Annotated in this window: 64 protein-coding genes, 1 tRNA gene, 1 pseudogene and 1 riboswitch (2 of these 67 cut by a window edge); of the genes and pseudogenes, 15 read left to right on the top strand and 51 right to left on the bottom strand. The window is 40.9% G+C overall.

Features of this window, described 5'->3' with window-relative positions:
* The 6 genes from spoIIIAA to HNR63_RS10245 all read right to left on the bottom strand — a co-directional run.
* Nucleotides 1-456 carry the beginning of a stage III sporulation protein AA gene (gene spoIIIAA / locus HNR63_RS10270; RefSeq protein ID WP_181520637.1) on the bottom strand. 468 nt of this gene lie to the left of the window's left edge, so the window shows 456 of its 924 coding nt (coding positions 1-456); its start codon is at nt 454-456; its stop codon lies off the left edge, out of view.
* A gap of 13 nt (nt 457-469) precedes the next feature.
* The gene (locus HNR63_RS10265) at nt 470-742 is read right to left on the bottom strand and encodes a YqhV family protein (protein ID WP_021095240.1); all 273 of its coding nucleotides are present in this window, start codon (nt 740-742) and stop codon (nt 470-472) included.
* A gap of 141 nt (nt 743-883) precedes the next feature.
* Entirely contained in the window at nt 884-1,441 is a 558-nt protein-coding gene (gene efp / locus HNR63_RS10260; RefSeq protein WP_181520636.1) for an elongation factor P, read from the bottom strand.
* Nucleotides 1,442-1,459: 18 nt separating this feature from the next.
* The gene (locus HNR63_RS10255; RefSeq protein ID WP_181520635.1) at nt 1,460-2,521 is read right to left on the bottom strand and encodes a M24 family metallopeptidase; all 1,062 of its coding nucleotides are present in this window, start codon (nt 2,519-2,521) and stop codon (nt 1,460-1,462) included.
* A gap of 2 nt (nt 2,522-2,523) precedes the next feature.
* Complete coding sequence (aroQ, locus tag HNR63_RS10250) at nt 2,524-2,970, bottom strand: type II 3-dehydroquinate dehydratase (RefSeq protein WP_009373912.1); 447 nt, start codon at nt 2,968-2,970, stop codon at nt 2,524-2,526.
* Between the two features lie 38 nt (nt 2,971-3,008).
* On the bottom strand, nt 3,009-3,572 hold the full coding sequence (locus HNR63_RS10245) for a YqhR family membrane protein (protein ID WP_042534314.1): 564 nt from the start codon (nt 3,570-3,572) through the stop codon (nt 3,009-3,011).
* A 115-nt stretch (nt 3,573-3,687) separates the two neighbouring features.
* Here HNR63_RS10245 and HNR63_RS10240 point away from each other — a divergent pair, with 115 nt between their 5' ends.
* Together HNR63_RS10240 and HNR63_RS10235 are read left to right on the top strand one after the other, a co-directional pair.
* The gene (locus tag HNR63_RS10240) at nt 3,688-4,617 is read left to right on the top strand and encodes a DUF1385 domain-containing protein (RefSeq protein WP_181520634.1); all 930 of its coding nucleotides are present in this window, start codon (nt 3,688-3,690) and stop codon (nt 4,615-4,617) included.
* Between the two features lie 19 nt (nt 4,618-4,636).
* On the top strand, nt 4,637-4,978 hold the full coding sequence (locus HNR63_RS10235; protein WP_181520633.1) for an SA1362 family protein: 342 nt from the start codon (nt 4,637-4,639) through the stop codon (nt 4,976-4,978).
* Between the two features lie 14 nt (nt 4,979-4,992).
* Here HNR63_RS10235 and HNR63_RS10230 read toward each other — a convergent pair whose 3' ends face one another.
* From HNR63_RS10230 to HNR63_RS10210, 5 genes are all read right to left on the bottom strand, one after another.
* The gene (locus HNR63_RS10230) at nt 4,993-5,871 is read right to left on the bottom strand and encodes a patatin-like phospholipase family protein (RefSeq protein WP_181520632.1); all 879 of its coding nucleotides are present in this window, start codon (nt 5,869-5,871) and stop codon (nt 4,993-4,995) included.
* A 75-nt stretch (nt 5,872-5,946) separates the two neighbouring features.
* Nucleotides 5,947-6,375, bottom strand: coding sequence for a transcriptional regulator MntR (gene mntR, locus HNR63_RS10225; RefSeq protein ID WP_009373920.1), 429 nt, complete (start codon nt 6,373-6,375; stop codon nt 5,947-5,949).
* Between the two features lie 69 nt (nt 6,376-6,444).
* Nucleotides 6,445-7,470, bottom strand: coding sequence for a spore photoproduct lyase (splB, locus tag HNR63_RS10220; protein ID WP_181520631.1), 1,026 nt, complete (start codon nt 7,468-7,470; stop codon nt 6,445-6,447).
* Nucleotides 7,471-7,567: 97 nt separating this feature from the next.
* Entirely contained in the window at nt 7,568-10,129 is a 2,562-nt protein-coding gene (locus HNR63_RS10215) for a vitamin B12-dependent ribonucleotide reductase (protein ID WP_181520630.1), read from the bottom strand.
* Between the two features lie 159 nt (nt 10,130-10,288).
* Nucleotides 10,289-11,125, bottom strand: a complete 837-nt coding sequence (locus HNR63_RS10210) for a lipoate--protein ligase family protein (RefSeq protein WP_021095230.1) — start codon at nt 11,123-11,125, stop codon at nt 10,289-10,291.
* 125 nt (nt 11,126-11,250) lie between these two features.
* Between HNR63_RS10210 and HNR63_RS10205 the strand changes: the two genes are divergently transcribed.
* Nucleotides 11,251-11,622 (top strand): rhodanese-like domain-containing protein, encoded by a 372-nt coding sequence (locus tag HNR63_RS10205; RefSeq protein ID WP_009373925.1) that lies wholly within the window; start codon nt 11,251-11,253, stop codon nt 11,620-11,622.
* A 31-nt stretch (nt 11,623-11,653) separates the two neighbouring features.
* Here HNR63_RS10205 and gcvPB read toward each other — a convergent pair whose 3' ends face one another.
* Genes gcvPB through gcvT form a run of 3 tightly spaced genes read right to left on the bottom strand, consistent with a single transcriptional unit; the run spans nt 11,654 to nt 15,559 of the window.
* A complete protein-coding gene (gene gcvPB, locus HNR63_RS10200; RefSeq protein ID WP_181520629.1) occupies nt 11,654-13,108 on the bottom strand; it encodes an aminomethyl-transferring glycine dehydrogenase subunit GcvPB in 1,455 nt (484 codons plus the stop codon).
* Nucleotides 13,101-14,447 (bottom strand): aminomethyl-transferring glycine dehydrogenase subunit GcvPA, encoded by a 1,347-nt coding sequence (gene gcvPA, locus HNR63_RS10195; RefSeq protein ID WP_181520628.1) that lies wholly within the window; start codon nt 14,445-14,447, stop codon nt 13,101-13,103. The genes gcvPB and gcvPA overlap by 8 nt, the downstream gene beginning before the upstream one ends.
* 17 nt (nt 14,448-14,464) lie before the next feature.
* Nucleotides 14,465-15,559 (bottom strand): glycine cleavage system aminomethyltransferase GcvT, encoded by a 1,095-nt coding sequence (gcvT, locus tag HNR63_RS10190; protein ID WP_181520627.1) that lies wholly within the window; start codon nt 15,557-15,559, stop codon nt 14,465-14,467.
* A gap of 138 nt (nt 15,560-15,697) precedes the next feature.
* Nucleotides 15,698-15,786, bottom strand: a riboswitch (glycine riboswitch).
* A 186-nt stretch (nt 15,787-15,972) separates the two neighbouring features.
* Between gcvT and HNR63_RS10185 the strand changes: the two genes are divergently transcribed.
* Together HNR63_RS10185 and HNR63_RS10180 are read left to right on the top strand one after the other, a co-directional pair.
* Nucleotides 15,973-17,616 (top strand): DEAD/DEAH box helicase, encoded by a 1,644-nt coding sequence (locus HNR63_RS10185; RefSeq protein WP_181520626.1) that lies wholly within the window; start codon nt 15,973-15,975, stop codon nt 17,614-17,616.
* Nucleotides 17,603-18,373 (top strand): YqhG family protein, encoded by a 771-nt coding sequence (locus HNR63_RS10180; RefSeq protein ID WP_181520625.1) that lies wholly within the window; start codon nt 17,603-17,605, stop codon nt 18,371-18,373. Before HNR63_RS10185 ends, HNR63_RS10180 begins: the two co-directional genes overlap by 14 nt.
* A gap of 14 nt (nt 18,374-18,387) precedes the next feature.
* Here the strand turns inward: HNR63_RS10180 and HNR63_RS10175 are convergent, their stop codons facing one another.
* From HNR63_RS10175 to HNR63_RS10130, 10 genes are all read right to left on the bottom strand, one after another.
* Nucleotides 18,388-18,576, bottom strand: a complete 189-nt coding sequence (locus tag HNR63_RS10175) for a YqzE family protein (RefSeq protein ID WP_019416934.1) — start codon at nt 18,574-18,576, stop codon at nt 18,388-18,390.
* 26 nt (nt 18,577-18,602) lie between these two features.
* The gene (locus HNR63_RS10170; RefSeq protein ID WP_181520624.1) at nt 18,603-19,109 is read right to left on the bottom strand and encodes a shikimate kinase; all 507 of its coding nucleotides are present in this window, start codon (nt 19,107-19,109) and stop codon (nt 18,603-18,605) included.
* 13 nt (nt 19,110-19,122) lie between these two features.
* The gene (gene comGG, locus HNR63_RS10165; protein WP_181520623.1) at nt 19,123-19,539 is read right to left on the bottom strand and encodes a competence type IV pilus minor pilin ComGG; all 417 of its coding nucleotides are present in this window, start codon (nt 19,537-19,539) and stop codon (nt 19,123-19,125) included.
* Nucleotides 19,499-19,933, bottom strand: a complete 435-nt coding sequence (gene comGF, locus HNR63_RS10160) for a competence type IV pilus minor pilin ComGF (RefSeq protein WP_021095222.1) — start codon at nt 19,931-19,933, stop codon at nt 19,499-19,501. The genes comGG and comGF overlap by 41 nt, the downstream gene beginning before the upstream one ends.
* On the bottom strand, nt 19,930-20,238 hold the full coding sequence (gene comGE, locus HNR63_RS10155) for a competence type IV pilus minor pilin ComGE (protein ID WP_181520622.1): 309 nt from the start codon (nt 20,236-20,238) through the stop codon (nt 19,930-19,932). The genes comGF and comGE overlap by 4 nt, the downstream gene beginning before the upstream one ends.
* Nucleotides 20,222-20,659: a competence type IV pilus minor pilin ComGD gene (comGD, locus tag HNR63_RS10150; protein ID WP_181520621.1), complete on the bottom strand. Its 438-nt coding sequence runs from the start codon at nt 20,657-20,659 to the stop codon at nt 20,222-20,224. The genes comGE and comGD overlap by 17 nt, the downstream gene beginning before the upstream one ends.
* Nucleotides 20,652-20,954, bottom strand: a complete 303-nt coding sequence (gene comGC, locus HNR63_RS10145) for a competence type IV pilus major pilin ComGC (protein ID WP_181520620.1) — start codon at nt 20,952-20,954, stop codon at nt 20,652-20,654. The genes comGD and comGC overlap by 8 nt, the downstream gene beginning before the upstream one ends.
* 6 nt (nt 20,955-20,960) lie before the next feature.
* A complete protein-coding gene (gene comGB, locus HNR63_RS10140; RefSeq protein ID WP_246316782.1) occupies nt 20,961-21,953 on the bottom strand; it encodes a competence type IV pilus assembly protein ComGB in 993 nt (330 codons plus the stop codon).
* Between the two features lie 22 nt (nt 21,954-21,975).
* Complete coding sequence (gene comGA / locus HNR63_RS10135; RefSeq protein WP_085788979.1) at nt 21,976-23,046, bottom strand: competence type IV pilus ATPase ComGA; 1,071 nt, start codon at nt 23,044-23,046, stop codon at nt 21,976-21,978.
* A 111-nt stretch (nt 23,047-23,157) separates the two neighbouring features.
* Nucleotides 23,158-23,529 (bottom strand): Spx/MgsR family RNA polymerase-binding regulatory protein, encoded by a 372-nt coding sequence (locus tag HNR63_RS10130; protein WP_021095216.1) that lies wholly within the window; start codon nt 23,527-23,529, stop codon nt 23,158-23,160.
* 189 nt (nt 23,530-23,718) lie between these two features.
* Here HNR63_RS10130 and HNR63_RS10125 point away from each other — a divergent pair, with 189 nt between their 5' ends.
* Together HNR63_RS10125 and HNR63_RS10120 are read left to right on the top strand one after the other, a co-directional pair.
* Nucleotides 23,719-24,417 (top strand): helix-turn-helix transcriptional regulator, encoded by a 699-nt coding sequence (locus HNR63_RS10125; RefSeq protein ID WP_181520618.1) that lies wholly within the window; start codon nt 23,719-23,721, stop codon nt 24,415-24,417.
* 69 nt (nt 24,418-24,486) lie between these two features.
* Nucleotides 24,487-24,729 (top strand): DUF2626 domain-containing protein, encoded by a 243-nt coding sequence (locus tag HNR63_RS10120; protein WP_003394032.1) that lies wholly within the window; start codon nt 24,487-24,489, stop codon nt 24,727-24,729.
* A 28-nt stretch (nt 24,730-24,757) separates the two neighbouring features.
* On the opposite strand, the gene HNR63_RS10115 is transcribed toward HNR63_RS10120, so the two are convergent.
* Together HNR63_RS10115 and HNR63_RS10110 are read right to left on the bottom strand one after the other, a co-directional pair.
* Nucleotides 24,758-25,861 (bottom strand): class I SAM-dependent methyltransferase, encoded by a 1,104-nt coding sequence (locus tag HNR63_RS10115; RefSeq protein ID WP_181520617.1) that lies wholly within the window; start codon nt 25,859-25,861, stop codon nt 24,758-24,760.
* 115 nt (nt 25,862-25,976) lie between these two features.
* Nucleotides 25,977-26,609 (bottom strand): MBL fold metallo-hydrolase, encoded by a 633-nt coding sequence (locus HNR63_RS10110; RefSeq protein WP_181520616.1) that lies wholly within the window; start codon nt 26,607-26,609, stop codon nt 25,977-25,979.
* A gap of 130 nt (nt 26,610-26,739) precedes the next feature.
* Between HNR63_RS10110 and HNR63_RS10105 the strand changes: the two genes are divergently transcribed.
* Nucleotides 26,740-26,925 carry a DUF2759 domain-containing protein gene (locus HNR63_RS10105; protein WP_009373955.1) on the top strand — a complete coding sequence of 62 codons (186 nt, stop codon included), beginning with the start codon at nt 26,740-26,742 and terminating at the stop codon, nt 26,923-26,925.
* 26 nt (nt 26,926-26,951) lie between these two features.
* Here HNR63_RS10105 and HNR63_RS10100 read toward each other — a convergent pair.
* The 5 genes and pseudogenes from HNR63_RS10100 to HNR63_RS10080 all read right to left on the bottom strand — a co-directional run bounded on the left by HNR63_RS10100 (nt 26,952) and on the right by HNR63_RS10080 (nt 32,734).
* A pseudogene (locus HNR63_RS10100) lies at nt 26,952-27,843 on the bottom strand (M14 family metallopeptidase).
* A 65-nt stretch (nt 27,844-27,908) separates the two neighbouring features.
* Entirely contained in the window at nt 27,909-29,771 is a 1,863-nt protein-coding gene (locus HNR63_RS10095) for an LTA synthase family protein (RefSeq protein ID WP_181520614.1), read from the bottom strand.
* Between the two features lie 266 nt (nt 29,772-30,037).
* Complete coding sequence (locus HNR63_RS10090) at nt 30,038-31,003, bottom strand: ROK family glucokinase (RefSeq protein ID WP_181520613.1); 966 nt, start codon at nt 31,001-31,003, stop codon at nt 30,038-30,040.
* On the bottom strand, nt 30,988-31,221 hold the full coding sequence (locus tag HNR63_RS10085) for a YqgQ family protein (RefSeq protein WP_009373964.1): 234 nt from the start codon (nt 31,219-31,221) through the stop codon (nt 30,988-30,990). The genes HNR63_RS10090 and HNR63_RS10085 overlap by 16 nt, the downstream gene beginning before the upstream one ends.
* Nucleotides 31,222-31,330: 109 nt before the next feature.
* The gene (locus tag HNR63_RS10080) at nt 31,331-32,734 is read right to left on the bottom strand and encodes a spore germination protein (protein ID WP_220127491.1); all 1,404 of its coding nucleotides are present in this window, start codon (nt 32,732-32,734) and stop codon (nt 31,331-31,333) included.
* Nucleotides 32,735-32,897: 163 nt separating this feature from the next.
* Here HNR63_RS10080 and HNR63_RS10075 point away from each other — a divergent pair, with 163 nt between their 5' ends.
* Nucleotides 32,898-33,758: a hypothetical protein gene (locus HNR63_RS10075; protein ID WP_181520611.1), complete on the top strand. Its 861-nt coding sequence runs from the start codon at nt 32,898-32,900 to the stop codon at nt 33,756-33,758.
* On the opposite strand, the gene HNR63_RS10070 is transcribed toward HNR63_RS10075, so the two are convergent.
* From HNR63_RS10070 to HNR63_RS10045, 6 genes are all read right to left on the bottom strand, one after another.
* Entirely contained in the window at nt 33,729-35,258 is a 1,530-nt protein-coding gene (locus HNR63_RS10070) for a rhomboid family protein (RefSeq protein WP_246316781.1), read from the bottom strand. The two genes, HNR63_RS10075 and HNR63_RS10070, sit on opposite strands and share 30 nt — an antisense overlap.
* Before the next feature lie 59 nt (nt 35,259-35,317).
* Entirely contained in the window at nt 35,318-35,503 is a 186-nt protein-coding gene (locus tag HNR63_RS10065) for a hypothetical protein (protein WP_043964003.1), read from the bottom strand.
* Between the two features lie 79 nt (nt 35,504-35,582).
* A complete protein-coding gene (locus HNR63_RS10060) occupies nt 35,583-36,533 on the bottom strand; it encodes an L-lactate dehydrogenase (protein WP_181520609.1) in 951 nt (316 codons plus the stop codon).
* 157 nt (nt 36,534-36,690) lie between these two features.
* Nucleotides 36,691-37,263 (bottom strand): 5-formyltetrahydrofolate cyclo-ligase, encoded by a 573-nt coding sequence (locus HNR63_RS10055; protein WP_181520608.1) that lies wholly within the window; start codon nt 37,261-37,263, stop codon nt 36,691-36,693.
* Between the two features lie 54 nt (nt 37,264-37,317).
* A complete protein-coding gene (gene rpmG / locus HNR63_RS10050; protein WP_021095202.1) occupies nt 37,318-37,467 on the bottom strand; it encodes a 50S ribosomal protein L33 in 150 nt (49 codons plus the stop codon).
* Nucleotides 37,468-37,547: 80 nt separating this feature from the next.
* Nucleotides 37,548-39,938, bottom strand: coding sequence for a sugar phosphate nucleotidyltransferase (locus HNR63_RS10045; protein WP_181520607.1), 2,391 nt, complete (start codon nt 39,936-39,938; stop codon nt 37,548-37,550).
* A gap of 144 nt (nt 39,939-40,082) precedes the next feature.
* On the opposite strand from HNR63_RS10045, the gene HNR63_RS10040 reads away from it, so the two are divergent.
* Both HNR63_RS10040 and HNR63_RS10035 read left to right on the top strand, forming a co-directional pair.
* Nucleotides 40,083-40,400, top strand: coding sequence for a hypothetical protein (locus HNR63_RS10040; protein ID WP_220127478.1), 318 nt, complete (start codon nt 40,083-40,085; stop codon nt 40,398-40,400).
* On the top strand, nt 40,397-40,813 hold the full coding sequence (locus HNR63_RS10035; protein ID WP_042534284.1) for an endolytic transglycosylase MltG: 417 nt from the start codon (nt 40,397-40,399) through the stop codon (nt 40,811-40,813). The genes HNR63_RS10040 and HNR63_RS10035 overlap by 4 nt, the downstream gene beginning before the upstream one ends.
* 30 nt (nt 40,814-40,843) lie before the next feature.
* Here HNR63_RS10035 and phoU read toward each other — a convergent pair whose 3' ends face one another.
* From phoU to HNR63_RS09990, 9 genes are all read right to left on the bottom strand, one after another.
* Complete coding sequence (gene phoU / locus HNR63_RS10030) at nt 40,844-41,503, bottom strand: phosphate signaling complex protein PhoU (RefSeq protein ID WP_021095198.1); 660 nt, start codon at nt 41,501-41,503, stop codon at nt 40,844-40,846.
* Nucleotides 41,504-41,565: 62 nt separating this feature from the next.
* The gene (gene pstB, locus HNR63_RS10025) at nt 41,566-42,378 is read right to left on the bottom strand and encodes a phosphate ABC transporter ATP-binding protein PstB (RefSeq protein WP_085788252.1); all 813 of its coding nucleotides are present in this window, start codon (nt 42,376-42,378) and stop codon (nt 41,566-41,568) included.
* A 26-nt stretch (nt 42,379-42,404) separates the two neighbouring features.
* Nucleotides 42,405-43,286: a phosphate ABC transporter permease PstA gene (gene pstA / locus HNR63_RS10020; protein WP_181520605.1), complete on the bottom strand. Its 882-nt coding sequence runs from the start codon at nt 43,284-43,286 to the stop codon at nt 42,405-42,407.
* Nucleotides 43,287-43,288: 2 nt separating this feature from the next.
* Nucleotides 43,289-44,239, bottom strand: a complete 951-nt coding sequence (gene pstC, locus HNR63_RS10015) for a phosphate ABC transporter permease subunit PstC (protein WP_181520604.1) — start codon at nt 44,237-44,239, stop codon at nt 43,289-43,291.
* Nucleotides 44,240-44,314: 75 nt separating this feature from the next.
* Nucleotides 44,315-45,286, bottom strand: coding sequence for a PstS family phosphate ABC transporter substrate-binding protein (locus HNR63_RS10010; protein WP_181520603.1), 972 nt, complete (start codon nt 45,284-45,286; stop codon nt 44,315-44,317).
* 120 nt (nt 45,287-45,406) lie between these two features.
* Entirely contained in the window at nt 45,407-47,560 is a 2,154-nt protein-coding gene (locus tag HNR63_RS10005) for a peptidoglycan D,D-transpeptidase FtsI family protein (RefSeq protein WP_181520602.1), read from the bottom strand.
* A 61-nt stretch (nt 47,561-47,621) separates the two neighbouring features.
* The gene (locus tag HNR63_RS10000) at nt 47,622-48,836 is read right to left on the bottom strand and encodes an MFS transporter (RefSeq protein WP_042534278.1); all 1,215 of its coding nucleotides are present in this window, start codon (nt 48,834-48,836) and stop codon (nt 47,622-47,624) included.
* A gap of 89 nt (nt 48,837-48,925) precedes the next feature.
* The gene (gene sodA / locus HNR63_RS09995) at nt 48,926-49,534 is read right to left on the bottom strand and encodes a superoxide dismutase SodA (RefSeq protein ID WP_181520601.1); all 609 of its coding nucleotides are present in this window, start codon (nt 49,532-49,534) and stop codon (nt 48,926-48,928) included.
* Between the two features lie 168 nt (nt 49,535-49,702).
* Nucleotides 49,703-49,776, bottom strand: a tRNA-Ile gene (locus HNR63_RS09990).
* Between the two features lie 129 nt (nt 49,777-49,905).
* On the opposite strand from HNR63_RS09990, the gene HNR63_RS09985 reads away from it, so the two are divergent.
* Nucleotides 49,906-50,682: a DUF1189 domain-containing protein gene (locus tag HNR63_RS09985; protein ID WP_181520600.1), complete on the top strand. Its 777-nt coding sequence runs from the start codon at nt 49,906-49,908 to the stop codon at nt 50,680-50,682.
* Nucleotides 50,683-50,690: 8 nt separating this feature from the next.
* Here the strand turns inward: HNR63_RS09985 and HNR63_RS09980 are convergent, their stop codons facing one another.
* Entirely contained in the window at nt 50,691-52,424 is a 1,734-nt protein-coding gene (locus HNR63_RS09980; protein WP_181520599.1) for a methyl-accepting chemotaxis protein, read from the bottom strand.
* Nucleotides 52,425-52,581: 157 nt separating this feature from the next.
* Here HNR63_RS09980 and HNR63_RS09975 point away from each other — a divergent pair, with 157 nt between their 5' ends.
* Together HNR63_RS09975 and ispG are read left to right on the top strand one after the other, a co-directional pair.
* Nucleotides 52,582-52,893 carry a type IV pilus assembly protein FimV gene (locus tag HNR63_RS09975; protein WP_021095188.1) on the top strand — a complete coding sequence of 104 codons (312 nt, stop codon included), beginning with the start codon at nt 52,582-52,584 and terminating at the stop codon, nt 52,891-52,893.
* Nucleotides 52,894-52,972: 79 nt separating this feature from the next.
* The gene (gene ispG / locus HNR63_RS09970; protein WP_021095187.1) at nt 52,973-54,067 is read left to right on the top strand and encodes a flavodoxin-dependent (E)-4-hydroxy-3-methylbut-2-enyl-diphosphate synthase; all 1,095 of its coding nucleotides are present in this window, start codon (nt 52,973-52,975) and stop codon (nt 54,065-54,067) included.
* A gap of 22 nt (nt 54,068-54,089) precedes the next feature.
* Here the strand turns inward: ispG and HNR63_RS09965 are convergent, their stop codons facing one another.
* Nucleotides 54,090-54,428 (bottom strand): DUF4190 domain-containing protein, encoded by a 339-nt coding sequence (locus HNR63_RS09965; protein WP_181520598.1) that lies wholly within the window; start codon nt 54,426-54,428, stop codon nt 54,090-54,092.
* A gap of 130 nt (nt 54,429-54,558) precedes the next feature.
* Between HNR63_RS09965 and HNR63_RS09960 the strand changes: the two genes are divergently transcribed.
* Complete coding sequence (locus HNR63_RS09960; protein WP_021095185.1) at nt 54,559-55,134, top strand: haloacid dehalogenase; 576 nt, start codon at nt 54,559-54,561, stop codon at nt 55,132-55,134.
* A gap of 2 nt (nt 55,135-55,136) precedes the next feature.
* Here HNR63_RS09960 and HNR63_RS09955 read toward each other — a convergent pair whose 3' ends face one another.
* The 3 genes in view from HNR63_RS09955 to HNR63_RS09945 are tightly spaced (at most 14 nt apart) and all read right to left on the bottom strand, a layout consistent with a single transcriptional unit that may run on beyond the window.
* On the bottom strand, nt 55,137-55,562 hold the full coding sequence (locus HNR63_RS09955) for a Fur family transcriptional regulator (protein ID WP_085788243.1): 426 nt from the start codon (nt 55,560-55,562) through the stop codon (nt 55,137-55,139).
* 6 nt (nt 55,563-55,568) lie between these two features.
* Nucleotides 55,569-56,402, bottom strand: a complete 834-nt coding sequence (locus HNR63_RS09950) for a metal ABC transporter permease (RefSeq protein ID WP_181520597.1) — start codon at nt 56,400-56,402, stop codon at nt 55,569-55,571.
* A 14-nt stretch (nt 56,403-56,416) separates the two neighbouring features.
* Nucleotides 56,417-56,962 carry the 3' portion of a metal ABC transporter ATP-binding protein gene (locus HNR63_RS09945; RefSeq protein ID WP_181520596.1) on the bottom strand. 210 nt of this gene lie beyond the right edge of the window, so 546 of the gene's 756 nt are visible here — the last part of the coding sequence; its start codon lies beyond the right edge, outside the window; it ends in the stop codon at nt 56,417-56,419.

Genomic DNA, 56,962 nt, shown 5'->3' with positions numbered 1-56,962 from the left:
GAGCGTTGTTTTTCCTGTTTGAGGTGCACCGATAATCATCGTATTGAGCCATCGTCCATCGTATAAATAAGGGAGAAGGGGAACAGCCATGCCGATTTGCTGCCGAGCCATTCGAATATTGAACGATGTAATATGTCGAATCGCTTTTACTTTTCCGTCTTCTACAATCACTTTTCCAGCTAAACCGACGCGATGTCCACCTTGAATAGTAATGTAGCCTTTTTTCAGCTCTTCTTCGATTGTGTAGAGAGAATATTGGCTTAATTTATTTAATAGTTCGATTCCTTCTCCCATTTGTACGACATGCGGACATATGTACGATCTCCCACCAGCAATGACTTCAAGCGGTCGTTCAATACGAATGCGAATTTCTTCAATCGTAAACCGAGAAGCGATAGGCAATGATTGAATCGCATGAACGATCCCCTTAGGCAATAGATCAAACACCGCTTTCATCCTCTTCCCTCCCTTACTTCACGACATAAATACCGATTAATATACATACAACCCCAGCACCAATCCATACGAGCTTAAACAATGACAGCTCGTTTGCCACTGCAACAAGACCAATCATCATAACGACTAAAAAAATGGTCGGACCAACGACAGCAAGCAACGTATTGACAGCAATCGCTTTTTTTACATCATTGAGCGACAACATGACAATCGCTGCACATAATTCAATGGCTGCAGATAAAAAACGTAAACTCGCCATCGTCCAAACAGTTGCATCAATTTTCATCGCATCCTCCTTGTACAACGGTGCTAGTACAACGTATGCTGAAATAAGCGAATTCAGAAGTATAGAAAGGAAAAATTCATCAGGAAATGTGTTGCCAAAAAAAAAAAAAAATCGCCCTGCTTTTTGCAGGACGATTTTCCATTACGCACGTGATACGTATGTGCCGTCTGTTGTGTTAATGATTAATACGTCGCCTTCGTTGACGAAGAACGGAACTTGAACGACAAGGCCCGTTTCTAACGTTGCTGGTTTTGAACCGCCAGATGCTGTATCCCCTTTAATGCCTGGCTCTGTTTCAACAACTTTTAACTCAACTGTGTTTGGCAACTCGACCCCAATCGTTTCGCCTTGATACATCATAATAAATACTTCCATGTTTTCTTTTAAAAACTTTAATTCATGCTCAATTTGTTTTGCAGAAAGTTCGATTTGCTCGTACGATTCCATATCCATGAATACATGTTGATCGCCGTTTGCATATAAATATTGCATTTTACGGTTGTCGATTTGTGCTTTGTTTACTTTTTCACCCGCGCGGAACGTTTTTTCTTGAATCGCGCCAGTGCGCAAGTTGCGAAGTTTGGAACGAACGAACGCCGCTCCTTTTCCTGGTTTCACATGTTGGAATTCAATAACACGCCAAATGTCACCGTCAACTTCAATCGTTAAGCCTGTACGAAAATCGTTTACTGAAATCATGTTCATTTCCTCCTACGTCTATAAAGTAATGAGTTCTTTTGGTGAAAGAGTGAGCCGCTCATTGCCGTTTTCTGTAATAACGATGTCATCTTCAATGCGAACACCGCCTAATCCTGCTATGTAAATGCCTGGTTCGACCGTCACAACCATCCCCGGCTGTAGCACAGTATCCGAACGCATCGACAGCGCCGGCATTTCGTGCACTTCCATGCCGAGTCCATGACCTGTGGAATGCCCGAAATACTCACCAAATCCGCAAGCAGAAATGTAATCGCGTGTGAGCGCATCTGCCTCTCGCCCTGTCATTCCTGCACGAATATGTTCGACACCACGAAGCTGGGCTTGTAACACGACATCGTATATGCGTTTCAACTCATCGCTTACTTCGCCAACCGCAACGGTTCTCGTGATGTCGGAGCAGTACCCTTTATAATATGCGCCAAAATCAAGCGTGACGAGCTCCCCTTTTTCAATGACTTTCTCTGTCGCTACTCCATGTGGCAACGCTGAGCGCACACCGGATGCAACGATGATGTCAAATGATGAACTTGTCGCCCCTTGTTTGCGCATAAAAAATTCTAGCTCATTTGCCACGTCTATTTCACGCACACCCGGGCGAATAAAATCGAGAATATGACGAAAGGCGGCATCGGCAATCTCGGCTGCTTCCTTTAATATCTTAATCTCTGCTTCACACTTAATCAAGCGTAACTTTTCTACCGCACCGGAAACCGGAATAAGCGTCGCTTTGATCGCTTTTTCATATGATGAGAACGTTGCATATGAAAGATCGTCTTGCTCAAATCCAAGCTTTTGAATGCCTAATCGCTCAACTTGTTTTGCTACTTCTTCAATGAGCGTTTGCGTATGTTGCACAATTTCATATCCTTCAATTTGTCTTGTCGCTTGTTCGACATAGCGAAAATCTGTAATAAATACAGCATCTGTTTCGCTAATTAAAACGACACCAGCTGTTCCTGTAAAATTTGTCATATAGCGACGGTTATATTCGTTTGTAATAAGAAATCCATCAATGCCGTGCTCAGCAAATTGCGCACGAAGTTTTTGTACTTTATCCAATGTTATTTCCCCTTCCCTTCAACCATATCAAGCAACGCTAAAATCGCCAACCGATATCCGTTTATACCAAGTCCGACAATTTGCCCTGCTGTCACCGGAGCTAAAACAGATTGATGACGAAACGCCTCTCTTGCATGAATGTTTGAAATATGTACTTCAATGACTGGCGTCTGTACGCTTGCGATTGCATCACGCAATGCATAGCTGTAATGCGTAAACGCCCCAGGATTGAAAATGATCCCGTCATATAACGATTCCGCCCGATGAATTTGGTCAATTAACGCCCCTTCATAATTGCTTTGATAGCACGTTAACTCCGCCCCATATTCACTAGCAAATTCCGTTAACTGTTTTTCTAGTTGGGCAAGTGTCGTATGCCCATAAATGTGCGGCTCCCTCATACCGAGACGATTTAAGTTCGGACCGTTTAAAAGGAGGAATCGAACCATTCCCCCTCTCCCCCCTTTACTGATGAAAATACATATGGTTATTTTACCACATCGACCTGTTTTTGTCGCCTCATCTCTGCAACTTCAAACGAAATGGAATAACCGATGAACATCCCATATAAAATGTAAAAGCATACCGTCGTTACAATTGTATTTCGCTCAAGTTGTGGAACAGCTTTTAATTGCGGAAAAATCGGATTTAATACGTAAAAAACAAGCACCCATAGCCCGATGCCAAAAGCAACCCCCGGCCAAATGCCTTGACGATTTTTTAAGAAAGCGTAGTACAGAAGTGCAGCAATGACCGAAGCGAGCCCAATGAACAAAATGGCAATCGCCTGACCGAGCGCCCCGTTTTTCCAATCACCGATCGCCCACGGTTGCAAAATAAAATTTGGCGCCACTTCTGTAAAATGAAAAAAATAAGCACAATATGCAAGGAAGCTCCAAAACACGCCCCCAATAAAACCGATCAGCGCGACTTTTGCTAAAACGGGCATTGGTTTTTCTCTTTTGTTTTGTTCAAGTTGTGCGTCTTGTTTTGTTTTCGTTTGCACAGTAATCACCTCGGTTTTTATCTTGTCCAAAATGTTGGATCTCATGTGTATCGTTTCTCATTTTTGGAAACAATACAAATACAAACAATACATCGACCTAGAGGTTTTTATCGTTTTCTTGTAGAATATAAGAAAAAAGAAAATAGGTTGGTGTCTTCTTATGAGCAAAAACGTATACGGTGGGCAAGCGGTCATTGAAGGTGTCATGTTTGCTGGACGCAATCATTCCGTCACGGCCATTCGCCGCAAAGACGGTGCGATTGAGTATTTTCACGTTCCACGCGAAACAAACAAAACGCTTGCTTCATTTAAAAAAATTCCGTTTCTTCGCGGCATTTTTGCCATTATTCAAGCAAGCGCAAACGGATCGAAACATTTACAATTTTCGAGCGAACGATATGATCTCGATCCGAACGAAGATGAAACGCTACAAGCTGAAACTCCGTCCAAATGGACGATGATTTTAGGTGTTGCACTGATCGGCGTGTTGTCGTTTCTATTCGGCAAATTTATTTTTACCCTTATTCCTGTATTTTTGGCTGAATTAACGAGACCGATTTTCCCATCGGACACAGCTCAAATACTTGTAGAAGGATGTTTCAAACTTCTTTTACTTTTAGGTTATATTTACTTTATTTCGCTCACGCCACTTGTTAAACGATTGTTTCAATATCACGGAGCGGAACATAAAGTAATTAATGCGTACGAAAATGGTTTACCATTGACGGTTGAACATGTACAACAACAATCTCGCCTTCATTATCGTTGTGGCAGCAGCTTCATTTTATTTACTGTCATCATCGGCGTATTCGTTTACATGTTCGTCCCGACCGAACCGCTTTGGGTGCGCGTGCTAAACAGACTAGCGCTTATTCCAGTTGTACTAGGATTGTCTTTTGAAGTATTACAACTAACAAACGCGTTGCGGCATGTTCCTGTGTTGCGTTGGTTAGGCTATCCTGGTTTATGGCTACAACTATTAACAACGAAAGAACCGACTGACGATCAAGTGGAAGTAGCTATCGCATCATTTCAACGTTTGCTTGAGTTAGAGGGAGAAGCGACGAACGAGCAAGAAGAAGTGGTGTAACATAAAGGAGGTGGATCGATTGCGTCGGCGCCCATTCCCGCTTATCACTTTGCTTATTGTGTTCGCTATTGTTGGGTTTTCTTATCGTCTATGGAACGATCCGATGCAGTTGTTGAAACAAGTGTTTCTCATCGGATTGGTCGCAGCTGTCTTTTATGGCATATATAAATGGATACAAAGACAAAACTTTAGTCGTTCGTATCAAAAAGCGGTAAAACAATCGAAAAAGCTCCACCACCAGAAAACGAAGCCGACGTCGAAAAAACAACCGCGCCCAACCGCTTTAAAGAAAAAGCACGCTACTCATTTAACAGTCATTGAAGGAAAAAAAGGAAAGAAAAAAAATCGGGCTTCTTTTTAACCCGATTTTTTCTTTTAATACGTCCACGTTTTTAAAAATTGTTTGGTGCGCTCTTTTCCAAACGAAATGAGCTTCTTTTTTTCTTCATCCGTCACTGAGAAATCGGTGGCAACGACATGTTTGACAGGCAGAAAAATGATATTTTTTTCATGGCGGCGCGAAATGTATCGTTCATCGTGCGCCTCGCGCATCGTTTGAAACAACGCTTCATACAAATCAATGGCGTTATTAATTTTCTTTTTTGCTTTTTGCGCTTGTCTTGCATTTAGTTTGATGCCTAGAACAGGCCGCTTTTTTCGCTCTTCATCAAATAAAAAAATCGGAAAATTGCTTAGTAAGCCGCCATCAACGACAATATGCTTTCCTTCATCTGTCTTTAACTGTACAGGCTCAAAAAAATAAGGAATGCCGACGCTCATTCTTACTGCTTTTGCGACGGAAAAGCGGAGAGGATCAATGCCGTATTTCGGCAAATCATCTGGCAAAATAAGCATCGTCCCATTCGTTAAATCGGAAGCGACGACGCGCAATCGTTCATGCGGCAAATCAGCAAACGTGTACACACCTTTTTTACTTAACTGTTCGGCAATCCATCGTTCAAGCTTTTCTCCTTTATATAACCCCATTTTCCAATAAAGGACGAGCCATTTTAACCATGCATACGGGATGATTGTATGTCTCTCATCGAGAAAGTCCATTAAATTCATTTCTTCGATCATGTCCACGATTTCCTTGCTTGTAAATCCCGCCGCAATAAACGAGGCAATAAGTGCCCCTGCGCTCGTACCAGCAAGCCGCTTAAAACGAAAACCTTTTTCTTCGATCGCCTCATATGCTCCAATTAACGCAAAACCTTTGACTCCTCCACCAGAAAACACACCGTCAATCTCCATGCCCTTCCCTCCCTCGCCATATATGTATGAAAAATGGGAGAGATTGAGCATAAAAAAACAAAAAAGAACAAGCGTTTATGCCTGTTCTTGCTCGTTTTGCTTTTGAATGTTGCGAAGCGCTTCAAGACGTGACCGATCTTCCTCAAAGTATTGTACTAAGTCACCGATGCGGTCAATCGCGTTCCAGCTCAAATGATGTTCGATTCCCTCAACATCGCGATAAATGTTTTCTTCATCGACGCCAATGAGACGCATAAATTGTTCAAGCAACTCATGACGATACACGAGTCGTTTACCGATTTTTTTTCCTTTTGGAGTAAGCACAAGCCCGCGATACTTTTCATATACTAAATATTCGTCTTTATCAAGCTTTTGAACCATTTTTGTCACAGAGGAGGGATGAACAGATAACGCTTCAGCAATATCTGATACACGAGCGTATCCTTTTTCTTCGATCAATATATAAATTTGTTCAATATAATCTTCCATGCTTGGTGTTGGCATACGTTCCCCTCCTAAACAAACATCCGCAATCATTATGATTATAACATGTTTACCAAGCATGACAACTATTTACGTAAAATATTCAATTGTCGCTTCGGGAAAAAATTGTGCAATATACGAGCGAATCGTGTCATTTAACCGATTCGCCTCTTCATCTTGATACACATATTTCCCGATGCCGTATCGTCCCCATTTATATTTTCGTTTCGTTTCGTCAAGATCGAGCTTCGTTTTCGGATATCGTTTTTGAATAACCGTTTTCGCCGGTTTAGTGAAGCGATGTTGGATTAATTCGAACGTTAAATCCGTTAAGTCGATGCCTTGCAAGTTTGTGTTCAGTCGTTCAAACAGCTCAAAATACCCTTCTTCCCAACCGTCATGCATATAAATCGGAGCGACGATAAAACCGAGCGGATAGCCAGCATGCGCCACTTTTCGCGCCGCCTCTAGCCGTGCGTCAAACGAAGACGTCCCCGGCTCAAAGTTTTGAATAACATACCGTGAATTGACGCTAAAACGAAAGCGTGTTTTTCCATTATGTTTTGCATCAAGCAAATGATCGACATGTTCATATTTTGTGACAAAACGAAGTCGACCATATTCCGTCGCTCCAATAAATTCAATCGCTTTTTTTAAAGCATGCGTCAAATGATCGATGCCGACAATATCGGACGTACAAGCCGCTTCAAAGCGCGTAATTTCTGGAGCGCGTTCATCGATGTATGCTTTCGCTTGAGCGAAAATATCATCCAGATTGACGTACACACGAATGTAAGGCTTGCTTCCAAGCGTCGTCTGTAAATAACAATAATGACAATGCCCCATGCACCCCGTCGCAAGAGGAATCGCATATTCGGCGGACGGTTTAGACGTATCGAATTTTAATGTGCGCCGAACACCGACAACAAGTGTTGATTTTGCGTTGCGATATTGCTGAAGCTCGTTATCTCCCGGAATGCCGCGCACTTGGTTATGCGATGTCGTTTCGCGAATGTCGATATGCATACGTTTGAATTTTTCATATAACTCTTTACCAAGCGGATAATGAAGCGCTTCGGGCTCAAAATAAACAAGCTGAGGAATAAATGGCTTCATACAATCACCTCAATGTTAGTATGGTTTATTCGTATGAGGTGATGAAATACAATTTTTGTAATAAAATAAGGGACGGGTTTTCCCGTCCCTTTTTACGTTATAAGCCACATTTTAACTGGGCACCGCAACTTGTGCACGTGTTGCAGCCACCGATTTCTTCGACCGTTCCTTCACGGCATACTGGACAAATGTTTCCAACTTCTGAACCGATTGTGACGTCCGTTGCGCGTAAATCTGGAATCGTTTCAACAAGCGCAACAGCCCGCTTTTTCGGTTCTTCTGGCAGAAGCTCTAGCTGCTCTTCGACCGCATGTTCTTCTGCTTTTAATGTTAATACTTGCGCATCACGGCTACCGTCGACATATACTGTTCCACCTTTTGCACCACCTCGCCATAAACGCTCGTACACTTTTTGCACTTGCTCGACCGTATAGCCGCGCGGTGCATTCACCGTTTTCGAGAGGCTTGAATCGACCCAACGTTGAATAATGCATTGTACATCCGCATGCGCTTCTGGCGATAAATCCATCGCGGTTACAAACCAATGCGGCAAGTTGTTCGGATCTGCTTCTGGATGTTTATCTAAATATTCTTGAACGATATCCGCCTTCACTTCAATAAACTTACCTAGACGGCCGCTTCGATAATAAGAAAAGGAAAAATATGGTTCAAGCCCTGTGGACACGCCGATCATTGTCCCTGTGGATCCAGTCGGAGCAACCGTTAATAAATGCGAGTTGCGAATGCCGTATTTTAAAATATCTTGGCGAATATCGTCCGGCATTTTTTTCATATAACCGGTGTGAATAAACGCTTCACGCAATTTCATCGTTTCTTCTTCTGTTTCACCAACTAAAAACGGAAAGCTTCCTTTTTCTTTCGCAAGCTCAATCGACGCACGATACGCCGTTGTCGCAATTGTTTTAAACAGCTCGTCAACTAACTGATTTCCTTCTTCCGAACCGTACTCTTTTTCGCAATAAATAAGCAAATCCGCTAGTCCCATGACGCCAAGACCGACGCGGCGCTCCCCAAGCGCTTGCTTTTTATTTTCCTCAAGGAAGTACGGGGTTGCGTCAATAACGTTATCTTGCATGCGGACACCGACTTCAACCGTCTGCTTTAATTTTTCATAATCCACAACTTTCTTTTCTTTATCGACCATATTCGCCAAATTAATGGCAGCTAAATTGCACACAGAATAAGGTGCGAGTGGTTGTTCACCACACGGATTTGTTGCGACTACTTTTTGCCCGTACGCTCTTGCGTTCGTCATGTCGTTGGCGTTGTCGATAAAGAAAATGCCTGGTTCGGCGGAATACGTTGCGCAAATGTTAATGAGCTTCCATAGCTCGCGCGCGCGAATTTTCCGGTAGACGCGAACGCGATAGCCCATTTTCTCCCATTCACGCACATCGCCGACTTCGTGCCATTTTTCGTTGTAGATGCGCATTTCTTCTTCCGAGTACGTTTCAACATCTGGGAAGCGCAATTCGTATTCTTCATCGTTTTCTACTGCCTGCATAAACTCTTTTGTTAAGCAAACGGAAATGTTCGCCCCTGTTAAAAAGTCCGGATTGTGCACGCTATACGTTCCGCCTGTCCGCAACTTTTCTTCCGCGTCTTTAATAATTTTTTCTGAAAAGCCACCGTATCCTGGGATGTTTTTGTAGTTAACAATTCCTTGATACATCGCGCGCTCTTGTTCAGTAAGCGGTGTAAACTTTAGTTTTTCTTTCGCTGCTTTTTGAATGCCTTCATCTTCTGTATTTTCAAGCAAATAGCGCAAAATGCGTGGATTTTGCATTTTCGAAATAATGAATTCAATAATGTCCGGGTGCCAATCGGCCAACATAATCATTTGGGCGCCCCTACGACTTCCACCTTGTTCGACAAGATGGGTCAGTTTTGCAATATCGTCAAGCCATGACACTGAACCGGACGATTTTCCATTCACTCCGCGCGCGAGTGTATTGCGTGGACGAAGGGTAGAACCGTTCGTTCCGACACCGCCACCGCGGCTCATAATTTCCATCACTTGTTTGCGATGTTCAGAAATACCTTCACGCGAGTCTTTCACAAATGGCATGACGTAGCAGTTGAAGTACGTCACTTCTGTTCCAGAACCTGCTCCATATAATACGCGCCCTGCTGGAACGAAATTTAGACTGACAAGCTGTTCATAAAACTTTTCGAACCACTCTTGCCGTTTTTCTTCCGTTTGCTCAACAGCGGCTAGCCCGGTTGCGTTCCGCTTTGCAATTTGCTCATAATAAATTTCTAATGGTTTTTCAATAACATCAAGAGAACGAACGACAATGCCTGTTTTCGCCTCTTCCCCTTCTAGCACGTGGCGATATTCTTCTTCCACAAGCACGTGTGCTTTTTTACTCTCCCAATCCAACTCGACAATAAACCCAAGCCCACGCGCCGGAAACTTCGGATCTTCCTTCACTGTTAAAACGACAAAATCCCCGACGCTTAGCGTCAACTTTTCCGTATCTTTAAACGAATAGCGATCAAGCATCACTAAGCGCGACACACCCTTATATGTAATGTGCATCTCAGGAGTAATCGGGTGCACTTGTGGAAATAGGCGAATGTCTTCATTCAACTTGTCCATATTCACCGTCATTTTTTCAGAAAACGCAACCGTCATGTTTACCTCTCCTCTTCCAACATAATCTTACTACATTAAACTACCATATATCGACAACAATAATCAATTAAAAAATCAATATGTAGTATGTTTTTTTACAAAACCCATACTACATATTGATAATTAAGTCAAGTGTTTTTTATTTGTCAAGAGGAAAATTTACCTTTTAAAATTCCATTCATCTGTTTCGTATTTATTTCTCGCTAGTTGCTGAACGTACAGCCGCTCATCATCGGTTAATTCATATCGTTCCAACTGAATGTTTAAACCTTTTTCAAATCCTTTGAAAAATGCTTCTTTCGCCTCATCGATCGTCACTTTTCGATCGGTTAGCTCATTGATTGCGACCGCTTTGTTTTTAAAATTTTGTCGCAACCGCTCTTTCACTCGTTCGTTCGGATACTTAAACAAGCTAAAAAGCATCTCTTCATCTAAGTCTAATAAAATCGAGCCATGTTGTAAAATGACCCCTTTTTGTCGCGTTTGGGCGCTTCCTGCCACTTTTCTTCCTTCGACAACGAGCTCATACCAAGACGGTGCGTCAAAACAAACAGCTGAGCGTGGGTTTTTTAAATCTGCTTTTTCTTCTTCTGTTTTTGGAACAGCAAAATACGCATCAAGCCCAAGGAAACGAAATCCTTCCAAAATGCCTTGTGAAATGACGCGATACGCTTCCGTCACCGTCTGCGGCATAGCTGGATGCGCTTCTGATACGATAACGCTATACGTTAATTCTTTATCATGAAGCACACCACGCCCGCCTGTTGGGCGTCTCACAAAGCCAAGTCCGTATTTTTTTACTGCATCCATATCGATCTCTTTTTCGACTTTTTGAAAATAGCCGATCGAAAGTGTCGGTGGGTTCCAACCGTAAAACCGAATGGTCGGTGGAAAGTGTCCTTCACTATGCCATTCTAACAACGCTTCATCAAGCGCCATATTAAACGCTGGGGAACAATTGCCTGAGTCGATAAATCGCCATACTTCTTTTTCCATCTACTCCACCCTTTCCTCTATCATTTTATAGTGTAGCAAACATAATAAGTCAATGGAAAATGCTTTGCTTCTTGGACGAAACATTTATATAATAGACGTGGCAACGATGAAAAAGGAGGGTAAGCATGACGACAGTTCTTATTATTCTCGGAGCAATCATTGTGTACGCGGTAATTACATACTTTTACCAAAAGCGAGTCGTTAAAACGCTTACGGAAGAAGAGTTCCGCGCAGGTTATCGAAAAGCGCAACTCATCGACGTTCGCGAACCAGATGAATACGCTGCCGGTCACATTTTAGGAGCACGTAATATTCCACTTTCACAACTGCGTTTACGCATGAAAGAATTGCGTAAAGACCAGCCGATTTATTTATATTGCCAAAGCGGACTTCGCAGCGGCCGTGCGGCACAAATGCTTTACCGAAAAGGATATCGCGACCTTTACCACTTAAAAGGCGGATTTAAAATGTGGACAGGAAAGGTGAAGAAAAAATAAGGTGCCAAGCCAAAACGCCTGGCACCTTTTTTTATTTCTGATAACGCAAAATCGGTTTGCGGGCCGCCGTCGTTTCATCCAATCGTTTGACGACCGTTGTATGCGGTGCTTCTTGGACGATTTCCGGCGTTTCTTCCGCTTCTTTCGCAATTTGGATCATCGCATCAATGAACGCATCGAGCGTTTCTTTTGACTCCGTTTCCGTCGGTTCGATCATCATGCACTCTTCGACAATCAATGGGAAGTAAATCGTCGGCGGATGGTAGCCGAAATCAAGCAAACGCTTCGCAATATCAAGCGTGCGCACACCCAATTTCTTTTGCCGCTTTCCTGATAACACAAACTCGTGTTTGCAATGACGGTTGTATGGCAAATCGTAATATTCCGCTAGACGACGCATCATGTAATTAGCGTTTAATACCGCATATTCTGTCACTGCTTTTAAGCCGTCCGGCCCCATCGAACGAATATACGTATAGGCGCGAACGTTAATGCCGAAGTTGCCATAAAACGGCTTCACGCGACCGATCGCTTTTGGTCTGTCATAGTCGAAATAGTATCCGTCTTCTCCCTTTTCCACCGTCGGTTTCGGTAAAAATGGAATAAGGTCCGCTTTCACACCAACTGGACCAGAGCCAGGGCCACCGCCGCCATGCGGGCCAGTAAACGTTTTATGAAGGTTTAAGTGAACGACGTCAAAGCCCATATCGCCAGGGCGCGCTTTGCTTAACACCGCATTTAAGTTTGCCCCGTCGTAATACAGCTTTCCGCCTGCGGCATGCACGATTTCTGCCATTTCTAAAATATTTTCTTCAAAAAGACCAAGCGTATTTGGGTTTGTGAGCATAAGCGCGGCTGTATCTGGGCCGACGACGCGGCGTAAATCGTCTAAATCGACAAGCCCTTCTTCTGTCGATTTCACCGTCACCGTTTCAAATCCGGCAACTGTTGCCGACGCAGGATTTGTTCCGTGCGCCGTATCAGGGACAATGACTTTTGTGCGATTGTAGTCGCCGTTTGCTTCATGGTAGGCGCGAATCATCATCAGTCCTGTCCATTCTCCATGCGCACCAGCGGCTGGCTGCAACGTCACCGCATCCATGCCGGTAATTTCTTTTAAATGCTCTTGTAAGTCATACATTAATTCAAGCGCCCCTTGCACCGTTTCTTCCGGCTGAAGCGGATGAATGTGGGCAAATCCAGCGAAGCGAGCAACGTTTTCATTTATTTTCGGATTGTATTTCATCGTACAAGATCCAAGCGGGTAAAAGCCGGAATCAACCCCATGGTTACGCTTTGATAGCGCTGTATAATGACGCATAATGTCAAGCTCTGACACTTCAGGAAGCTCCGGTGCTTCTTGCCGAATGTAATCGGTTGGAACGACTTGTGCAATATCGACTGCTGGTACGTCTAGTGCTGGTAAGCTATATCCGATTCGTCCTGGCTTGCTTAATTCAAAAATAAGCGGTTGATCTTTATGCATGACAATCCCCCAATTCTTTCACAAGCGTGTCGATTTCTTCTTTCGTGCGCAATTCTGTGACCGCAATTAACATGCAGTTTTGCAGTTCTGGATAATCGCGCCCGAGATCGTAGCCGCCGATGATCCCTTTTTCCAACAGCTTTTTATTTACTTCCGCTACGGGCTTGTTCAGTCGAACAACAAACTCGTTGAAAAACGGTCCTGTAAATAAGACATCAAATCCATGATTGACGAACGCTTCTTTTGCATAATGCGCTTTTTGAATATTCATCGTCGCCATTTCTTTTACACCTTTTTTGCCGAGCGCGGTCATCGCCACCGATGCGGCGAGCGCATTTAACGCTTGGTTCGAGCAAATATTTGACGTCGCTTTGTCGCGGCGAATATGTTGTTCACGCGCTTGCAACGTCAAAACAAAGCCGCGTCGCCCTTCTTCATCCGTCGTTTGTCCGACGAGACGCCCTGGAATTTTGCGCATGAGCGCCGATTTCACCGCAAAATAACCGCAATGTGGACCACCGAATTGGGCTGGAATGCCAAACGGTTGCGCATCGCCAACGACGATGTCTGCACCGAACTGACCTGGCGGTGTTAATACCCCTAACGCAAGCGGATTGCTTGCGACAACGAACATTCCTTGATGCGCATGAGCGATTGGTTCAATTTCTTTTAGCGGTTCGATTTGTCCGAAAAAGTTTGGATATTGCACAATGACGCATGCGACATCTTCATTCATTTCTGCTTGAAGAGCGTCAAGATCCGTTACACCATTTTTATACGGTATGTCTACCACTTCAAGCCCCGGTCCTTTTGCGTACGTTTTCACGACGTCGCGATATTCTGGATGCACTGCGTTTGATAATAACACTTTTTTCTTTTTCGTATGCGCTGCACTTAACAACGCTGCTTCCGCTAACGCTGTGCCACCGTCATACATCGATGAGTTCGCCACATCCATGCCTGTCAGCTCACAAATCATCGTTTGAAACTCGAAAATTGCTTGCAATTCCCCTTGGGAAATTTCTGGCTGATATGGCGTATACGCTGTATAAAATTCGGAACGTGAAATGACATGGTCAACAATCGTCGGGATGTAATGATCATACACCCCAGCTCCTAAAAATGAGGTATATGTCTTCATATCCGCATTTTTTGCGGCTAATGCCATTAATTCTTTCATTAGTTCCGGTTCTGATTTTGCCGGCTTAATGTTGTATTCGCCTTGAAAACGAACGCTTTCTGGAATATCAGAAAACAGTTCATCAATCGATTGCACACCAATCGTTTCTAACATTTGTTGCTTATCTTCTTCCGTCATTGGCAAATAACGATGAAGCATAACTCTCTCTCCTCACATTATTTTGTGCGTTTATAAAACGGTGTTGCCACTACTTTCGCTTTTAGTCGTTTCCCGCGAACATCTACTTCTACTTCTGTATCAAGGGGAGAATACGCTGTAGAAATCAGTGCTAGGCCGATATTTTTTTTAAGCGTTGGCGACTGAGTTCCTGTCGTCACAACACCAACTTGCTCACCGTTTACATATACTGCATATCCGTGACGCGGAATGCCTTTGTCGATCATTTCAATGCCGACAAGTTTACGTGTTGTTCCTTCTTCTTTTTGTTTTTTCAATACTTCTTTTCCGAAAAAGTCAACGTCTTTATTCGTTTTAACTGCAAATCCAAGCCCTGCTTCGATTGGCGTAATGTCTTTCGCCAATTCTTGCCCATAAAGCGGCAAGCACGCTTCAAAACGAAGTGTATCGCGCGCACCGAGCCCGCACGGAAGCACTCCGTCTTCTTTTCCTGTCTCTAAAATCGCTCGCCAAAGCGTTTGGGCATCTTCTGCTCGGCAATATAGCTCAAACCCGTCTTCTCCTGTATATCCTGTACGCGACACGAGCGCTTGAACACCTGCGACATCGATGTGATCGGCAAAAGCGAAAAATTTCATGTTAGATAAATCAACAGTCGTCAATCGTTGCAACACTCTTTCCGCAAGCGGCCCTTGTAGTGCTAATTGCGCAATATCGTTTGAAATATTGACAAGTTCAACATCCCCCACTACATGCGCTTCAAGCCATGCAAAATCTTTTTCAATATTTGCGGCATTGACAACAAGAAGGTAATGATCGTCTCCTTTTTTATAAACAAGTAAATCATCAACTGTTCCACCGTCTTCATCGCACATAAGCGTATATTGGGCGCGACCATTTGTTAATTTTGCGACATCGTTTGTCATCATTTTTTGTAAAAAGGCAAGGCTATCTTTTCCTTTCACTTCAAACTCGCCCATATGCGACACATCAAACAATCCTGCCCGCGTCCGTACGGCTTCATGTTCTTCTTTAATGCTCGAAAATTGCACGGGTAACTCCCAACCGCCAAAATCAATCGTTTTTGCGCCATACTCTGCATACAGAGGAAATAGCGGTGTTCTTTTTAACATATGCTCCCTCCTTGTTCATAAAAAAAGACAGACGACCCCCATATTGTCATATGGTAGTCTCTGTCCTTTCACCTGAAAGTTTCCCTGTAATAGGTGTCCTCGTGGGTGGTTCACATTCGTGAACGCTCTCCAGAGCTGCGTCAAACAAGAGTTCTTTTGCCTGAGAGATTCGTGTTGCCACTTGCTCCTTCGGCGCTACATTCCGTAGTCTCTCCCCTTGTTCTCATCCGCCCGTATACAATTGTCGTTCTTGAGCCACACTACATGTAAGCACATAATGAAACAATTTTATAAACTTTCTTACGTTTTTTATTATCTTATAACTTCTCTTTTGTCGCAACATCTTTTTATAAATAAAATACGTAAATTCTTTTTTATTTCAAACGAAAATGTTCGGAAAATGAGGGATACTTATGAACGTCACAGTACATTGGGAGAAAAGTTGGAAGGACGAATTTATGACGCGCATCGAACGTGACGGTCCGTGGTCAAACTGGGAATTGTACGAGTTGGCTCTTGAATCAGCCAAAGCGTTAACTATTCCTCAGTTTGATGGACTACAAGCGCCAAAACATTTGCCACATATAACAATTTTACCTCATCAATACGATGTTGCACGTCAAGTTGTCGAGCAAATGAACGGAAAAGCCATTTTAGCGGATGAAGTCGGGCTGGGAAAAACGATTGAAGCGGGATTAATTTTAAAAGAATATATGATTCGTGGACTTGTGAAAAAGGCGCTTATTCTCGTTCCCGCTTCTCTCGTCTCGCAATGGGTGCAAGAATTAAATGAAAAATTTTTTATTCCTGCCGTTGCTCAAAGGAAAAGCTACGTATGGGAACAATGTGACGTTGTCGTTTCATCAATCGATACAGCGAAAAAACAACCGCATCGGGATATCATTTATGAACAAACATACGATATTGTCATTATTGACGAAGCACATAAATTGAAAAACAATAAAACGAAAAACTATGAATTTGTTCAAGGATTAAAAAAGAAGTTTTGCTTACTGTTGACGGCGACACCGATTCAAAACCGCGTGGAAGAAATTTTTCATCTCGTTTCTCTACTGAAACCTGGGCATTTAGGGAATGCCGAACAATTTCAAAAAAGGTACGGAAAGCTACGCACATTACATGATGATGCCCATTTAAAAGAACTCATTCGAAAAGTAATGATTCGACATCGTCGCCACGATACAGGAATTGAATGGACGAAGCGGCACGTCGAAACGATGTTTATTGATTTTTCGGAAGCAGAACGAAACGTATATGAGACGATTCGACAATCAAAGCCCCATTTTTCCGATACATCGTTGTCACACATTACGTTATTGCGCGAAATATGTAGTAGTAAAGAAGCACTTTTTTGCACGTTAAAAAGCATGATGGAGCGACATCCGGACATCGAAACGACCATTGGTGCATTGTTACAAAAAATGAATGAAATCACCGAACATACAAAAGCAAAAAAAGCGCTGGAACTTATTCAAACAATAAACGATAAAGTGATTGTATTTACAGAGTACCGAGCGACCCAATTGTATTTGCAATGGTTTTTTAAACAGCACGGTATTTCTTCTGTGCCGTTTCGTGGCGGATTTAAACGAAGTAAAAAAGATTGGATGAAAGAGCTGTTTCAACATCGCGCTCAAGTGCTTATCGCGACAGAGGCAGGAGGAGAAGGGATTAACTTACAATTTTGCAACCATGTGATTAACTATGATTTGCCTTGGAATCCGATGCGTCTAGAACAACGAATCGGGCGTGTTCATCGTCTCGGACAAACAAAAGATGTGCACATTTATAATTTTGTTGTGCGCAACACGGTCGAAGAACATGTATTTGCATTACTGTACGAAAAAATTCGTTTATTTGAACGGGTCGTCGGTGAATTAGATGACATTTTAATGAAGTTACAATCCCCAACGTTTTCGAACCATTTGGAGCGCATGATTGCTCAATCAAAAAGCGAAGGAGAACTGAAAATTAAAATGCAAAATTTTGTAGAAATTTTAGCAAATACGGAGGAACGGACACATGCAGCAAGATGACATCCAATCTTTTCTTGAACGTTTTTTTATCGCTACCCATTGCCCAATTCTCGAACGTAGCGATGGACATATACGTGTTCAGCTCACGGCCGCAATGGATAAACAATTAATGAATCGCCCGTTTTATTGGCATTATGTTGAGCGCATCGGTGCTGTAGGTGAACCATTGCAACTATCGCTCATCACGAAACGATCCATTCACGAAAAAGGAGAGTATATTCATTTTGGTTCTCCACGCCTTCATCAAATTTTTTCGATTGCTAAAATGAACGGGCGGTTCGTTCGGCTCTATGAACAAGTATTCGAACGATCTGTCGCTCTTCATCCGTGGCTTCATACAAACATATTGCTTTCATATGAATGCGATCGGAAACAGGATCGTTTATTATCATTAGGTATTCATCTCATTAGCGGGACAATCGTCGAGTCATTTTACGACGTATTAAAAGAAAAACAATGGGGCGTCACTGTGCCAGATTATTGCTTTACGATTTCTCCACTGATTAAGCCAATGAGTGGACTTGCACGTCTTGAAGCGTTTGTTGAACGTCTCATCGCCTCCGAAACGCATGAGTGGGCAGATGAAGCGCGCGCCCGTTGGGAAGAAGACTTAGCGTTACTGCAACATTTTTATGAAGGTGTCGAGGAGAAACAAGAAGAATATGAAAATGAAAAGGAAGCGTTGCGACAAAGATATGAACCGAGAATTCACATTTCAGTTATTAACGGTGGGTTATTTTATTTGCAAGCGAAATAAGGCTAGTGTTAGCCTTATTTTCGCTTAAATAAAAGCATAATGGCATACGGAATGACACCGAACCAACGATATAAAAATGGCTGCTTTTGCTGTTTTTTTAACTGTTTCTTCTCTTGTCTTTGTCTTTTCCGTTCATCTTTTGGTTGATCTAAATATTTCACAACTTGTTCGGTCATAAATTTAACATAGTCGTTTCCTGCCATCGTTCATCACCTCGATGCTAGTATCGTCAAAAACGAGGTGATTTAAGCAAAGATACAATGTTTTCTACGATGTCATCAATCGTGCGATTTGTTGTATCGATCGTCATATGGGCTTCACGATACCACGGAATTCTTTGTTCAAATAGCTGTTTTATTTGTTTTTGTTTATTTTCCATCAGTAGCGGTCGGGTCGTATCATCAGCTAAACGACGAAACAATTCATGTAACTCACAATGTAAATAAATGACGATTCCATGCTCGCGCATAAATTGACGATTTTCTTCTTGAATGACAATCCCGCCACCTGTTGTAATAATGACATGTTCTGTTGGAAGCTTTTTTAATGTTTCACGCTCGTACGTTCGAAATGCCTCCTCCCCTTCTTCCTCAAAAATTTCCGTAATCGTTTTTCCAACTTGTTGCTCAATATATGCATCCGTGTCGATCACAGGTAGCTGTAATACTTCTCCTAATCGTTGGCCAATCGTCGTCTTGCCCGCCCCCATAAACCCTGTTAAGTAAATCGCCCTCATATTCTCTCCCTTTCTAGTATAGTTCTTTCCACCCCGAAATGTCGTTTGTTAATACATGAAATTGAAACTGAACGTCATAGCGAAATTGAGCATTCGTTATACATGATACATTGACAAACCAAACATCTGCTCCGTTTTTTGTTGCATGATACGTTGCCCGACCGCGAGGAAATGAAATCGTTTGGCTTAATGATGGCACGTTTTCCGGTGCATTGGCAAGCGTTTGTTTCACATGAATGAGCGTTTGTTTCATTAAATAATCTGCTTCATACCACTTTTTTTCTTCTTCAAAAAACTGTATGTCTGTATGATACAATGCCACAGAGTGAAGAAAAAGAGCGCTTATAAACAACGCACACATGACCGTAAACGGCAAAATAACACCTTGTTCATTTTTCATATGATCGAAAAGACGGGATAAACGCTTCATATACATCCCCCTTATCTGTGAATACTCGCATGCGAATGCCCGTTTGTTCTTTTTCATACGATATATGTTGAATAGATTGAAGCATAATTTCATGACCGGTAGCATTTACACGCCGACGAATGATCGTTCCATACTTTTCGTACGTCACACGCTCACCCGTCCATTTATCGAATTGAATCGTTGTCCCGTATATCCGAACGTCTTTTGATTCCCTTAGTTCCATTTTTGCTTGTTGAATAAAAACAAGCCATTCAAAATAGTGAAAGTTCCCGCGTTTTGCTGTATAGTTCAACGATAAATGAAATGCTGTTGCCAATAAAGATAAAATGATTAAAAAGGCGGTAAGCGACATCAATACTTCAATTAACGTAAAGCCTTTTTCTGTTCGAATCATTGCAACAATGGCTCACATCTTTCCTTCGTTCTTTTTAGCCAATCTTCCCAACGAACGCATCGCTCATTCGATCGCATAAATAATGAAAATGTGCGTTTTCCCCGAACAACGACCGTTTCGTTTACACGATGTTCATTCATCATTGCCTCATATAAAATTTCATTCGCAATCGTCTCTATTTTTTTGTTTTCCCGTTCTATAACAACAATTGTCCAATGAGCGAGTAACATAGCGATTAAACCGCTCCATAAACTAAGCGAAACGAGCAGTTCAACAAACGTGAAACCGTTACAATTTTTGTGCATACACTCTCCCTTTCCCTAATTGAAAAACGATTTTATATTTTTTATTTCCGTATGCAACAAGAAGCGTCCCTGCTTTATTCACATTGCCGTTCGGATAATAATAAAGTGGCGGAGATAACGTAGCCATTTGAAATTGAAAAGGGGAAGGGAAGGAACGAGCGAGGAGCTCCTTCCCAAATGTCCCTCCTTCTTTCACTTGATAACGACATGTGTCGAAATAAAATATAATCGCTACCGTCTTTTTCCGGCTCATTGCATATTGTTGGGCATATAACATATCATTTCTAAACTGTTCTAAAAAATATTGCAACTGTCGCTCAGCTAACACGTGCTGAAATGGTGGAACGGTAAACGACATGATGCTTGTTACAACAAAAAGAACGATTAACATTTCGATCAACGTAAACCCTCGTTCATTCACTTTCTAAAACGTCTCCTTCGCTCGTGATGACAATCGCTTTTCCATTTGGACAGCGGTTACTTTCAATATATTTTCCATCTACTAACTGTTGCACCGTCGGGATCGTTCCGTGCTCCATTTCATATGCTTTTACTTGGGATTGAACCATCTTTAAAAACGCTGAACATCCTTTGTTATTAATCATACTGTTATGTTTTGTCACATTTGGGATCGTAATTAAAATTAAAATGGTAATGACCATTAATACAATTAACATTTCAATTAATGTGAATCCTTTTTCATTTCTCATATACATCCCCCTCTATATATGATTTAACAGTTGAAAAATAGGCCACAACATAGCGATATACATCAAAATGACAAAAATACCGATACAACTAAGCAAAAGTGGTTGAGTAATATATACGATTTTTTTCAGACGATTTTCTAATTTTTGCAATGAAAACTGGCTATAATGGAATAATTCTTGCACTAATTCCCCATTTGACTGACCGTGCCGAATGACAAATGACAGTTCCTTTTCGTAATACTTCCGCTGCCGAATCATTTCATCTAGTTTTTCACCTGCGCATAGTTGCTGTTTCATGATTTTCGCTTCTTCCTTCAGTAATGGGAGGTGGGATTGATGCTCAAAAATTTGTAGCGCCTCATAAATAGACAGCCCTCCTTTTAGCAAGTGGCTTAATTGTAAAGAAAATACTTGCGTATGAAATGACACAATCCATGAACGGACAAGCGGGAGCTTCATAAACAAATCTACTTGCTTATGAATGGGCCATGAGCGAATGAAAAACAAATAAAACAAGCCTAAGAAAACGAACATCATGAGCACAGCAGAAAGTATACGCGGAAACCATACTGTAGCAGTAAACATGAAAGTAGAAAAAGATGAACGAGCATGAAACGAAGAAAGAAGATGAGAAAACTGGGGAGCCAATACTTGCTGAAACATGAAAAACATCATGATACAAAAACTAAAAAGAAATAACGGATAACGCAACATACGTTTCACTTGCTCAACGTAACGTGCCCTCATTTGTCCGATTTCCCCTGCTTCTATCAATCCGTGAGCAAGTTGTCCATGTTGCTCGGCAAAAAAGACATAGGCTAAAAGATGAGAATGAAATTGGATGCGAGAAAAAACTTCATGAATCGGCACACCTGATCGCAATGCTTGTACACAATCGTCCAGATCGCGTTGCTTTGCAGGAGGTTGTTGAATTTGCAAAAACTCAATCGCTTGAGCAAGCGAATACCCTTTACTAAGCAATTTACCGAGTTGAAGGAAAAACATACTTTGCTCCTGTAACGACCAATTACAACGTCGCTTCATCTAACAACCAACTTTCAATGACGCTTTCATGTAAAAAACCGAACGCAATTCCTTTTTTAATGACATCTTTTAACCGAGTGTACATATATGTCGCTTGCTCTCCTTTCGCTGCTCGCATCGCTTGTGCCAGTTCATTTCCATATAGCAGTTCATAAACAGCTGCTCGTCGAACAGGTCGATACTGTCGACAAAAAGGTGAGCATTCTCCTTCACAAAACGGACATTTCAATTGTACAAGACGTTGCGCTGTTACAGCGACTAATGTTTGGGCCATTTCTTGAAATGGCACACCAAACTCAAGAAGGCGATAAATAGCACCAACCGCATCTTTCGTATGCATAGTTGTTAACACGAGATGTCCTGTTAACGAGGCGCGAACGGCAATTCGCGCAGTCTCCGCATCACGAATTTCCCCAACCATAATGACATCTGGGTCATGGCGGAGAATCGCTTTTAACCCTGCTGCATACGTAATACCAGCTTTTTCGTTTACTTGCACTTGCAATACATCTTCCGCCCGCTTTTCAACCGGATCTTCTAGCGTGATAACATTTCGTTGAAAATGGTGACGACATACGTTTAACAAACTGTATAGCGTTGTCGTTTTTCCGGATCCAGTCGGTCCTGTAAAAATAATAAGCCCATGAGAATAGTTTAATAAGGCGAGCAACTTTTTTGCCATTGAAGGGAAGAGCGCGAGTTGTTTCAGCGGAAGAAATGAATGTAACGGGAGCAAACGGATAACTAAGCTTTCGTCATAGATGGTAGGCAACGTTGATAACCGAAGATGTACAGTCGTGTGGGCAAGGTTCATTTCCATCGCTCCGCTTTGCGGACGACGACGTTCTCCAATATCCATATCAGCGAGAAATTTAAAGTGTGCAAGCAAACGTTCACACGTCTGTTTCGATAACACATTTTTCGTAACGAGCATCCCTCCTAAGCGGAATTGCACGAGCGCATCTTGTTTGCGCGGAACGATATGAATGTCGGAAGCTTGAAGCATATAAGCTTCTTCAATTAAGCGATCAGCTAACTGTTCAATTGCCTGCAACGTCATCCCCCTTTCTCTATTTTTTCGCCTTCATTATTCAACATGTTTCGTCAAATTCCTTCTTCATTCGTAAAAAATTCAAAAAAATATTCACCCATGTGCGGGTGAACGTCATGAAACACATACGCGACGATATTTTTTTGCGATGTTTTTTAACGCTGAAGGGTTATAGCCAACAACGAGCCGTTTGCCATCTGTGATGATTGGACGGCGAAGGAGACGGGGTTCTTTCACAAGCAGCTCAACGACTTTCGATAACGGCCACTCTTCAACATTTTCAACAAGTTGCTTAAACGATTGACTGCGCGTTGCTAAAATTTCATCGATTCCTTCCGTCGTTAATGACAATAAGTGCAACAATTCTTCATAGGTCGGTGTTTCACGAAACAAATGACGCTCACGAAATTCAATATTGTTGGCGCATAACCACTTTTTTGTCTTTCGACACGATGTACAACTCGGGTGCATATATACAGTCAGCATGACAACACACTCCTCTCTCCACTCATGTTATACATATTGTATAATGTTTGTTTAATATTTGTACAGAAATTTGTTTTAAAACTTTGTGAACGTTACAAAAAGATAGGGAAAAAGGCCTATATATGCATTTCCATTGTGGAAATACATGTATTATAATGTAAATGAATGAACATATAGGAGTGAGACATAATGGACCAAGTATTAAAAATCACAAGCGTCCTTGCCGATCCGACTCGTTACGAAATTTATCAGTATATTGCTAGAAAACATCAAGAAGTAACTGTCCAAGAAATTGCTGATGCTTTTCATATTCATCCGAACGTCGCTCGTCTTCATTTAACAAAACTTGAAGATGTCAATATGCTTGTATCCGAAACGAAAAAAACAGGAAAAGGCGGCAGGCCGAGCAGGCTATACCGTCTATCTGATGATGTCATTCAGCTTCATTTTCCGTTTCGCGACTACCAGCTGCTATCAAAAATTGCGATCCATGCGATGATGAAACTCGGAGAAGCAGGGAAACAAGCGTTGTATGAAACAGGAAAGTTATTCGGTCAAGAACTTGTACAACAACACGTTCAATCAATGCAAACGCTTGACCAGTTAAGTGTGGAAGAAAAAATGAACATTTTACAAAAAGCGGCCGAAGCAGCAGGATTTTATCCGACGTTCCATTATAGCGAAAATCAAGGGAAAATTTATTTTGAAATTTTCAACTGTCCGTTTAAAGAACTTGCATTTGCACATCCGGATTCCGTCTGTTATATGCATAACGCCTTTTTAAAAGGGATGTTAGAAGTATTGTTTACAAACGCTGAACTAGTCACAGAAGAAATTATGCCATCAGGCTGTAATTCATGTACGTATCAAGCCATCCTAGAAAAATAGAACGTTTACACAACCATTTCAAGTACATTATAATAAGTAAGGGAAACGGTCAGAAAAGGAGGGATACATATGGATCGTATGTTCCGCGTCTTGTCATTTTGGACAGGAATTTTTGCTGTCATGTTTTATCTTGGCCATATGCATACAACGTCATTATTGTTCCTCGGCCAAACAGGATTCTTTCTTTTGTTAAGCTACTTAAAATTAACAGAAAGAATGTATATTTACATTTTCGGTGCGTATTTAACGGTCTTTTTTGCCGGATTTACGTACTGGACGACGTTTATGATGGTCCCTGGCGTGGGCGAATAAAAAGCGATGAGTGCACCTCATCGCTTTTTTATGTAAAAATTGGAACATTCATCTTCTTTTGTTGAACCATCACTTGAAATGCTCTTCCAATATCGCCCATAACGAGTGAGCGAATGGCGCGGTTGTGTCGACTTTGCTCAGAAAACGGATTCGGATCATGATGTTCAATGAGTTCATTCAAAATACCTGCCTGCAATAAAAACTCATCTTGACGCCATAAATGAGTAAATGACCAGCCTGCTTGTTCCCCATAAAAACGTAACGCATCCCACTGAATATGCGTCGTGAGATCCATTTCTCCCGGATAACGAAGCGGATCATCAATAAGCTGATGGCGATAATAACCACGTAAACTGCCCTGTTTTCGTGCTGGATGTTTCCACTCTTCATCAGTGTACCCATAATCAACTGTAAAAATGATCGCCTCATCAATCGCTTGATTAAGCTGAAAAATAAAATTTTTCATCGCTAACGGGATTTCAAATCGTTGCCCGTCAACGAGCTGAATGTTCCGCTCAACGATATATTCAACAATTTCTTCGTTTTCAAGCGGAGCGCACTGTTCAACAAGCTGATCGCCTTCTACTGCAACAAAACATTCAAATATTTGACCGTTCCGTTTTTCAATGACATGAACAGGAAAAGCATCAAATAATTCATTGCTAAATACGATGCCGGAGAAAGCGGAAGAAAGCTCAGCAAAACTCGAAACAATATGTACGTGATCAATCAATGGAGCGAGTGTTTCCGCTTGTTTTTCTCGATGATACGAACTTGTCTCAACGATCGTATATTTGCCTTTTTCAAACGTGTCTGGCGATTGGCGCTTCCACTGTTCTAAAACGGCATAAGCAAATCGACCTGTCCCTCCACCGATTTCACATATAAATGGCGGAACATCATATGTTTCTATTAAACGAATAAATACGCTCGCGAATACATGCCCAATAATATGTCCGACGTTGCTCGTTGTAATAAAATCTCCTGCACGTCCGATTTTTTCTTTTCGTTGCATATAATATCCGTATTGTTCATCATACAACGCTAACTTCATGTAATCTGCGTATGACAAACGTTGATTTCTCATTTTTTCTAACATTTTTTTATCTGCACCCTTTTTCACTATTGACATAGTGTTTAATTTGTTATATTGTTAAGTTAGTAGCTTAACTATATCCCCTCCCATTATAGGAATAAAAACATCCCCCAAACCCCCTTCTCTGTATGGAGAAGGGAATTTTTTTTGCCTAAAAACCGTTTAAAAACGGATTTGTATCCATCTCTGCTCCGATCGTTGTTTCTGGACCATGACCGCATAACACAACCGTTTCTTCAGGAAGAACAAGGAGCTGACGATGTATGCTTTGCAACAGCTGTTCGTAATTTCCTCCTGGTAAATCGGTGCGACCGATGCTTCCTGCAAATAATACGTCTCCTGACACGATCGCTTGAGCATCTTCTACGTAGTACGATACACTACCTGGTGAATGTCCCGGTGTTTCAAGCACTTGAAGCGAGAAATCACCAATCGTCAACGTTTTCTCTTCTTCAAGCAACACGTCAGCTTCGTTTACAATGATCGTTTCTCCCATAAATAATAAAGAGCCATTTTTCATTGGATCTGTGAGCCAATGTTGTTCTTTTTTATGTACATATACAGGAATCGACCATTGGTTTCTTACATCGTCCACAGCTCCAATATGATCAAAATGAGCATGTGTAAGCAACACAGCTAACGGTGTCCAACGGTTTTCCAAAATATGTTTAATTAATTTTTCTCCTTCGCTACCTGGATCAAAAATTAAACACGTCCCATTTTCATGAACGAGCACATACGCATTTGTTTGCAATGGACCTAAAGGAATTCGCTCCCACTTCATCTCATTTCCCCGCTTTCTGTATATTCTATCCTCATTGTACACGAACAACATACGTTTTGCACCTCGACAAACGTAACAAAAACGTTTACAATGAAAAAGGAATAATCGGTGTACATAAGGAGGGGAAGTTATGCCAACAGGAATTATTTTAGTCGTGATTTTTACGTTAGTCACATTGCTCGCTGCTTACGGTGTGATCCGTTCGTTGCGCGAGAAAAATTTCCTCGGCGTATTGCTCGGGATCGGAACAGTTGCCGTATTCGGTTGGTTTACAATTATGACTGTTATTCATCACGGATATCCAGTTGCCCATTAAAAAGACGCCAACGTATCGGCGTCTTTTTACGTACGAGCAAGGGCGGTCATAAAAATACCGATGCTTTCATTGTAAATAGAATGAAACTGAGAAAACGGAAGCGGATTTACCCCTTCACCAAGCTCAATTGTATACCCACATCGCTTCCAATTGAAAATAAACCAATCGCGATATCCTGCATGGCTGTCAATATAACGAACAGGTACATACCCACTCCACTTCGCAAATTCATTCACTTCTTCTTCCGCTTCGGGTGGCTCACATTGTTCATATCCCCAATAAATTTCTTTTCCTTGCGTATGAAAAGCTAGTACTTTAAAAAAGTCACGCTCCATTGTCAATGTTGCCATCGCTTGCACTTCCGGTTCTGTTAATGGAGAAAAACCAGGAAAATCGCGAGGAGCGGGGGCTTTTGGAACTTTTCTTTCTTTCTCTACTTCCCATTTCGCAGGAAATTGATTGTTTAAATCTATCCCCCGAATGTTTGCTTTCCATTGTGAAAAATCTTCGCTTCCTTCGTTTATGTTTAATACCTCCTCTTCATAATGTTGAGCCGCTTTCCTTCCATGTAACACAAGATCGACCCCATCTGGATTGACCATCGGCACAACTGATAACGTCGTTTTTTTATACAATGGTTGTACATCGTATCCAAACAGATGTTGCTTATCCTTCAATGCTTGCACATAGTCGCGCACAAACGCCATCACAACTGCTGATGTAATCCATTCATTCGCATGAAACGACGCGTTCATGTGCACATATGTTTCTCCTTCGCCAATTTGCAATTCAATGATCGGTTTATTTAGCACACTTCGTCCAATTTCATGTATACGAACAATCGAATGATGTTGCAGTTGTTCGATATCACGCATCAATGTCGAAAAGTCGTACATCGCTCTCTCCCCCTTGTTACATTGTATGAACGGTACTTTTGTCCGTATGTATAGATAAAAAAAGCTAGCCCTATCTTAAGAGCTAGCTTATTGTTTATTTTCTTGTTGTTTATTGTAGAAGCGCAACAAGTCACCATATACAATTTTGTCAGAGTAATCGAGCTCTTGTCGCGCCTTCTCCATATACGGCTCGCAATAAGATACATCGACTTCTGTTCCTGTTTTTTTATCGTAACATGCGTTTTTCGTATATACATAATCTTTTGTCACAAAACTACCGTCACGAAGAACGACGAAATCAAGTTTATCTTTTGAGAATAAATCTTCACCAAAATGAATTTGATTGCGTGTATCAATGCCTAGCAAATGAAGCAATGTCGGCTTCACATCAATTTGTCCAGACACTTTTGAAATCACTTTCGGCTTTTTATCTGTCACACCTGGAATATGGATGATCAACGGAACACGTTGTAATTGAACGTGATCAAATGGCGTAATTTCATCCTTCCCTAAATATTGAGCCATCGCTTTATTATGGTTTTCCGAAATGCCGTAATGGTCGCCGTAAAGGATGATGATAGAATTTTCATACAATCCTTCTTTTTTCAGCTTCTCAATAAATACTTTTAACGCCTCATCCATATACCGAACCGTTGGGAAATAACGGTTTAACGTTCGGCTATTTGATGTGTACTCTGGAACCATTTTATCTTCTTCCCCTAATTCAAACGGGAAGTGGTTCGTTAATGTAATAAACTTTGTATAAAATGGTTGTGGCAACGTTTTTAAATGCTCGACAGATTGTTCAAAAAACGGAATATCTTTCAAACCCCAACCAACTGAATTTTCTTCCGTAATGTGATAGTCCGTCATCGAGAAGAAACGATCATACTTCATTGATTGATACATCACATCACGATTCCAGAAACTTTTATTATTCGCATGAAATACGGCTGAATAGTAACCGTAGTTTTTCAATATTTCTGGCGTCGCGTTATACTCATTTGTCGCATGTGTGAAAAAGACAGCACCACGACCAAGTGGGTATAACGAGTTTTCAATAATAAACTCAGCATCAGATGTTTTTCCTTGTCCTGTTTGATGATAGAAATTATCAAAGTAATAACTTTGTTTAATAAAGTCATTTAAAAACGGCGTAATTTCTTGTCCATTTACAGTGTTGTTAATGACAAAACTTTGTAACGACTCCATCGAAACGATGATGACGTTGCGACCTTTTGCAATACCGAACAATTGTTTATTCGGTGCTTTTTCGTTGGCATTAATGTAGTTTTGAATATCTGCTAATTCGCTACTATCCGCTAATGCACGTTGCGCTTTTGAACGCGACTGCAAAATAATATCATACACATGGTAGTTGTATATCCCTAAGTTTTTAATTAACATTTCACGGTCAAACGTACGCGTTAATAATTCTGGGCGCTCTGTTTCCGCTAATCCTAGGTTAAACAACGCAAGTGCCACGGTCGCAATAAAATATGTGCGGCGGAATCGTTTTGTCGCAGGCACATACTGTGCAATGGACACTTTTTTATACGCCATCCAAGCAAGCAACACAACGTCGAGGAAAAAGAACATGTCAGAAACGTTCATTAATTCAAATACACTATTTCCTAAGTCGCCCATGTTGTTCGTTTGGAACAGCACAGGAATGGTAATAAAGTCGCTAAAGAAGCGGTAAAACATGACGTTCGCATACAAAACGAATGAAACAATGAAACTTGTAATTACAATATAGCGATTCCGTCGTTTTTCGCTCATAAATAAAGCAAGCCCAAAAATAAATAACAGGAAGCTTAATGGACTAATAAATAAAATGAACTCCTGCTTCCATGAATCAATTTTTATATCAAAACTATTTTTATAAACTAAATACGTCTTTAACCATAAAAGCAATACCGTTAAAAGAACGAAACGGTAATTTTTCATATGTTCTCCCTCCTTTAATCCACTCACATCCGATGCTTATTCTATGCTGCATGAGGAACACCCGTTTTTTTACATTTTTTTATCTTAACCAAAGACAATATTAATACTTTCTTAACAAAAAAGCAACTGTTTCTTAAACGATAAACGATATAATAGAAAAGTCGCGCATCCACATATGACTGTTTTACACTTTTTCTCATAAAAATGCAAGACGTTTTTTACCGACAAATTTTCGACAAAAAAACAGACGATTTTCTCGTCTGCTTTTACAATATATTTGTTTTTACTAGCCATGCCCCGCCAATCACGCCCGCATCGTTTCCAAGCGTAGCAATGACGATGTCGGCAGCCTCAGCGACACGCGGAAACGCAAAACGTTTAAAATGGCGAGCAACCGTTTGCGCCAACAAATCTCCTGCTTTGGAAACACCGCCACCAATGACAATTTTCTCTGGATTTAAACCGTTTGCTAAGTTAGCAAGTGCTAAGCCGAGATGAAATGTCACTTCATCAACGATTTGTAGCGCGAATGCATCGTTTTCTTTCGCTGCATCAAACACATCTTTTGCTGTAATGGCTCCTGCTTCCTGCCATATGTCGCGTAAACGGCTTTGTCCGTCCGTTTGTTTCAATCGTTCTGTCGCAATGCGGACGATGCCTGTGGCTGAAGCGATCGTCTCTAAACATCCTGTTTTGCCGCAATTACAAGGTGCTCCCCCTTCAGGAATGGAAGTGATATGACCAATTTCCCCACCAGCACCGTTTGTGCCATGAACAATTTGACCGTTTACGATCACACCGCCTCCAACACCTGTGCCGAGCGTAACGAGAATTAAATTTCTCGCGCCATCGCCCGCTCCTTTCCACATTTCTCCGATTGCTGCAATGTTGGCATCGTTATCAACGACGACAGGAAGTCCTGTTTCCATTTCTAATCGATCTTTGAGAGGGAAGTTTTTCCAACCTAAATTTACTGCTTCATAAATGTCTCCTGTCGCCATATTGACTGGCCCCGGTGCACCGATGCCAATACCGACAAGACGTTCTTTTGATTCATCTAATTCGCGCAACTTTTCATCAATCGCTTTTGCAATATGTGTTGTAATATGTTTCCCTTGTTCCGATTTATCTGTAGGAATTTCCCACTTACAAATGATTTCCCCATACATATTGACGAACGCTAATTTTACCGTCGTTCCACCTAAATCTACACCGACTAACCATTGTTCCATTGTTCTTTCATCCCTTTTTCTCTTTTTTCTCGTTCAATTTGCGCTTCATGGCGCAAAATGAGAAGCGCCATTTGGTAATCTTTCACGTCGATGAGCTGCGCTTGAAATAATTCTTTCACTTCTTCTTCCATCAACTCTAAATCAGCAAGGCGATCACCGACGTAAATGATCGTTCCATATTTTTTTAACAACTGTTGCACATCATATACAGATTTCATTTTCTTCACCTATACGTATAAGCGTTTTCAATCCACATATTCTAAATGTATAAGGAAAACAAAAGGTCGTCAAGAACTGAACAATGAGTTTGCGATATTTTTCACATTTTTACCGGTCTGGATCTTTCGGATGTAAGACAGTTGGACGACGATTTTTTAACGGAATTGGTGAGCGAATAAGTACATCGCGCATTCCGCGATACGAAAATGGAATAAACGGCCATAAATACGGAACACCGAACGATTGCATGCGCGCAAGCATCATTAACCATACAGTAATTCCAACGACATAGCCAATGACGCCAAATAGTGCTGTGACAACGAGCAACGCAAGGCGAACGAGCCGATTCGCTAATCCAAGCTCATAACTCGGTGTTGCAAACGTCCCAATGGTAGCCATCGCAAAATATAAAATGACTTCGTTAGAAAACAAGCCAACTTCCACTGCAATTCCACCAATCATTAACGCAGCAACGAGTCCAAGCGCCGTAGCTAAGGCAGATGGAGTGTGAATAGCTGCCATCCGCAACATATCTAGTCCAAATTCGATGAGCAATATTTGTCCAAACAACGGAATGTTTCCTTCACTTGATTTTGCAACGAACGATAAAGCGTGTGGAACGAGTTGTGGCGTTTTCATCCACATATACCAAAGCGGCAATAAAAAAATGGAGAGCCATACCGCAAGAAAACGAACGAAGCGCAAATACGCGCCAACAATCGGCTTATTTCTGTATTCTTCCGCATGTTGTAAATGATGCCAAAACGTTGCTGGTGTAATTAATACACTCGGAGATCCATCAACAAAAATAAGCACGTGCCCTTCATATAAATGAGCAGCAGCCGTATCTGGCCTTTCTGTATATCGAACGACAGGATACGGATTGAAGTGCCTTCCCGAAATAAATTCCTCCACCGTTTTTTCTCCCATCGGCAAACCGTCTGTATCAATTTTCGCTAATGATTGTTTTACTTCTTCAACAATCGTCGAATTTGCAATATCTTCAATATAACAAACACATACATCTGTTTTTGAACGGCGGCCAATTTGCATATATTCCATCCGTAATGAACGGTCGCGTACTCGTCGTCTCGTTAATGCTGTGTTAAATACAATGGTTTCCACGTATCCATCACGTGCCCCCCGAACGACACGTTCCATATCTGGTTCTTGCGGTCCGCGTACTGGATATGTGCGTGCATCAATTAAAATTGCCTTTGCCATCCCATCTACGAACAAAGCTGTCGGTCCTGCAAGCACGCCATCGATGACTCGCTCGAAATTATCTGTTTCATCCAATTCAACATATGGAAGATGCGTTCTTAATAACTTATTTAACGGTTGCTCATCTAACGCCCCAGCCGGTAATTCAGATAACAATTTCATTAAGTAATGGAGAATATCATCTTTGACAAATCCGTCAATCATAAATAATGCCATATCTTTTCCAGCATAATGCACATCTAAATAAATGACGTCAAAACTTTTCCCTACCCCAAGCTTTTCTTTCATATATGAAACGTTTTCTGAAAGACGTGAAGATACTTGATTCACTTCAATCACCTACCTTACATTTACTACCATCCATCTTTGACATATCGCCAGTCATTCATACATATTTCCTTTTATGCACACATACATTTTTTATAAATGTAAGCTTGACCGGAGGAATGAGATGAAACGTCTATTATCACTTTTTATATTGCTGTTTGTGTTTGTCGTTATCATCCAAAAGTTTGAGCGACCAGCTCGTGAGACGATTATGTTTTTTCCGATCGACCCGACTGTTCGCTTTACACAGGCTCAAACGAAATTATCGTTGCACCCAAAAAAGAAAGAAACACGCTACATCATCGATTGGATCGTCACTTCATCGCTCGATCGAACCGCTTACTTACGACAAGATATTTCTTTGTTATTTGCTAATGGGCGGCTTATTGCTATCCAATCGAAATGGAAAGAAAACGGAAAAAAACTTATTCAACAAAAACAGCTCGAACAAAAAGGAAGTCGATTATTTCAAGCTATTTCATACCATCAAGGAGAGTTGCATAACGGCGATGATATTCGAAGTAGTCAAAAAATGAGCGGAGATGTATTGTATGTGATAGACTCATCCTTTGCCCCGCTTCAATCGTTTCGCAAGCCAGCGACAAACGAACAAAAAAAATGGGCAAGCGCGTTAAATAAACAAACACAAGCTATTGTCAACAAAGCTGCTAACCAAATGGCAACCATCTTGTCAAAGGACAATTATTACCATTTGTACTTAACCGAGCTTGTTCAATATAATGAACAGCCATTTATGGATTTAACGACAAATGAAACAGAGACGATGATCGGAAACTTATGGGAAGGACTATACAAAAATTATTTTTTAGGCATAAAAAAACAGAACGGTTCGATGGAATCCCCGATCGGCAGCACCGTTCCGCTTATTTTAATTAAAAAAGATTACAGCCAGCTGTTTGTCGTGACAGAAACAGCAGATGGAGAACTGATCATATTAAAGCAATTGCTCGATTTCAAACAATAATTGTTTATATTGTTCATCGTCTGGATGAATGTGCAATGCACGTTCTACTGCTTGTTTTGCTTTTTCGTAATTTTTTTCTTCTGCATACAATAACGCTAAATAATAAAATGCTTCATGAAAACGGTCGTTTTTTTCAATGGCAGCATATAAATACTGTTTCGCAGCATCGTAATCTTTTTGTTGAATACGAATATACGCACGTAAAAAATCTGCTTTATATGCTTGCGCATCTCGTTCATTGATGATTGTCAACATTTGTTCGGCTTGACCGTATTCCTGTTCATCGATGTACTGCTTTGACAACGCAAGAATGAGTTGCGCTTGATCTGCTGGCGATCGTTGAAAGCCAATATATAAACAAATTGCCGTAACGACCGCTGTGAACAAAGCAGCCAACCATTGTCCAAGACGGGCGCGCTCTTTCGGGAGATGGACAATGCTTGCAGCTAAAAATCCACCGATTAAGCCACCAATATGGCCGGCATTATCAATATTTGGAACAACGAGACCAAACGCTAAATTAACTCCAATGACCGTCAATACATTCATGCCGATTGTTCGAAAAAACAGATGTGGATGCGCTTTCCCGAAATATAGCAAAGCCCCAAAGCATCCGAAAATCGCCCCAGACGCTCCTGCAGATACAGACGGCGAAAATAAAAAGCTAGCGAGCGAACCTGAAAAACCAGCAAAAAGATAAATGGCTAAAAAGCGAAACGAACCGTACAATTTTTCAACAAGCGGGCCTAAATAATATAGTGCAAACGTATTCATAAGCAGATGTACAAAACCGATATGCAAAACGATCGGAGTGAAAAAGCGCCACCACTCCCCTTGTAAAATGAGTGGGTTAAATTTCGCACCGTATTCAATAAGTGTCAACGTATTTGTACTTCCACCGTTCCATTCTAAAACAAAAAACATCACAATTTGCAAGGCGATAAATACGTATGTAAATCTCGCTTTTCCACGTTCAAATATGCGCCGTTCATTTTCATACAATCGCTCAGCAAACGACAACACGTGTTGTTTAAATGCTTGTAATTCGTGTTGTAACATCGGAGAATCATCAGGTACATATACTTTCAATGATTGATGAAACAACATGTTTAGTTCACGTAGTACGGCATACATATTGTTTATATGCATCACAAATGTTTTCATATGTACTCGTTCAGTCGTTAACGGGCGATGAACGTACAGTTCCCAATCGTCAACAGGAGGGTACATCATGACATATATGTTAACAACTTGAAGATGACGGCGAAATTGTCGCCTCCGCCATTCATCAACGGCAGTCATGGCGCGTTGCATATCATTTTTTAACGATACGCCCCAATCGATGTCCGTACGAACGAGACGAACGATTGGGGCTTTTCTTTCACGCGTAGATTGCAACCAAACTTCCCGTTCATCAGGCGATAAATACACGATTTCATAGTTCGCCCGCAAAAATTGAAACGTCATTTGCCAATATACAAAATCAAAGCGAATGCTCAACCTTCCCTCTCCCTTCGCTATCATACCCTTCTTTTACCACACTCTTTTACAAAGCGCAACTATTTGTACTTTTGTAAAAACAATGTTGGTACAAGACGTTGGCGAATAAACGGAATAGACATTCCCCATTGAACTACTCGCTTTTGAACTGCTTCCCGTTTCAAAATTTCATTCAATAGCCGATAGCGAAACCGATAAAGAACAAGCACTACAGCTAAGGTCGCGATCAATGTTTTTCCATTCAATATGATCACCCTCCTCCTCATGTTTACCGTTCCCTTTTCTCACTAAAATTATAAAAAGGCTGCCTCGTTATGAGACAACCTATTGCAACCCAACGCGTTTCATTACATCTTTTAACACCGTTGCAGAATGAGTAAATTTTTCTTTTTCTTCTTCATTCAATTGCAATTCGACGACTTCACGAATCCCGTTACGGTTTACGATCGCTGGTACGCCAATGTACATATCGTTTTGACCATATTGTCCTTCTAAGTAAGCCGAAACAGTAAGCACGCTATTTTCGTTTTGTAAAATTGCTTTTGTTAAACGAACAAGTCCCATGGCAATACCGTAATATGTTGCACCTTTTCGTTCAATAATTTGATACGCTGCATCTCGCACGTTCACAAAAATGTTGTCTAAATCTTCCTGTTTATATTGTGGTTTTTCTTTCATCATATCAGCAATTGGGCGGCAGCCGATAAACGCATGGCTCCAAACCGGCAATTCCGTATCACCATGTTCTCCAATGATATAAGCATGTACGTTACGTGTATCGACATCGAAATATTCCCCTAACAAATAACGGAAACGAGCTGTATCTAAAATCGTTCCTGAACCGATGACGCGCTCTTTCGGTAAGCCAGAGAACTTCCATGTTGCATATGTTAAAATGTCAACTGGATTTGTTGCAACGAGGAAAATCCCATTAAATCCACTCGCCATGACTTGATCAATAATGTTTTTGAAAATTTTCGTGTTTTTCTCCACTAAATCTAATCGTGTTTCTCCCGGTTTTTGATTTGCCCCTGCTGTTAACACAACAATGTCTGCATCTTTGCAGTCTTCATAATTCCCGAACCAAATTTTTGTTGGCGATGGGGCAAACGGCATACCGTGGTTTAAGTCCATCGCATCCCCTTCAGATTTTTCTTTATTAATGTCAATAAGAACGAGTTCTTCTGTCACCCCTTGGTTTAAAAGGGCAAACGCATAACTTGAACCGACAAAACCTGTCCCGACTAAAACAACACGATTTACTTTATTTGACATGTTCCTTCCACCTTTCGTATATGTCATTTTACAATATGTGCATTGTTTATCTGTTTCACACTTACATTGTACACTGTTTCACAAAGTTTATGGGGCATGAATTATTAACATTTTGTTAATTTTTTCTCCTGTATAATATGAAAACGCTTATGCTGTTTTATAATTCGCTTTCACAAATGATTATTCCTTCATTCGTAATCATCTTTTGAACAGGAATATCGTGTTGTTCAATCGGCAACGTAGAAACGATTTGACAATCATATGCAAGTGAAAGGGTGTCATTAGGAAAATCGACTAAATAACGATCATAATATCCTCCACCGTAGCCAAGACGATACCCGCCTCGAACGAAAGCAAGGCCTGGAACGAATAGCAAATCGATTTCATGTTTTTGTACTTCTTTCGTTTCTTCTACAATCGGTTCATATAAATCAAAAAAAGTGCGTTCTATTTGTTGAAAACAATCAATTTTTCGAAACGTCATTTGTTTTGTTGTTACATTGCATTTCGGAATCGCAACTTTCTTCCCTTCTTGCCACGCTCGTTCAATAATACAAATCGTGTCTACTTCGATTTGTCTTGAAATCGTTATACCGATCATGTGTGCCTTTTGCCAACCATGTTGTTGAAATAATATGTCGTGAATGACGTTCTCTTTTTTCTTCCGCTCTTCTTTTGTCATATGTAAGAGACGTTGTTTCATTTGTTGTCGTAATTGTTTCTTCTCCATTATCCTTCCCCCTATTTCATAAAAAAATAAGCAGCAGGAAAAAAATCCTACTGCTTACTTCGTTTCACGATGAACTGTTGCTTTTTTGTCTCGTGGGCAATATTTTTTCAATTCAAGGCGCTCTGCGTTATTGCGCTTATTTTTTGTTGAAATATAGTTGCGTTCGCCGCATTCTGTGCATGCTAACGTAATATTTACACGCATCGTTCTTTCCCTCCAAACAAAAGTATTATAATCACACCTTTCCATCATATCATTTTTCTTAAACAATTTCCATATGAATTTTATACGTTTTGATATTGCCGAATTTTCTTTATATAGTATTTTGTATATTCTTTTGCTTTTTGAGCATTTGTCGCTTGGGAATAAATCGTTAACGTCGGTTCATCTACCTTTGGTAAAATGAGTGTCCATGCCCCATCTTCATGATACACTTTTATGCCATCTGTAAAATCAACATGTTTGTCATAACATTCTTCTAACAATTTGCGCATGACAGCTGCTCGTTCATGCCATGGGCAATAAACATCGCGACATGATAAATGAATCGTTGGGATGGACGAAACAACGGCTCGAAGCGAACAACGTTCAATAGCTAACAAATGGAACAGTTGTACACACGCATACAGTCCATCAAAATAAAAATGAAACGGCTCATGGTGATGGGCAAACAAAAAATCTCGTCTTGCATCTTTGACATACACAATGTCCCCATATAAACGTTCCGCTAATGTATGCAACATCGATGGGGCCCAAGAGGGAACAGCGACTTTTTTCGTTTCACTAAATAAAAGCGATACTAATACGTGCAATGAAATGACTTCCTCATTCGTCAATGCCGTTCCTTGTCCGTCAAAAATTCGAAAACGTTCGCCTGAACGATCAAATACGATCCCAAAATGAGCGTGCTCACGTTTAATTTGCTTGCGAATATGCTCGTCGTCTTGATGATCTGTCCAAACGACTTGAATGGCAAACGACTGAAGTGTATGTTCAATGATTTCCCGCAGTAAAGGCGAGCTACAAACGACTACTTTCCATTGTTCCGATGACGAAAAAGGAATCCATTGTCGTAAGGCACGAACGTACAATTCGTCTTTTTCTTTTTGTTTCATCGCTTCACCGATTTGTGTCAATGACACATAACAAGCATGTTCATGCTTCATTTGTTGCTCAATAGCTCGTTCCATCGCTCGATCGATCGGGTAGCCATATCCGTCATAGATGTCAACAATCGCTTCATCATGTTCATTCATCGTAATAAATACACCGCCATGATACTGTTTATGAGGAACAATATAACGAAAAGCTGGCAAATATCCACCTTTATATATGTTTGTATGCATGCCATACATGTGTAAACATTCGGCAAATAGCATACCCATTGCTCTCGAAAATGGATGGCCGTCAAAGCCGATTAATATGCGACTATCCTTTTCATATAGGCTACTGTACGCGGAAGCAAGCCTCGTTATAAATAGCGGATGGGCATCAATATATGCCCGCATTTTTATTCCTTGTTCACTGAACAACGTTTTCGTATGTTGTTCCCCCCATACAATCGAATGTTTCACTTTCGTTTTTTCGGCAATTGTTTTATTCGGCCAAATTTTCACTCCATGTTGCACTTTCACTTTATTTTCTAATTTACATTTTGCTCCGATGACCGCATAATCAAATATTTCATTTTTTTTGCCGATGTATACATCATTAGCAACGATCGCCCCGCGTAATTCACTATGTTGATCAACATATACGTCAGGCCAAACAATCGATCGTTTTAACGATGCATGTTTACTGATCACTGAACGTGGGCCGATGACCGTGTAAGGTCCAACCGTTGCGTAGTCATCAATACGTACATCATCTCCGATCATAATCGGTCCTTCTAATTTAACCCCTTGCGCAATCTTAACCCCTTTACCAACCCATATAGCAGGGGCAATTTCTTTATAGTGAGAAGGAACGAAACGTTCATTCAGTAAATCGATATGTGTTTGATGATATTGCTCAATGACGCCAATATCGGACCAATATCCATCTGCTTGCCATCCGTATATCGGATATTCGTGTTGAACGAGATATGGAAAAAGATGTTGACTAAAATCGTAAGGTGGATGTTGTGGCATATAATCAAAAATAGTTGGGTGACAAATGTAAATGCCTGTATTCACTAAATCGGTACATACTTCATTCCATTTTGGTTTTTCTACAAAATGAATAATTTTCCCGTGTCGATCTGTTACAATTCCACCATATGAAAGAGGAGTCGCTTCGTGGTGCATAAGAACGGTAACTAATGATTGTTTGGAGAAATGAAAATCGATCGCTTGCTGTAAATCGATCGTCGTCAACGTATCTGCGCTGATGACGACAAACGTATCGTCTAAAAACGACTGCGCATGTTTTACACTTCCTGCCGTCCCAAGCGGCGTCGCCTCTTCAAAATAATGAAGATGCACACCAAACCGCTGTCCATCCCCGAAATATTCAATAATTTCGTCACTTAAATATTCAACAGTTACAGCAATATGTGTAATACCATATTGTTTTAACCACTCAATACTATACTCCATCACAGGTTTATTCATAATCGGTACGACCGGCTTCGGGACATGGCAAGTTAACGGACGTAACCGCGTTCCTCTTCCCCCTGCCATAATAACCGCTTTCACAACATATCCCCCCCAAGTGAAAGCACACTTTTTTCTATCATATCATGACAGCTACTTGCGGACAATAGATGAAAATTGTCGATTTAACACGAAAATGATGCATGATCGCTGCATTCCTATGTATAATAAAGTGGGGTGAAAAACATGATCGAATATACATTTGTTGGACTCGTTTCTTTTGCTATCATACTATTGCTCATTTCTTTCTTCCAAAAAGATCCCGTCAAAGAAGTAGAAGAACAAGTAGAACAGCTAACATTATCGACGATGCAACAATTATACGAAGTAAAAAAGCGAGTGAAAGCACTTGAAGAAGAGTTGCTTGTCGGAATCGAGCCATTTTCGAATGAAGAGCAAATTGCTCACTTATATAAACAAGGGTGGACAAAAGAGCAAATTGCTCGTAAGCTTAACATGCCGATAGATGAAGTGAATATAATGATCGCGAGGAATGAACGATGAAACGGACAACGCGTGCCTTTGCGGGTGGGATATTGTTTGCTACAACGATAATCGCTACAATTTACTATACAAATCATAACGAATCAAAAAATAATACCGTAAGCGAAAAACAATATGAACAGCTCGTTGCTGAACGAAACGAACTAGCGAATGCACTAGAAAAATTAAAAAAAGAAACGAAAAAAACGACACCACCTCAAAAAGAAACGTACATTTATACGTTAACAATCGCTAAGGGAGAAGCAAGTCGTGACATTGCAGAGCGTCTACAACAAGCGCATATTATTGATGACGCCCAGTCGTTTTTAACATATTTAGATGCACATCAATTAACGCGCGCGGTACGCCCCGGAACATACGTCATAACAAGCGACATGTCATATGAACAAATTGCACGAAAAATAACAAAATAAGGATGTCCAACGTTGGACATCCTTTTTGCTTTAATCGTTTAAGTCGTAATGTTTTCCCTTCACTAAGTAAAAGACGTTTTCAGCAATGTTTGTCGCATGGTCTGCAATGCGCTCAATGTAACGTGCTGTAAACGAGAGCTGAGTAATTTGCGACATCGCATCTGGATGTGCTTTTGTGCGCTCAAGTAACTCCCGAATCGTTTCCCCGTACAGACGATCGACTTCATCATCCATATCAGCCACTTTTTTCGCAGCGACGACATCCTCCTCGTAATATGCTTTTAACGTTAATGAAAGCATATTTACCGCAATATCATGCATTTTTTCTAACTTATTTAACGAAATGACAAACGGCTGTTCGCCGATACGAATGGCTGATTTTGCAATATTGACTGCAAAGTCTGCCATTCGCTCAACATCTGTGGCAATTTTAATGGCGACAATAATGCGGCGCAAATCAATGGCAACTGGCTGCTGTTTTGCAATTAATAAAATGGCAAAATCGTTAATTTCCTCATCAAGCAAATCAATTTTTGTATCGTTTTCAAGCACTTGTAATGCTAAATCATTATTTTTTGTTTTTAACGCTTCAAACGATTGAGTTAATGCAATTTCCGCCAGACTTCCGAGCTGTAATAGTTGATCGCGCAACGTTTGTAAATCGTCATCAAATTTTTCACGTACAGCCATATTCACTCCCCCTTTTATTTTGAAAAAATCGTGCGAGCGTACCCGCACGATTTTTGATCCGATTATCCAAATCGACCTGTAATGTAATCTTCTGTTCGTTTATCGTCTGGATTCGAGAATAGTTTATCTGTGTCGCTATACTCAATCACTTCACCGTTTAAGAAGAAGGCCGTTTTATCAGAAATACGAGCAGCTTGTTGCATGTTATGTGTGACGATAATAATACTATAGTTTTTCTTTAATTCTTGCACAAGCTCTTCTACTTTTAATGTTGAAATAGGGTCAAGCGCCGATGTTGGTTCATCCATTAAAATAACATCTGGCTCAATCGCTAAACAACGCGCGATACATAAACGTTGTTGTTGACCGCCTGATAATCCATATGCATTTGTATGCAAGCGATCTTTTACTTCATCCCAAATGGCTGCACCCCGTAAACTTTTCTCAACGATTTCATCTAAAATTTTCTTATCACGAATACCGTGAATACGAGGACCGTATGCCACATTATCGTAAATCGATTTCGGGAACGGATTCGGCTTTTGGAATACCATTCCCACTTGCGTACGCAATTCTTCTACACGATACGACTTATCGAAAATGTTGCGACCACGATACGTAATTTCTCCAGATGTACGTACGCTCGGCACAAGTTCAATCATTCGGTTTAACGTTTTAATGTACGTTGATTTTCCGCATCCTGACGGACCGATAATCGCTGTTACTTCATTTTCGTAAATATCTAAATCAATATTTTTTAACGCATGGTGTTCGCCGTACCATAAATTTAAGTTTTTCGTCCGGTACACAACATTTTTTTCACTTCGTTCTTCAGCTTGTTTATTTTTACGTTCTTTCACAACTGTTAATTCCATTAATAAGTTCCCCTTTCAACGCGCAATTAATAACGTTTTTGAAACTTGTTGCGAATGAAAATGGCAATCGAGTTCATAAAGATTAACACAACGAGCAAGACAACGATTCCAGCTGCTGCAACGTTTTGGAAGTCAGCTTGCGGACGCGATGTCCAGTTGTAAATTTGCATCGGCATAACTGTAAATGTATCAAGAATACCACGTGGCAAATACGCTAAAAACGTCGGTATACCTAAAACGACAAGCGGTGCTGTTTCACCGATCGCACGGGATAAAGCTAAAATACTACCTGTTAAAATACCTGGGATCGCTGCTGGAAGAACGATGCGATAAATCGTTTGCCATTTCGTTGCTCCCATACCATACGATGCTTCGCGCAATTGATTCGGCACGGCGCGAATTGCTTCTTGTGCCGCAACAACGATGACAGGAAGAACAAGCAAGCTCATCGTCAGACCAGCTGCAAGAATACTACGACCTAAATTCAGTTCACGAACGAAAAGTGTTAAACCGAGTAAACCGAATACGATCGACGGAACACCTGCTAAGTTCGAAATATTGGTTTGAATAAAATCTGTAAAACGATTTTTTTTCGCATATTCCTCTAAGTAAATCGCTGTTCCAACTCCAAGAATGAGCGAAACAGGGGCAACGATCACCATCAGCCATAACGAACCGACTAACCCCGCTTTAATCCCCGCGTTTTCAGGACGGCGAGACGGAAAGTTATTTAAAAAGTCGATATTTAGCCAGCCAATTGCTTGAGTGAATATCCGATATAGAAGGACGACGAGAACAATAAGTCCAAACAACGTCGCCAAGAAAAATAAAAATTTTAACACGTTATTTCTCAATAGGCGACCGTTCATATGCTGAACGACACGTTGTTTATCAATTAACTTCTCCATAATTAATACTCCTCCCTAAAGCGACGAGAAATGTATTGTGCGAGTAAGTTCATAGCTAACGTAAATACAAACAGCGTCATACCGACTGCATAAATGCTGTAATAAACCGTTGTACCATATCCGGCATCACCTGTTGTGACTTGAACAATGTATGCTGTTAACGTTTGGATCGATTTCGTGACATCAAATGTAAAGACCGGAGAGGAACCACCCGCTACTGCTACAATCATCGTTTCACCGACAGCACGAGAAATCGCAAGCATAAACGACGCTGCAATACCTGATGTCGCTGCGGGAAGGACAACTTTTAAAGCAACTTCTAACTTCGTTGAACCGAGACCAAGCGCTCCTTCACGAATGGAGTTTGGCACAGAACTCATCGCATCTTCAGATAAAGAAGCAACCATCGGAATAATCATAATACCCATGACAATCCCTGGGCTTAATGCGTTAAAAATCCCTAAGTTCGGAATGACCTTTTGTAAAAGAGGTGTAACGAACGTTAATGCGAAAAATCCGTAAACAATCGTCGGAATTCCCGCCAACACTTCTAATATCGGTTTTAATACTTTCCTTGCTTTTTCAGACGCATACTCACTCAAGTAAATCGCTGAAGCTAAACCGATTGGAATCGCAACGACCATGGCAATCGCTGTCGTTAAAAGCGTCCCCGTTACAAGCGGAGCTATACCAAACGAACCTGTCTTTTCGTCCCATGGAAGCCATTCTTTGCTCGTTAAAAATTCAACGATCGACACCCGTTCAAAGAAAATAAACGTTTCAAATAGCAATGTAAATAAAATACCGATTGTCGTCAAAATGGAAATGATCGCTGTCAATAATAGCAACTTTGGCATCAACCATTCAACAAATTGTTGTCCGTTTTGTTTTTTCTTATTTTCTTTAATCATATCACGGACGGAATATGAACGATTCCCATCTGTCATCGCCATAATATGAAAACCCCTTTCCAAATTCATGGCAAGATGAGAAGCGACCGTGGAGTCGCTTCTCATCTTTACGTGTCGTTATTTTAATCCTTCAATCTTTTTCAATTGCTCGTCATATTTTTCTTGTGGAAGTGCGACATAACCTACTTCTTCAGCAAACTCCGCACCGTTTTCTAACAAGAATTTTGCGAAATCATACACTTGTGCTTTTTCTTTTAACGCCTTTGTGTTCACATACGTAAATAACGGACGAGAAAGTGGTGCATATTCACCGCTTTGAATTGTTTCATGCGTTGGTTCAACAGGACCGTTTCCGTTATCAATTGGCACAGCACGTAATTTATCTTTATTTTCAACGTAGTATGCGAATCCAAAGTAACCGAGAGCGTTTTTATCCCCTGCAATACCTTGAACAAGCACGTTATCGTCTTCAGATAATTGAGCTGTTTTGTTTAACGGTTGTCCATCTAAAATGACTTCATCGAAGTAGTCAAACGTACCAGAGTCATGTCCTGGTGAGAATAATTTAATTTCTTCATTTGGCCATTCTGGACGAATGTCTGACCATTTCACTTTGTCATCGCCGTTTACTGCACCTGATGTAAAGATTTTCTTTAACTCATCGACTGTTAAATAATCAACCCAGTCGTTATCTTTATTCACTAAAACGGAAAGACCATCGAATGCAATTTGAAGCTCTTCAAATTCAATACCGTTTTGCTCAGCAGCTTGTTTTTCAGTATCTTTAATCGGACGAGAAGCGTTTGAAAAATCCGTTTCGCCTTTTGTAAACTTCTCAAATCCGCCACCTGTTCCAGACAAACCAACAGATACTTTCACATCTGGTTGTTCACCCGCATACGCTTCAGCGGCAGCTTCAACGATTGGGTACACTGTTGATGAGCCATCAACAACTACGTTTCCGCTTAATTTTTCTGCGTTACCTTCCGCATTTTCGCCGCCTTGCTCAGCGCCACCACCACATGCTGTTGTGAATGCTAGTACAGCGCTTGTTACACCTGCGAGTGCAAACCATTTGTTTTTCTTCATCTTTTGATTTCCCCCTACTTTTTCAATTTGTTTTTTGTTTTGTCCCACGAGTTATAGAATAATGGAAAGGTATTAAATTCGTTTTAAACGAATGTTAAGCTTTTGTAAATTCGCTTTCTTTTATCTTTCCATTGTTTGTTCCTCATTATTCAACGGTTCAGTAGGAGATGGTTGACCAGATTGACGTTGCTTTTTCAACTCAAAATACGCATCTAAAATTTTTCTTCCGATGTAGTTATTAATCGGATAATGGTTTCTCGCATTTTGATATACCCATGGCACAACGACAGCAAACGCCACTTCTGGATTATTGTAAGGTGCAAAGCCAACTAACGTTAAATTGTATGTTGGCGTCATTCGTCTTGATTTAATCGGTCCATCATAAAACGCCTGTGCCGTTCCTGTTTTTCCTGCTGGATCATACGGAGCATTTGCGAAAAAGGCACGCGCCGTTCCGTTTGAACCGTGCATGACGCGATAAAAGCCTTCACGCACACGCTCAATATACTCTGTTTTCATATCAATTCGGTTTAACACTTTCGGTTCGAACGAGTAGATGATGTTACCTATTTGATCTTTTTCGCTAATTGGTTCACGAATTTCTTTGACAACATGCGGTTGAATGCGATATCCACCATTCGCAATCGTTGAAACGTATTGCGCCATTTGAATCGGTGTATATACGTCAAACTGTCCAATGGCTAAATCGAGCAAGTGTCCTGGAAGCGTACTTTGTCCCGGCCATCCGATAATTTCCCCAGGCAAATCGATGCCTGTTTTCACCCCTAAACCGAACTGATTAAAGTAGCGTCGCATAATGGAAAACGCTTCTTTTTTTATCGGTAGCGCTTGATGTGGACGATACGTAGAACCGGCGATAGCGATCGCTGTTTTAAACATATAAACGTTTGACGACATTTCAAGCGCTTTTAAATCGTTCATCGGTCCTGGACGAATACCGCTATGCGATTTTTTCGTCGGCGTCCCTTTAATATATAACGGTTCGTCAATCAGCACCGTGCCAGGTTGAATGACACCGGTCTGAAATCCTGTCAATACGGTCGCACCCTTTACCGCCGATCCCATCGCATAAGCAGATGTAATCGTCCCAAGGGCATAATCTTTTAATACAACTTTTCCGTTTTCATCACGCGTATATCGTTTCCCAGCTAACGATAAAATTTCTCCTGTATTTGGATCCATCATGACGACGAAAGCACGATCAAGCAATTCTGTTCCACTGCGTCGCTTCATCGTCATTAATTCTTCCTCAATAATTTGCTCGACGCGTTTTTGTAATTCCATATCAATCGTTAAAACGATATCTTTTCCGCGTTGTCCTTGCGATATTTCAATCGTTTCAATAATGTTTCCTGCTTTATCAGTCACATTTTTTATTTTCGCCTTTTGCCCACGCAATACATCTTCATATTGTGCTTCAATATAACTTTTTCCTACTCGGTCATTTCGGTTATAATCGCGCGCTAAGTAATAGTCAAGCTTTTCGCGCGGCAACCCTTCTTCTGACGATGTTATATTTCCAAGCACTGTACGAAACGTATCACCATGTGCATATTGGCGGTTCCAATCTGTCGTCACATCTACACCTGGTAGCTCCTCTAAATGCTCACTAACAACGGCATATTCTTCGTCCGTTACTCCTTCATTTTTAATCATTTGCGGGGTTAAAGCGTATCCGCTATTCATTTCCCGAAAAATAGCAACAACCTCAAGTTCACGTTCTTTAATCGTCTTTACATCTTCTTCTGTAATGCGCTCGAGTTGCAATTGATAAATGTCTTTATCTTTTAATTTTTTTTCTCGAAACAACTTCCATTCTTTTTCAGTAATTTTTTCTTTTGCTTTCTCTTCGTTTGTCAAAATCCAATAATCTTTTATATCTCGCTCTGTGACGCGTTCGGTCGACTTTTCAATATATGTGGCTAACTTTTTAGCCACTTCAATCATTTCCGATGGCTTCGTTGTTTGTGTGCGTGTATACGTAATCGCATGAAGCGGCTCGTTATCGACGACGACTTGATAGTTGCGGTCATAAATTTTTCCGCGCGGTGCTGGTGTATGAACTGTGACATTTTCTGTGCGCTCGACTTCTTTTCGATATTGTTCACCATAAACAATTTGAATGACACCTAACCGTAAAATAAGCGCAGAAAAAAGTAAAAACACAACAAAAAATAGCACGTTTAACCGAAATGGCAACTGCATTCGTTTTTTCTTTTTCTTCGCTTTGTGAGCATGTTGTATTTGTTTCAAAACGCGCAAGCACCTCCTTTACTTGCTCCTTCCTCATTGTAAAAGAAACGCTCGCAAATTTCTACATCGAAAGTCGAATACGTCGCACAAAAAAATAAATAATGAAATGACCAGCTCCAACAATTAACATTAATGATGGAATGGCCTCCTTTGCATCAAACAACGTAATGGCTAATAAAAACAATAAAACAGACGTCGCACGTCCCCCGTTTAAAAATAGTTCACGCATAACAATATATTCAATTCGCCATTCTTTCGCATGATTGCTTTGACCAATAACGTCAAATGTAAGCGACAAATATGGAACGAGTAAAATAGGATATCCGATGGCGATTAATGCGCCATAGATGATTAACTTTACATATGATAAATCAAAAATAATTAAAAAGACGGAAGCATACAACAGTACACCACCGAATAAAATGGCACGCAACCGCCATTGTCGCTTCATCCACTTCGACGCAAAAGAATACGTCATAAACGAAACAACTGCATTGACGAATCCAAATACACCGAGTGATTTTTCAGTTCCTGTCGCCATAAATAAAAAAATGGAAACAATAAACACAAACGTTCCTTCACGAAATCCTTGAAAAAAATGAGCGTTTGTAATCATTCGCCAATTTTTATTTTTCTTTCGCTCGTCATATACAGAACGAAGCGCAAATTGTCCTGCTGAACGCCGTCGCTGTAAAAAAAAGCTACAAATGACAGCCGCAATAAATAAGCATAAAGAAGCTAAAAAAATGACCATATACCCGGTAAACTTCTCGCTTGAAGCAATGACCCACCCTGAAAGCGGTGGACCGATCATTCCTGCAACAGATGTCATCGCACCAAGCAATCCATTAAATAAATCACGCGTATTTGGTTCAGTGATTTCAAACGTTAATACGTTAAATGCGAGCCAATAAAAGCCATAACCAATACCAAGCAAACCGCCGAGTAAAAATAAATGGTTCATCGCTCGATCACCGCTAAATAATACGACTAAAAAAAAGAATGCTAAAAACGTCACACCCATTCGTAACACAATGACACGATCGATCTTTTTTGCGATTTGCCCGGCTACGATAAATGCAAGCGGCTGCCATGTGACAATGGCTAAATTATACACACCTAGAGCTTGAAAACTGTTCACTTTTTTCCAAACGTATACGTTTACAAACGTATTCGACAAGGCGATACTAAGGGAATATAATCCGCCAATTGCTAACAAAAGAAACAATTGTCGATGTGTGCGAACGTGCGCCACCATTCGTTTCCATTTATTCATAGGCAAACTTCCTTTCTTGACAAGTAGTTTGCCTACTCTTTTACAACGATATACAAAAAGAGCTCGACAAATTGTCGAGCCCTTCTTCATTATTTCGCTGCTGCGTAACGCTTGGCCACTTCGTCCCAGTTAACAACATTCCAAAATGCTGAAATATAATCTGGACGACGGTTTTGATATTTTAAGTAATACGCATGCTCCCATACGTCTAATCCTAAAATTGGTGTTTTTCCTTCCATTAACGGAGTATCTTGGTTTGGTGTGCTTGTCACTTCAAGTTGACCATTATGGACGGCCAGCCAAGCCCAACCAGAACCGAAACGTGTTGCTGCCGCCTTCGAAAATTCTTCTTTAAATTTTTCGAAGCTTCCAAACGTACGATTGATTGCTTCAGCTAGTTCACCTGTTGGTTCACCGCCACCATTTGGCGAAAGAATAGTCCAAAAGAGCGAGTGGTTCGCATGTCCACCTCCGTTGTTACGAACAGCTGTGCGAATATTTTCAGGTACTGCATCTAAATTGGCCATTAACTCTTCAATTGTTTTGTTTTGCAATTCTGGATGACCTTCGAGCGCTGCGTTTAAATTTGTTACATACGCGTTATGATGTTTTGTGTGATGAATGTTCATCGTTTCTTTGTCAATATGTGGTTCTAACGCGTCGTAAGCATAAGGCAATTGTGGTAATTCAAATGCCATGTTTCATTCCTCCTCATTCATTATGTAATTGTTCACAAATGAAACCGATTAACTGGATTAAGAAACAGAAAAGTTTCATAAGTGAACCTACCTTAAGAGTACCAAAATACATCGAATGTTTCAAATTATTTGCAAAAAAAACCTCGCTAATTTACTTAGCGAGGTAAATGGACCCTGCAGGACTCGAACCTGCGACCAGACGGTTATGAGCCGTCCGCTCTAACCAGCTGAGCTAAGGGTCCGCCATATCCGATGGTAATTTTAGCAAAAAAGGCGGAAAGCGTCAATACGTGCAACACACGAAACAAAAAGGTTGTGTACTAAATAGAAAAAGAAGTAGAATGAGAAATGATGACGCATAAAGGATGTGAATGATTATGTGGAAACGGTTGTTACAAAGTCTTTATTCTCCTGTACATATTGCACGCTTTCGTTTTCATCCAATCGGAAAGGCGATTAGCTACGTGTTTTTTTTATCGCTTATTGCAACGTTACCGATTGCCATTTACTTTACAATGAGCATAAACAAAATGATCGGCTCAACGCATCAACTATTAAAAGAAGAGCTTCCTCCATTTGAAGTCGTCGATGGAGTATTGACATCAAACATACAAGAACCGATTGAACTTACGCATCCAAACGTGACCATTTTATTTGATAGCACAGGTACACTCACAACAGATGATGCAGAACGTTACACAAACGCGGTGGCATTTTTAAAGGAAGAGTTTGCACTTGTTGCTAATGGGCACGTTCAGTCATATCCGTATGCTTTCATGCAAGCAGAACGTTTTACAAACAAAGATGTATATGAATTTGCCCGCACGCTTCAATCGTTGCTTCCTATTGTGATTTCATTATCGTTTCTCGTATTATACTTTTTCACATGCACAAGCAAATTTCTTTATGTTACCGTTCTTGCATTCATCGGGCTTATTTTTCGCGGCACGTTAAATAAGCGTGGAACGTACCGCCATATGTGGAGTATCTCTGCTTATTCAATTACATTACCAACCATCTTTTTCACAATAATGGAAACTCTACAAATTGTCGTTCCTTATGCTGTCGCTTTAGATTGGTTCGTTTCTGTCACGATTTTGTTCGCTTCCATCAAAGAACTCCCTTCTATTAAAGAAGCAGGCCATTAGCCTGCTTCTTATAGTTTAAATGCTGCAGTCAGTGCGGATAATGATTGCGATAATTCATTTAATCGTTCACCAACACGATGCATATCATTCATCTGCTTCGTTTGATCGTACGAAACAGACATCATTTCTTCTGCGCTTGCTAGCGTTTGTTGAGCAACAGAAGCAAATGCCACCGTCACCGTCTCAATCATCGGCAATAATTGCTGAAACTGCTCTAATTCCCCTTCCATTTTCGCCACGTTGCGATTGACGCGCTGAATTTCTTTTAACAAATGGTCAAACGAACGCTTTGCCTCATTTGCGGACGTGAGTTGATGTTGTAAATGTGTGACCATCCCTTCAAACTGGTTTGTCGCATGAATCGATACTTCTTCCATCGCAAAAATGGACGATGTAATTTCTTCCGTTGCCTTTGAAGCATGTTCCGCAAGCTTTCTCACTTCTGTGGCGACGACCGCAAATCCTTTTCCAGCTTCTCCAGCGCGCGCCGCTTCAATTGTTGCGTTGAGCGCCAATAACTTCGTTTGCTCGGCAATTTGTCGAATGACATCCACAACTTTTGTAATCGACGTCGAATGATGTTTTACACTTTGAATCGTATCGTTTACTTTTTTAAATTGCTCAGCAAATGAATGAATATCAGCAATTAAATGCGTCAGCCGCTTTTCCCCACCCTTTGAAGATTCATTCATATCAGTCGCACTAGCTGAAATGTTTTTCACACTTACTAATACGTGTTGCATCCGCTTTTTCATCTCATCGACGCGATGAATGCTTTCGTCTGAAGCATTGGCCGTTTCTTCTGCCCCTTGTTTCACAGTAGAAATCGCTGCCAAGAGCTGATCGTTTGATTCAATGGCATGTTCAGACACATGCTCTAAGTCGCCTCCTGTGATAGCTAGCTGTTTTGTTGTTTCGTCCATTTCACGAATGACATTTTTCATGCTCGTCAACATCCGTTGGAAGCTGCGCGCAAGCGAATCAATTTCTGGCGTTGTGGAATAAATATGTTCGTCAACCGTTAAATCTCCACGCGACAATCGGCTCATCGCATGACGAAGTTGGGCAATCGGCTTCGTTAATCCACTTACTAACCATTTAATCATGATCGTTGAAATAATGACGCTTATCATAATCGCTACGACGGTTAAATATGCAAGCTGTTGGACCGGCTTCATAAACTGTTCATCCGGCACAGCAACGACATATGTTCCTTTCAATTCTTGAATAGTTTTATATGCAAATGTATATGTACGCCCGTTCCATTCCAAATGCGACACACCATTTTTTTGTTTCGTAATTGTTTGTTGGACGGATGTTGGTACATTGAGCTGTTCATTTCGCTCAAACGTTTTTACTTGTCTATCTCCAATTAAAAAAATGTCTACGCTTAATCCATCTTGCATCAGTTCCGCCTTTTGTTGCTTTACTGCAGACCGTAAACTTTTTTCAAGCAGTTGCTCATTTCCAGCATGAATATACATAAGATTACGTGACACTTCAAACATCATCGTCGCCTCTCGCTCAAGGCGATTTTCGATCGCTTTTACCGTCGTTTGTTTCGCTTGATAATAAGCAATTATCCCGACGGCACTTAACGAAATAATTAACACACCCAAAAATAAAATAAATAAACGGTTTTGTAAACTAATTTTTAATAACCATTGTTTTATTTTCGGTGATGGTTGAAATACAGGCACTCGGACAAGCTTTTTTATATGTTTTAATCGCTGTCTCAACATATATCCCCCCTTCGACAAATACAGACAAAGAATACCAAAAACATGTCAACGTGATGTGAAGAACATGTAAAGCAATGTAAAGAGAATGTAATTTTTACGCATATATCGTTTGGACAAGCCATATGGATAAAACAGAAGAATGAAGCGGGGGAATGCCATGAAAAAAGTTTTCATCTTTCTTGTATGCATTGCGATATGTGCGATTGCTTATCATGATATAACAGAAGGGACAATTCATACAATTCGTGCAGAAAAAACGTTCAAACCAACAAAGGAGCTTCCATATCGTGAAGTCATGATCCAACGAGGCGATACGCTCCTTTCTATCGTCGAGCGTGAGATGAATGGGAAATTACCCGTATCCATCGATCAGCTCATTGCTGATTTTCAAACGTTGAATCCACATGTTAACGCCCATTCCCTTCAAATCGGAAAAACGTACCGCATTCCGTACTATAAGCAGAAATAGCAAAAACGTTGTCAACAAACAAGAAACATTGCTACAATAAAAAATGATTCGATTAATACGTTAAAGGAGCGATTGACTCGTGAGCGAAATCATTCATCGTTCGAAAACCCGCCCCGTTCGCGTCGGGAACATTACAATTGGCGGGAACAACGAAGTCGTCATTCAAAGTATGACGACGACAAAAACGCATGATGTAGAAGAAACCGTTGCTCAAATACATCGACTCGAAGAAGCTGGATGCCAAATCGTTCGCGTCGCTTGCCCAGACGAAAGAGCAGCTGATGCGATTGCTGAAATAAAAAAACGCATCAATATTCCGCTCGTTGTCGATATTCATTTCGACTACCGCCTTGCTTTAAAAGCGATTGAAAACGGAGCGGATAAAATTCGGATTAACCCCGGAAACATCGGAAAGCGGGAAAAAGTAGAAGCGGTTGTGAAAGCAGCAAAAGAACGTGGAGTTCCGATTCGCATCGGGGTAAACGCTGGTTCACTTGAAAAACGCATTTTAGAAAAATACGGCTATCCAACTGCGGATGGCATGGTCGAAAGCGCGTTGCATCATATTCGCATTTTAGAAGACCTTGATTTTTATGACATTATCGTTTCGCTGAAAGCTTCCGATGTTCGTTTAGCGATTGAAGCATATGAAAAAGCTGCCCGCACATTCGACTATCCGCTCCATCTTGGCATTACGGAATCGGGTACGCTATTTGCCGGAACAGTAAAAAGTGCTGCGGGACTTGGTGCCATTTTAAGTAAAGGAATTGGCAATACGGTACGTGTATCCCTTAGCGCTGATCCTGTCGAAGAAGTAAAAGTAGCACGTGAATTGTTGAAAACATTCGGTCTTGCGGCAAACGCTGCGACATTAATTTCTTGTCCGACATGCGGAAGAATTGAAATTGACTTAATTCGTATCGCAAATGAAATTGAAGAATATATCGCCCAAATTAAAGCGCCAATTAAAGTAGCGGTCCTCGGTTGTGCGGTCAACGGGCCAGGAGAGGCGCGCGAAGCTGACATCGGCATTGCAGGGGCACGCGGCGAAGGATTATTGTTCCGTCACGGAAAAATTGTTCGTAAAGTGCCTGAAGAAACAATGGTTGAAGAATTGAAAAAAGAAATTGACAAATTAGCGGAAGAATATGCATTGAAAGGAAAGCAAAAATAAGAGGGGAATATTCCCCTCTTATTTACCAAAATCGGACGAAAAAGCTTAAAATAATGGAAACAGCTCCAATTCCAATCGCCCAAGCCCCTAACGTTTCTGCTCCTCGACGCCGGGCAATGAATCCGAAAATAATACCAGCTGCCCCCATAATGACTGGCATTAAGAAAAGAGAAACAATCGATAACGCAAGTGCAAGCCAGCCAACGCCACGACCGTTTTGTTCACGATCGACTTCTTTTTCAGAAAATCGAATCGGCTCAGCAATTTCACCTGCTGTTTCTTCCATAAAATCTCGTTCAACATTCGGAACAGTATCTATTCGTTCGTTGTCATACGATCGACGGTGACGTTCATTGTCCATGACCATTCCCTCGCTTTCGTGAAATGAGGAGCACTATTATTATGCAATAAGCGATACGCCATTATAGATGTTACTTTATGTCAATGATATAATGGGCAAGAAAAGCACATCATAGGAAGGGTGAACAAACATGATCAAACGGCGATTTGGTATCGATATCGATGGAACAGTAACATGTCCAAGTACGTTTATTCCATATTTAAACAAGTCGTTTCAAAAAAACTTGACGCTTGATGATATTACCGATTACGATTTAGTTCCTTTTTTGGATACAACGGAAGAAAAATTAAATGAATGGATGGAACAATACGAACCGATCATTTACAGCGAAGCACCGCTTGCGAACGGAGCATTAGAGGTCATTAATAGTTGGAAAGATGAATATGAGCTATATTATATTAGCGCTCGAGGCCGTCACTTATATGAAATAACAGAAAAATGGTTTCAACAACAAGGTGTTCATTACCATCATATCGAACTGATCGGTTCACACGATAAAATTGAAGCGGTAAAGAAATATAAAATCGACATGTTTTTCGAAGATAAATACGATAATGCTTGCGATATTGCTGAACAATGCCTTATTCCTGTCATTTTATTTGATACTCCTTACAATCGCGGTCCGCTCCCAAAAGGCGTTATTCGCGTGTACAATTGGTATGAAGCAAAAAAACAAGTAGAACAATTGCTCACAACAACAAGCTGACATTACACGTCAGCTTGTTGTTGGCACATCGGGCATGTTCCGTACACTTCAAACTTATGCCCTGAAATCGTATATCCGCGCAAATCTTCCACTAATTCATTCATCGGACACGTTACAAGTTCTTTCGTTTTTCCGCACGACATGCAAATAAAATGGTGATGGTGATGATGCACATTACATGTAAAACGAAAGCGCTTCTCTCCAGACAGCTCAGTCATTTCTAAAATGCCGAGCTCAACAAATAACGCTAAGTTGCGATAAACTGTATCGAAACTAAGTCCCGGATACCGATCTTTCATGACATCAAGCACATCTTTTGCCGTTAAATATTTATCTGTTTTTGCAAACAGCTCAAGCATTTCTTCGCGCTTTCCTGTATACTTAAACCCCTTTTCTTTCATTAACCGTAGCGCTTCAGAAACGTTCACGCTTCGTCATCCTCTCTTCCATTTTCTCCACACGATCGCACCAATTAATATACAAACAGCTAACAACACAATCGTTCCGCCGGGAGCTAAATTCAAATAATAAGAAAGAAATAAACCGACAATGACAGCAAGTTCACCAAATAGAACGGACAACCATAACGCTTGTTTAAATCCTTTTGCGATTCGAATGCTTGCGGCAACAGGAAGCGTCATGAGTGATGAGACGAGCAAAATGCCGACAATTCGCATCGATGCGGCAATGACAAGAGCAACGAGCACGATGAAAACAAAGTGAAGCGCCCTTACCTTTACTCCTGATGCTTGGGCATATTCTTCGTCAAATGATAAAATAAACCACTCTTTATAGAGCAGAAAAATAACAGCAAACACGACGAAAAAAATGATGCTAATTGTCCATACATCTGTTCGGCTTACCGCGCTAACGCTTCCGAACAAATATGAAAACAAATCGGTATTGAAGCCATCCGCAAGTGAAATAAAAATGACACTTAAGCCGATGCCTCCTGATAAAATGATCGGAATAGCTAATTCTTGATAATGCTTATATACGGTACGCAACTTTTCAATAAATAACGAACCAGCAACCGAAAACGCCATGCCCAAATAAATCGGGTTGAATGTCGCTCCCATGACAAACGTTTTTTGTACAAGTAAACTGGCCGCAATTCCTGCAAGCGTGACATGACTCAACGCATCCGCAATAAGCGATAATCTCCGTACGACAATAAACACACCTAAAAGAGGAGCGATGAGCCCAATGAATATGCCAACAATAAACGCATTTTGTAAAAATTCATATTGAAATAACGCCTCTAGCATAATCTCCCCCCTTTCTATGCATGGTCATGGGCAAGTAGGTGAAGATGATGCCCGTAAAATGATGCTAAATCTTCTGTTTTCAGCTGTGCAAACTGTTGCACGCTCCCATGGAAATGCAAATGTTTGTTTAAACAAGCGACATGCGTGACTTTTTCCGTAATCGTTCCGATATCGTGCGTCACAAGAAGCAATGTCATATGATGTTGTTTATTCAATCGTTCAAGCATATCGTAAAAGCTTTGTACATGATGTACATCGACCCCGACAGTCGGCTCATCTAAAATTAAAAATTCAGGTTGCGACACGATCGCACGCGCGATAAATACGCGTTGTTGTTGACCTCCTGAAAGTTCGCCAATGTTTCGATGAATAAAAGGGCTCATGCCGACCGCATCAATCGCTTCATATACTGCTTTTTCGTCGCTTTTCTTTAATCGGCGAAATAAACCGAGCTTTCCAGCTAAGCCGCTCGCTACGACTTCATATACTGTCGCAGGAAACCCGGTATTAAAACTGTTTGCCTTTTGGGAGACAAAGCCAATTTTATGCCAATCTTTAAA

This window comes from Anoxybacillus ayderensis, assembly GCF_013761015.1.
In the GTDB taxonomy this organism is placed as follows: domain Bacteria; phylum Bacillota; class Bacilli; order Bacillales; family Anoxybacillaceae; genus Anoxybacillus; species Anoxybacillus ayderensis.
The sequence above is the reverse complement of the archived record's forward strand: the minus strand, read 5'-3'. Positions and strand labels throughout refer to the sequence as shown.

Bases quoted from the DNA above. Each gene is read 5' to 3' on its own strand.
- comGG (WP_181520623.1), bottom strand. From the start codon at position 19,539: ATGAAGCGTTTATCCCGTCTTTTCGATCATATGAAAAATGAACAAGGT.
- comGE (WP_181520622.1), bottom strand. From the start codon at position 20,238: ATGCACAAAAATTGTAACGGTTTCACGTTTGTTGAACTGCTCGTTTCG.
- pstC (WP_181520604.1), bottom strand. From the start codon at position 44,239: ATGGCGATGACAGATGGGAATCGTTCATATTCCGTCCGTGATATGATT.
- HNR63_RS10090 (WP_181520613.1), bottom strand. From the start codon at position 31,003: ATGGAACAATGGTTAGTCGGTGTAGATTTAGGTGGAACGACGGTAAAA.
- HNR63_RS10040 (WP_220127478.1), top strand. From the start codon at position 40,083: ATGATCGAATATACATTTGTTGGACTCGTTTCTTTTGCTATCATACTA.
- HNR63_RS10035 (WP_042534284.1), top strand. From the start codon at position 40,397: ATGAAACGGACAACGCGTGCCTTTGCGGGTGGGATATTGTTTGCTACA.
- HNR63_RS09965 (WP_181520598.1), bottom strand. From the start codon at position 54,428: ATGGACAATGAACGTCACCGTCGATCGTATGACAACGAACGAATAGAT.
- HNR63_RS10215 (WP_181520630.1), bottom strand. From the start codon at position 10,129: ATGACGGTTGCGTTTTCTGAAAAAATGACGGTGAATATGGACAAGTTG.
- pstA (WP_181520605.1), bottom strand. From the start codon at position 43,286: ATGGAGAAGTTAATTGATAAACAACGTGTCGTTCAGCATATGAACGGT.
- comGF (WP_021095222.1), bottom strand. From the start codon at position 19,933: ATGATTCGAACAGAAAAAGGCTTTACGTTAATTGAAGTATTGATGTCG.
- gcvPA (WP_181520628.1), bottom strand. From the start codon at position 14,447: ATGCTTCATCGTTATTTGCCAATGACGGAAGAAGATAAGCAACAAATG.
- HNR63_RS10205 (WP_009373925.1), top strand. From the start codon at position 11,251: ATGACGACAGTTCTTATTATTCTCGGAGCAATCATTGTGTACGCGGTA.
- HNR63_RS10210 (WP_021095230.1), bottom strand. From the start codon at position 11,125: ATGGAAAAAGAAGTATGGCGATTTATCGACTCAGGCAATTGTTCCCCA.
- comGC (WP_181520620.1), bottom strand. From the start codon at position 20,954: ATGTATATGAGAAATGAAAAAGGATTCACATTAATTGAAATGTTAATT.
- efp (WP_181520636.1), bottom strand. From the start codon at position 1,441: ATGATTTCAGTAAACGATTTTCGTACAGGCTTAACGATTGAAGTTGAC.
- splB (WP_181520631.1), bottom strand. From the start codon at position 7,470: ATGAAGCCATTTATTCCTCAGCTTGTTTATTTTGAGCCCGAAGCGCTT.
- HNR63_RS10130 (WP_021095216.1), bottom strand. From the start codon at position 23,529: ATGCTGACTGTATATATGCACCCGAGTTGTACATCGTGTCGAAAGACA.
- aroQ (WP_009373912.1), bottom strand. From the start codon at position 2,970: ATGGTTCGATTCCTCCTTTTAAACGGTCCGAACTTAAATCGTCTCGGT.
- comGB (WP_246316782.1), bottom strand. From the start codon at position 21,953: ATGTTTTTCCTTCAACTCGGTAAATTGCTTAGTAAAGGGTATTCGCTT.
- HNR63_RS10245 (WP_042534314.1), bottom strand. From the start codon at position 3,572: ATGAGATCCAACATTTTGGACAAGATAAAAACCGAGGTGATTACTGTG.
- mntR (WP_009373920.1), bottom strand. From the start codon at position 6,375: ATGCCAACACCAAGCATGGAAGATTATATTGAACAAATTTATATATTG.
- HNR63_RS10095 (WP_181520614.1), bottom strand. From the start codon at position 29,771: ATGAAAAATTACCGTTTCGTTCTTTTAACGGTATTGCTTTTATGGTTA.
- HNR63_RS10120 (WP_003394032.1), top strand. From the start codon at position 24,487: ATGGATCGTATGTTCCGCGTCTTGTCATTTTGGACAGGAATTTTTGCT.
- HNR63_RS09980 (WP_181520599.1), bottom strand. From the start codon at position 52,424: ATGTTGAGACAGCGATTAAAACATATAAAAAAGCTTGTCCGAGTGCCT.
- sodA (WP_181520601.1), bottom strand. From the start codon at position 49,534: ATGGCATTTGAATTACCACAATTGCCTTATGCTTACGACGCGTTAGAA.
- HNR63_RS10230 (WP_181520632.1), bottom strand. From the start codon at position 5,871: ATGGAGATTGACGGTGTGTTTTCTGGTGGAGGAGTCAAAGGTTTTGCG.
- HNR63_RS09960 (WP_021095185.1), top strand. From the start codon at position 54,559: ATGATCAAACGGCGATTTGGTATCGATATCGATGGAACAGTAACATGT.
- HNR63_RS10170 (WP_181520624.1), bottom strand. From the start codon at position 19,109: ATGAGGGCGATTTACTTAACAGGGTTTATGGGGGCGGGCAAGACGACG.
- HNR63_RS10265 (WP_021095240.1), bottom strand. From the start codon at position 742: ATGAAAATTGATGCAACTGTTTGGACGATGGCGAGTTTACGTTTTTTA.
- HNR63_RS10240 (WP_181520634.1), top strand. From the start codon at position 3,688: ATGAGCAAAAACGTATACGGTGGGCAAGCGGTCATTGAAGGTGTCATG.
- HNR63_RS09985 (WP_181520600.1), top strand. From the start codon at position 49,906: ATGATTATGTGGAAACGGTTGTTACAAAGTCTTTATTCTCCTGTACAT.
- rpmG (WP_021095202.1), bottom strand. From the start codon at position 37,467: ATGCGTGTAAATATTACGTTAGCATGCACAGAATGCGGCGAACGCAAC.
- HNR63_RS10080 (WP_220127491.1), bottom strand. From the start codon at position 32,734: ATGAAAGAAAAGCTTGGGGTAGGGAAAAGTTTTGACGTCATTTATTTA.
- HNR63_RS10185 (WP_181520626.1), top strand. From the start codon at position 15,973: ATGAACGTCACAGTACATTGGGAGAAAAGTTGGAAGGACGAATTTATG.
- HNR63_RS10115 (WP_181520617.1), bottom strand. From the start codon at position 25,861: ATGTCAATAGTGAAAAAGGGTGCAGATAAAAAAATGTTAGAAAAAATG.
- HNR63_RS09950 (WP_181520597.1), bottom strand. From the start codon at position 56,402: ATGCTAGAGGCGTTATTTCAATATGAATTTTTACAAAATGCGTTTATT.
- HNR63_RS10125 (WP_181520618.1), top strand. From the start codon at position 23,719: ATGGACCAAGTATTAAAAATCACAAGCGTCCTTGCCGATCCGACTCGT.
- HNR63_RS10075 (WP_181520611.1), top strand. From the start codon at position 32,898: ATGAAACGTCTATTATCACTTTTTATATTGCTGTTTGTGTTTGTCGTT.
- HNR63_RS10010 (WP_181520603.1), bottom strand. From the start codon at position 45,286: ATGAAGAAAAACAAATGGTTTGCACTCGCAGGTGTAACAAGCGCTGTA.
- HNR63_RS10180 (WP_181520625.1), top strand. From the start codon at position 17,603: ATGCAGCAAGATGACATCCAATCTTTTCTTGAACGTTTTTTTATCGCT.
- phoU (WP_021095198.1), bottom strand. From the start codon at position 41,503: ATGGCTGTACGTGAAAAATTTGATGACGATTTACAAACGTTGCGCGAT.
- HNR63_RS10175 (WP_019416934.1), bottom strand. From the start codon at position 18,576: ATGGCAGGAAACGACTATGTTAAATTTATGACCGAACAAGTTGTGAAA.
- HNR63_RS10060 (WP_181520609.1), bottom strand. From the start codon at position 36,533: ATGTCAAATAAAGTAAATCGTGTTGTTTTAGTCGGGACAGGTTTTGTC.
- HNR63_RS10085 (WP_009373964.1), bottom strand. From the start codon at position 31,221: ATGAAATCTGTATATGATGTGCAACAGTTGTTAAAAAAATATGGAACG.
- HNR63_RS10110 (WP_181520616.1), bottom strand. From the start codon at position 26,609: ATGAAGTGGGAGCGAATTCCTTTAGGTCCATTGCAAACAAATGCGTAT.
- HNR63_RS10000 (WP_042534278.1), bottom strand. From the start codon at position 48,836: ATGAATAAATGGAAACGAATGGTGGCGCACGTTCGCACACATCGACAA.
- HNR63_RS09975 (WP_021095188.1), top strand. From the start codon at position 52,582: ATGAAAAAAGTTTTCATCTTTCTTGTATGCATTGCGATATGTGCGATT.
- HNR63_RS10055 (WP_181520608.1), bottom strand. From the start codon at position 37,263: ATGGAGAAGAAACAATTACGACAACAAATGAAACAACGTCTCTTACAT.
- HNR63_RS10105 (WP_009373955.1), top strand. From the start codon at position 26,740: ATGCCAACAGGAATTATTTTAGTCGTGATTTTTACGTTAGTCACATTG.
- gcvT (WP_181520627.1), bottom strand. From the start codon at position 15,559: ATGTTAAAAAGAACACCGCTATTTCCTCTGTATGCAGAGTATGGCGCA.
- gcvPB (WP_181520629.1), bottom strand. From the start codon at position 13,108: ATGCATAAAGATCAACCGCTTATTTTTGAATTAAGCAAGCCAGGACGA.
- pstB (WP_085788252.1), bottom strand. From the start codon at position 42,378: ATGGAATTAACAGTTGTGAAAGAACGTAAAAATAAACAAGCTGAAGAA.